Origin of the sequence: Streptomyces paromomycinus (genome assembly GCF_003865155.1) — a bacterium.
In the GTDB taxonomy this organism is placed as follows: Bacteria; Actinomycetota; Actinomycetes; order Streptomycetales; family Streptomycetaceae; genus Streptomyces; species Streptomyces chrestomyceticus.
Genome location: NZ_BHZD01000001.1, coordinates 1,034,071 through 1,089,733, shown reverse-complemented (window position 1 = coordinate 1,089,733; position 55,663 = coordinate 1,034,071). Strand labels below are relative to the sequence as shown.

At 72.3% G+C, this 55,663-nt stretch carries 45 protein-coding genes and 1 pseudogene (2 of these 46 running past the window's edge); 21 read left to right on the top strand and 25 right to left on the bottom strand.

Annotated elements, in window-relative coordinates:
* A protein-coding gene (locus OEIGOIKO_RS04065) for a NosD domain-containing protein (protein WP_125051913.1) crosses the window boundary here: on the top strand, positions 1–175 show its final stretch. Its footprint begins 1,004 nt before the window's first position; 175 of the gene's 1,179 nt are visible here — the last part of the coding sequence; the start codon falls outside the window, past its left edge; the stop codon is at positions 173–175.
* Positions 176–266: 91 nt separating this feature from the next.
* Here OEIGOIKO_RS04065 and OEIGOIKO_RS04060 read toward each other — a convergent pair whose 3' ends face one another.
* Positions 267–935: an O-methyltransferase gene (locus tag OEIGOIKO_RS04060; RefSeq protein WP_125051911.1), complete on the bottom strand. Its 669-nt coding sequence runs from the start codon at positions 933–935 to the stop codon at positions 267–269.
* A 124-nt stretch (positions 936–1,059) separates the two neighbouring features.
* A complete protein-coding gene (locus tag OEIGOIKO_RS04055; RefSeq protein WP_125051909.1) occupies positions 1,060–1,305 on the bottom strand; it encodes a hypothetical protein in 246 nt (81 codons plus the stop codon).
* Between the two features lie 160 nt (positions 1,306–1,465).
* Here OEIGOIKO_RS04055 and OEIGOIKO_RS04050 point away from each other — a divergent pair, with 160 nt between their 5' ends.
* Positions 1,466–2,122, top strand: a complete 657-nt coding sequence (locus OEIGOIKO_RS04050) for a GTP-binding protein (protein ID WP_125051907.1) — start codon at positions 1,466–1,468, stop codon at positions 2,120–2,122.
* A gap of 61 nt (positions 2,123–2,183) precedes the next feature.
* Here the strand turns inward: OEIGOIKO_RS04050 and OEIGOIKO_RS04045 are convergent.
* A pseudogene (locus OEIGOIKO_RS04045) lies at positions 2,184–2,613 on the bottom strand (PPOX class F420-dependent oxidoreductase).
* Between the two features lie 141 nt (positions 2,614–2,754).
* Between OEIGOIKO_RS04045 and OEIGOIKO_RS04040 the strand changes: the two are divergent.
* Positions 2,755–3,162 carry a roadblock/LC7 domain-containing protein gene (locus OEIGOIKO_RS04040; RefSeq protein ID WP_125051905.1) on the top strand — a complete coding sequence of 136 codons (408 nt, stop codon included), beginning with the start codon at positions 2,755–2,757 and terminating at the stop codon, positions 3,160–3,162.
* Between the two features lie 87 nt (positions 3,163–3,249).
* Entirely contained in the window at positions 3,250–4,341 is a 1,092-nt protein-coding gene (locus OEIGOIKO_RS04035) for a DUF6397 family protein (protein WP_246177190.1), read from the top strand.
* An 81-nt stretch (positions 4,342–4,422) separates the two neighbouring features.
* Here the strand turns inward: OEIGOIKO_RS04035 and OEIGOIKO_RS04030 are convergent, their stop codons facing one another.
* Both OEIGOIKO_RS04030 and OEIGOIKO_RS04025 read right to left on the bottom strand, forming a co-directional pair.
* Positions 4,423–5,334, bottom strand: coding sequence for an acyl-CoA thioesterase (locus OEIGOIKO_RS04030; RefSeq protein WP_125051903.1), 912 nt, complete (start codon positions 5,332–5,334; stop codon positions 4,423–4,425).
* Between the two features lie 73 nt (positions 5,335–5,407).
* Positions 5,408–7,921 carry a DEAD/DEAH box helicase gene (locus OEIGOIKO_RS04025; RefSeq protein ID WP_125051900.1) on the bottom strand — a complete coding sequence of 838 codons (2,514 nt, stop codon included), beginning with the start codon at positions 7,919–7,921 and terminating at the stop codon, positions 5,408–5,410.
* 147 nt (positions 7,922–8,068) lie between these two features.
* On the opposite strand from OEIGOIKO_RS04025, the gene OEIGOIKO_RS04020 reads away from it, so the two are divergent.
* The gene (locus OEIGOIKO_RS04020) at positions 8,069–8,860 is read left to right on the top strand and encodes a metal-dependent hydrolase (protein WP_125051898.1); all 792 of its coding nucleotides are present in this window, start codon (positions 8,069–8,071) and stop codon (positions 8,858–8,860) included.
* Positions 8,861–9,198: 338 nt separating this feature from the next.
* Positions 9,199–9,702, top strand: coding sequence for a hypothetical protein (locus OEIGOIKO_RS04015; RefSeq protein ID WP_125051896.1), 504 nt, complete (start codon positions 9,199–9,201; stop codon positions 9,700–9,702).
* 133 nt (positions 9,703–9,835) lie between these two features.
* Here the strand turns inward: OEIGOIKO_RS04015 and OEIGOIKO_RS04010 are convergent, their stop codons facing one another.
* On the bottom strand, positions 9,836–11,617 hold the full coding sequence (locus tag OEIGOIKO_RS04010; RefSeq protein WP_125051893.1) for an ABC transporter ATP-binding protein: 1,782 nt from the start codon (positions 11,615–11,617) through the stop codon (positions 9,836–9,838).
* On the bottom strand, positions 11,614–13,494 hold the full coding sequence (locus OEIGOIKO_RS04005; protein WP_125051891.1) for an ABC transporter transmembrane domain-containing protein: 1,881 nt from the start codon (positions 13,492–13,494) through the stop codon (positions 11,614–11,616). Before OEIGOIKO_RS04005 ends, OEIGOIKO_RS04010 begins: the two co-directional genes overlap by 4 nt.
* A gap of 261 nt (positions 13,495–13,755) precedes the next feature.
* Here OEIGOIKO_RS04005 and OEIGOIKO_RS04000 point away from each other — a divergent pair, with 261 nt between their 5' ends.
* Entirely contained in the window at positions 13,756–14,490 is a 735-nt protein-coding gene (locus tag OEIGOIKO_RS04000) for a L,D-transpeptidase family protein (RefSeq protein ID WP_371858881.1), read from the top strand.
* 57 nt (positions 14,491–14,547) lie between these two features.
* Here OEIGOIKO_RS04000 and OEIGOIKO_RS03995 read toward each other — a convergent pair whose 3' ends face one another.
* From OEIGOIKO_RS03995 to OEIGOIKO_RS03985, 3 genes are all read right to left on the bottom strand, one after another.
* The gene (locus OEIGOIKO_RS03995; RefSeq protein WP_125051887.1) at positions 14,548–16,023 is read right to left on the bottom strand and encodes a Gfo/Idh/MocA family protein; all 1,476 of its coding nucleotides are present in this window, start codon (positions 16,021–16,023) and stop codon (positions 14,548–14,550) included.
* Positions 16,024–16,587: 564 nt separating this feature from the next.
* Positions 16,588–19,545, bottom strand: coding sequence for an FAD-binding and (Fe-S)-binding domain-containing protein (locus OEIGOIKO_RS03990; protein ID WP_125051885.1), 2,958 nt, complete (start codon positions 19,543–19,545; stop codon positions 16,588–16,590).
* 67 nt (positions 19,546–19,612) lie between these two features.
* On the bottom strand, positions 19,613–20,074 hold the full coding sequence (locus OEIGOIKO_RS03985) for a MarR family winged helix-turn-helix transcriptional regulator (protein WP_125043701.1): 462 nt from the start codon (positions 20,072–20,074) through the stop codon (positions 19,613–19,615).
* A gap of 94 nt (positions 20,075–20,168) precedes the next feature.
* On the opposite strand from OEIGOIKO_RS03985, the gene OEIGOIKO_RS03980 reads away from it, so the two are divergent.
* From OEIGOIKO_RS03980 to OEIGOIKO_RS03970, 3 genes are read left to right on the top strand one after another with little or no spacing between them, the layout of a single operon-like run.
* Complete coding sequence (locus tag OEIGOIKO_RS03980; protein ID WP_125051883.1) at positions 20,169–22,049, top strand: ABC transporter ATP-binding protein; 1,881 nt, start codon at positions 20,169–20,171, stop codon at positions 22,047–22,049.
* Between the two features lie 40 nt (positions 22,050–22,089).
* A complete protein-coding gene (locus OEIGOIKO_RS03975; protein ID WP_246177188.1) occupies positions 22,090–22,515 on the top strand; it encodes a DoxX family protein in 426 nt (141 codons plus the stop codon).
* A gap of 44 nt (positions 22,516–22,559) precedes the next feature.
* Positions 22,560–22,982, top strand: coding sequence for an ASCH domain-containing protein (locus tag OEIGOIKO_RS03970; protein ID WP_125051882.1), 423 nt, complete (start codon positions 22,560–22,562; stop codon positions 22,980–22,982).
* 30 nt (positions 22,983–23,012) lie between these two features.
* Here OEIGOIKO_RS03970 and OEIGOIKO_RS03965 read toward each other — a convergent pair whose 3' ends face one another.
* On the bottom strand, positions 23,013–24,191 hold the full coding sequence (locus OEIGOIKO_RS03965; protein WP_125051880.1) for an SGNH/GDSL hydrolase family protein: 1,179 nt from the start codon (positions 24,189–24,191) through the stop codon (positions 23,013–23,015).
* A 300-nt stretch (positions 24,192–24,491) separates the two neighbouring features.
* Here OEIGOIKO_RS03965 and OEIGOIKO_RS03960 point away from each other — a divergent pair, with 300 nt between their 5' ends.
* Positions 24,492–25,481 carry a hypothetical protein gene (locus OEIGOIKO_RS03960; RefSeq protein WP_246177187.1) on the top strand — a complete coding sequence of 330 codons (990 nt, stop codon included), beginning with the start codon at positions 24,492–24,494 and terminating at the stop codon, positions 25,479–25,481.
* Positions 25,482–25,532: 51 nt separating this feature from the next.
* Here OEIGOIKO_RS03960 and lacZ read toward each other — a convergent pair whose 3' ends face one another.
* The 4 genes from lacZ to OEIGOIKO_RS03940 all read right to left on the bottom strand — a co-directional run bounded on the left by lacZ (position 25,533) and on the right by OEIGOIKO_RS03940 (position 31,727).
* Positions 25,533–28,709 carry a beta-galactosidase, LacZ type gene (lacZ, locus tag OEIGOIKO_RS03955; protein ID WP_125051878.1) on the bottom strand — a complete coding sequence of 1,059 codons (3,177 nt, stop codon included), beginning with the start codon at positions 28,707–28,709 and terminating at the stop codon, positions 25,533–25,535.
* A 110-nt stretch (positions 28,710–28,819) separates the two neighbouring features.
* Positions 28,820–29,464, bottom strand: coding sequence for a LutC/YkgG family protein (locus tag OEIGOIKO_RS03950; protein WP_125051876.1), 645 nt, complete (start codon positions 29,462–29,464; stop codon positions 28,820–28,822).
* Positions 29,461–30,936 carry a lactate utilization protein B gene (locus tag OEIGOIKO_RS03945; protein WP_125051874.1) on the bottom strand — a complete coding sequence of 492 codons (1,476 nt, stop codon included), beginning with the start codon at positions 30,934–30,936 and terminating at the stop codon, positions 29,461–29,463. The genes OEIGOIKO_RS03950 and OEIGOIKO_RS03945 overlap by 4 nt, the downstream gene beginning before the upstream one ends.
* A complete protein-coding gene (locus tag OEIGOIKO_RS03940) occupies positions 30,933–31,727 on the bottom strand; it encodes a (Fe-S)-binding protein (protein ID WP_125051872.1) in 795 nt (264 codons plus the stop codon). The genes OEIGOIKO_RS03945 and OEIGOIKO_RS03940 overlap by 4 nt, the downstream gene beginning before the upstream one ends.
* A gap of 123 nt (positions 31,728–31,850) precedes the next feature.
* Here OEIGOIKO_RS03940 and OEIGOIKO_RS03935 point away from each other — a divergent pair, with 123 nt between their 5' ends.
* A complete protein-coding gene (locus tag OEIGOIKO_RS03935; protein WP_170251549.1) occupies positions 31,851–33,167 on the top strand; it encodes an MFS transporter in 1,317 nt (438 codons plus the stop codon).
* A gap of 104 nt (positions 33,168–33,271) precedes the next feature.
* Here OEIGOIKO_RS03935 and OEIGOIKO_RS03930 read toward each other — a convergent pair whose 3' ends face one another.
* From OEIGOIKO_RS03930 to OEIGOIKO_RS03915, 4 genes are all read right to left on the bottom strand, one after another.
* Positions 33,272–34,315: a methyltransferase gene (locus tag OEIGOIKO_RS03930; RefSeq protein ID WP_125051870.1), complete on the bottom strand. Its 1,044-nt coding sequence runs from the start codon at positions 34,313–34,315 to the stop codon at positions 33,272–33,274.
* A 250-nt stretch (positions 34,316–34,565) separates the two neighbouring features.
* The gene (locus OEIGOIKO_RS03925) at positions 34,566–35,009 is read right to left on the bottom strand and encodes a hypothetical protein (protein WP_125051868.1); all 444 of its coding nucleotides are present in this window, start codon (positions 35,007–35,009) and stop codon (positions 34,566–34,568) included.
* A 30-nt stretch (positions 35,010–35,039) separates the two neighbouring features.
* Positions 35,040–36,440 carry a DUF1996 domain-containing protein gene (locus tag OEIGOIKO_RS03920; RefSeq protein WP_125051866.1) on the bottom strand — a complete coding sequence of 467 codons (1,401 nt, stop codon included), beginning with the start codon at positions 36,438–36,440 and terminating at the stop codon, positions 35,040–35,042.
* A gap of 34 nt (positions 36,441–36,474) precedes the next feature.
* Positions 36,475–37,194: a DUF4142 domain-containing protein gene (locus tag OEIGOIKO_RS03915; RefSeq protein ID WP_246177186.1), complete on the bottom strand. Its 720-nt coding sequence runs from the start codon at positions 37,192–37,194 to the stop codon at positions 36,475–36,477.
* 333 nt (positions 37,195–37,527) lie between these two features.
* Here OEIGOIKO_RS03915 and OEIGOIKO_RS03910 point away from each other — a divergent pair, with 333 nt between their 5' ends.
* Both OEIGOIKO_RS03910 and OEIGOIKO_RS03905 read left to right on the top strand, forming a co-directional pair.
* Complete coding sequence (locus tag OEIGOIKO_RS03910) at positions 37,528–38,211, top strand: hypothetical protein (protein ID WP_125051864.1); 684 nt, start codon at positions 37,528–37,530, stop codon at positions 38,209–38,211.
* Positions 38,212–38,427: 216 nt separating this feature from the next.
* Positions 38,428–39,465: a D-alanine--D-alanine ligase family protein gene (locus OEIGOIKO_RS03905; RefSeq protein ID WP_125051862.1), complete on the top strand. Its 1,038-nt coding sequence runs from the start codon at positions 38,428–38,430 to the stop codon at positions 39,463–39,465.
* A gap of 82 nt (positions 39,466–39,547) precedes the next feature.
* Here the strand turns inward: OEIGOIKO_RS03905 and OEIGOIKO_RS03900 are convergent, their stop codons facing one another.
* Positions 39,548–40,111 carry a GNAT family N-acetyltransferase gene (locus OEIGOIKO_RS03900; RefSeq protein ID WP_125051860.1) on the bottom strand — a complete coding sequence of 188 codons (564 nt, stop codon included), beginning with the start codon at positions 40,109–40,111 and terminating at the stop codon, positions 39,548–39,550.
* Positions 40,112–40,428: 317 nt separating this feature from the next.
* Between OEIGOIKO_RS03900 and OEIGOIKO_RS03895 the strand changes: the two genes are divergently transcribed.
* Positions 40,429–41,055 (top strand): LysE family transporter, encoded by a 627-nt coding sequence (locus OEIGOIKO_RS03895; RefSeq protein WP_125051857.1) that lies wholly within the window; start codon positions 40,429–40,431, stop codon positions 41,053–41,055.
* An 18-nt stretch (positions 41,056–41,073) separates the two neighbouring features.
* Here OEIGOIKO_RS03895 and OEIGOIKO_RS03890 read toward each other — a convergent pair whose 3' ends face one another.
* Both OEIGOIKO_RS03890 and OEIGOIKO_RS03885 read right to left on the bottom strand, forming a co-directional pair.
* Entirely contained in the window at positions 41,074–42,735 is a 1,662-nt protein-coding gene (locus tag OEIGOIKO_RS03890; RefSeq protein ID WP_125051855.1) for an alpha/beta hydrolase, read from the bottom strand.
* Positions 42,732–43,937 carry a serine hydrolase domain-containing protein gene (locus tag OEIGOIKO_RS03885; RefSeq protein WP_281288327.1) on the bottom strand — a complete coding sequence of 402 codons (1,206 nt, stop codon included), beginning with the start codon at positions 43,935–43,937 and terminating at the stop codon, positions 42,732–42,734. Before OEIGOIKO_RS03885 ends, OEIGOIKO_RS03890 begins: the two co-directional genes overlap by 4 nt.
* A gap of 253 nt (positions 43,938–44,190) precedes the next feature.
* On the opposite strand from OEIGOIKO_RS03885, the gene OEIGOIKO_RS03880 reads away from it, so the two are divergent.
* Complete coding sequence (locus tag OEIGOIKO_RS03880; protein ID WP_125051851.1) at positions 44,191–45,816, top strand: amidase; 1,626 nt, start codon at positions 44,191–44,193, stop codon at positions 45,814–45,816.
* Positions 45,817–46,062: 246 nt separating this feature from the next.
* Here OEIGOIKO_RS03880 and OEIGOIKO_RS42485 read toward each other — a convergent pair whose 3' ends face one another.
* The gene (locus OEIGOIKO_RS42485; protein WP_246177185.1) at positions 46,063–46,308 is read right to left on the bottom strand and encodes a hypothetical protein; all 246 of its coding nucleotides are present in this window, start codon (positions 46,306–46,308) and stop codon (positions 46,063–46,065) included.
* Between the two features lie 90 nt (positions 46,309–46,398).
* Positions 46,399–46,563 carry a hypothetical protein gene (locus OEIGOIKO_RS42480; RefSeq protein ID WP_246177184.1) on the bottom strand — a complete coding sequence of 55 codons (165 nt, stop codon included), beginning with the start codon at positions 46,561–46,563 and terminating at the stop codon, positions 46,399–46,401.
* Between the two features lie 143 nt (positions 46,564–46,706).
* On the opposite strand from OEIGOIKO_RS42480, the gene OEIGOIKO_RS03870 reads away from it, so the two are divergent.
* The 4 genes from OEIGOIKO_RS03870 to OEIGOIKO_RS42055 all read left to right on the top strand — a co-directional run bounded on the left by OEIGOIKO_RS03870 (position 46,707) and on the right by OEIGOIKO_RS42055 (position 51,212).
* The gene (locus OEIGOIKO_RS03870) at positions 46,707–47,285 is read left to right on the top strand and encodes a GNAT family N-acetyltransferase (protein WP_125051849.1); all 579 of its coding nucleotides are present in this window, start codon (positions 46,707–46,709) and stop codon (positions 47,283–47,285) included.
* 86 nt (positions 47,286–47,371) lie between these two features.
* Entirely contained in the window at positions 47,372–47,932 is a 561-nt protein-coding gene (locus OEIGOIKO_RS03865) for a DinB family protein (protein ID WP_125051847.1), read from the top strand.
* Between the two features lie 129 nt (positions 47,933–48,061).
* Positions 48,062–49,654 carry a PLL family lectin gene (locus OEIGOIKO_RS03860; RefSeq protein WP_125051845.1) on the top strand — a complete coding sequence of 531 codons (1,593 nt, stop codon included), beginning with the start codon at positions 48,062–48,064 and terminating at the stop codon, positions 49,652–49,654.
* Between the two features lie 112 nt (positions 49,655–49,766).
* Positions 49,767–51,212, top strand: a complete 1,446-nt coding sequence (locus OEIGOIKO_RS42055; protein ID WP_174857119.1) for a PLL family lectin — start codon at positions 49,767–49,769, stop codon at positions 51,210–51,212.
* A gap of 67 nt (positions 51,213–51,279) precedes the next feature.
* Here the strand turns inward: OEIGOIKO_RS42055 and OEIGOIKO_RS03850 are convergent, their stop codons facing one another.
* Positions 51,280–54,468, bottom strand: coding sequence for an ATP-binding protein (locus OEIGOIKO_RS03850; protein ID WP_125051843.1), 3,189 nt, complete (start codon positions 54,466–54,468; stop codon positions 51,280–51,282).
* Positions 54,469–54,796: 328 nt separating this feature from the next.
* Between OEIGOIKO_RS03850 and OEIGOIKO_RS03845 the strand changes: the two genes are divergently transcribed.
* A protein-coding gene (locus tag OEIGOIKO_RS03845) for an FAD-dependent oxidoreductase (protein ID WP_125051841.1) crosses the window boundary here: on the top strand, positions 54,797–55,663 show its 5' portion. Its footprint extends 297 nt past the window's final position; only the first 867 of its 1,164 coding nucleotides appear in the window; it begins with the start codon at positions 54,797–54,799; the stop codon falls past the right edge of the window.

Sequence of the window (55,663 nt, the reverse complement as noted above, 5' to 3'; positions counted from 1 at the left end):
CCACGAAGGTGTGGTCACCGGAAACGTCGTGAAATACAGCCAGGGCGGCGACGGCACCGCGATACTGTTCGCCTCCTGTTCCGGCGGAACGGCCACGGGAAACAATGTCCGCTACGCCGGTTCGGGCGTGGTCGGCGCCGAAGTCTCCGCCGGGAACAGGATCAGCCTTCGGTGAGTGGGGTGCGCCGGGGTGAGGCGGTGCGTCGTGGCGCGCGGTGCGTACGGTGGACGTCGTCAGGCGGCCGTGGGGCCGTAGCGGCGGTTGGTCAGCCGTTCACCCGGGCCAGGGAGAACCCGTCGTACCCCTTGCTGCCCACGGTCTGTACCGCGGTGGCGGTCAGCTTCGGGTTCTCCGCGATCAGTTCCAGGAACCGGCGGATGCCGCGGATCGAGGGGTCCGTACTCCCGCCGTCGGCGATGTCCCCGCCCCGCACGACATTGTCGCCGATGATCAGGCTGCCGGGGCGGGTGAGTTCGAGGGCCCGCTCCAGGTAGTGCGGGTTGTTCGGCTTGTCCGCGTCGATGAAGACCAGGTCGAACGGTTCGGCATGCTCGGCGACGAGCTGCGCGAGGCTGTCGAGCGCCGGGGCGACGCGCACCTCGGTGCGCTCCGCGAGCCCGGCGCGCGCGAGGTTCGCGCGGGCGACCGCGGCGTGCGTGGGATTCGCCTCCAGGGATATCAGACGGCCGTCGGCGGGCAGGGCGCGGCCGAGCCAGATGGTGCTGTAGCCGCCGAGTGTGCCGATCTCCAGGATGCGCCGGGCGCCCTGCGTCCGGGCCAGGAGGTGGAGCAGTTTGCCCTGGGTGGCGGTGACGCTGATGTGGGGGAGGCCGGCGGCTTCGCTGTCGCGCAACGCGGCGTGCAGCACCTCGTCGTCCGGGGCGAGCAAGGAGTTGAAGTAGTCGTCGACAGTGTTCCACTGCTGCTGAGACATGTGGTCCCTTCGCCTACCTAGTTAGGTTTGCTAACCAAGCTAGCAGGAGCGGGTGCCCCTGTTCGCGTGCTCGGCGGACCGGAACCGATGCCGCTCCGGCCGTGCGGCACCGTCCCCCTGCCTCTCAGGTCCGGTGGCCCCGCTCGTGCAGCGGCGTGAGGTAGTCGCACAGTTCGCACCGTGGCGCGTCCCGGGCGGCCCGGATGCCGAGCAGCGGCTCACCGCAGATGGCGACCAGCGGCCGTACGGGCGACTCCCGCGGATGGCAGATGCGGCAGACGTTGTGCCAGGGGCCGGCCTCGTTGTCGCCCGCGGCGGGAACGGCCGCGATGTCCGTGCCGGTACCGGTGGCCTCATGGGTGGACATCATCAGCCTTCTTTCTCGCGTCCCGCCGGCGCGTCGGCCGGTCGGCGGCGCGGGCTCCCCGTTGGTGGCATCCGGCCGGACCGCGGCCGGGACCTTCTTCCGAAGCGTACGAACTTGTCAACTCCGTGCCACGCTGTGTAGCGAAAGGAGTACGGTCCTCGCCATGGTTTTCGAGGCGCACGACGAATCCCACGACGTATCCGTAGCGCCTGCCGCCGGGCCCGCGGACACCCCGGACGACAGCGTGGACGACGGTCCGCTGGCTCTGAAGATCCTGGTGGCGGGCGGGTTCGGGGTCGGCAAGACGACACTGGTCGGTGCCGTGAGCGAGATCCGGCCGCTGCGTACGGAGGAACAGCTCAGCGAGGCGGGCGCGGCGCTGGACGATGCCCGGAACATGGTGCGCAAGCCCACGACCACCGTGGCGATGGACTTCGGCCGCATCACCATCCGGGCCGGACTGTCGCTGTACCTCTTCGGCACGCCGGGGCAGGACCGGTTCTGGTTCCTGTGGGACGACCTGGCGCAGGGCGCGCTGGGCGCCGTCGTGCTGGCCGACACCCGCAGGCTGGAGGACTGCTTCTCCGCCGTGGACTACTTCGAGAATCGCGGGATTCCCTTCCTGGTGGCCGTCAACTGCTTCGCCGAAGCGCGCGCTTACGGGGCAGGCGAAGTGGCGCGGGCACTCGACCTGGACCGGGGCACCCCGGTGGTGCTGTGCGACGCGCGCGACCGCGACTCGGGAAAGGAAGTGCTGATACGGCTGATCGAGCACGCCGGGCGGGTGCACGCCGCCCGGCTGCTCGACTCGGTGGGATGAGCGCGCGCCCACGGCGGTCATGCTCCGGCGGGCCTCGGCGCCGGAGCGCGGCCCGGCGGCATCAGCCGGCCAGGTCGGCGACCGCGACGACCTTGCTGATCCGGACCCGTACGAGCAGTTCCCCGGGTACGCCGTTGCGTGCCCCGTACTCCTCGGCCCGGTCCTCGCCCATGTAGCGGGCCGCGATACGGGTGGCCCAGGCGCGCACTTCGGGGAGTGCGTCGCTGGTCTCGGCCAGGCCCTCCACGATCGCGAAGCTGAACGGCGGGCGGTCGTCGTCCACACAGAGCGCGATCCGGCCGTCCCGGGCGAGGTTGCGCCCCTTGACCGTGTCGGCGCCGGTGTTGAAGACGAGATCGTCGCCGTCCAGTCAGGAACCACACGGGCGCGATGTGCGGGCTGCCGTCGGCCCGTACGGTCGACAGCTTGCCGGTGCGGGTGCCCTCGGACAGGAGGCTCTGCCACTCGTCCTTGCTCATTTTGCGTGCCATACCGCCATCCTGCGCCATACGGCGCGAACGGGCCGCACGGCCGCACCGAGCGCGTCGGCCCGGCCCGGTCGCTTGCCCGGACGGCACGGGTGGTCCAGGCTTGCACGGCAGTTGCCCACGGGGACACGGGGAGGATGCGGTATGGCACTGAGCAGCGGACTCGACTGGCTGCTGGACGACCTGACCGAACGGATCGACCAGGTGCGGCACGCCCTGGTCCTGTCCGACGACGGACTCGTCACGAGCGCGAGCGAGCGGCTGGCGCGGGAGGACGCCGAGCATCTGGCGGCGGTCGCGTCGGGGCTGCACAGCCTCGCCAAGGGCTCCGGGCGGTACTTCGAGGCCGGGCGGGTGCGGCAGACGATGGTCGAGTTCGACGACGGCGTGCTGTTCGTGACGGCGGCGGGGGACGGCAGCTGCCTGTGCGTACTGGCGGGGCCCGAGGCGGACATGGGACAAATCGCCTACGAAATGGCGCTGTTGGTCAACCGTGTGGGGGAACACCTGGGGGTTGCGGCCCGGCGATCGGAAAGTTGTCCACAGGGCTGAAGGCAGGGGTTGACCGACTGTCGTACCTCACCGCTATCGTCGTCACTGTCGGTAACGAACCGGCGGGGATCCGCGGCGGATCCCGTGATGCGAACGATGACGGGGGAGTGCGACATGACGGTGATGTGCGACGGGCGGCCGGCGTCGACGGTGCTCACGGCGGAGGAGCCGCCCATCGTGGGGGAGCTGCTCACGCCGGGGCGGGCGGCACGCGAACTGGGCCTGCGGAGCGGCGAGTTCGAGCTGGCGGCCCAGCTGGGTGAGATCCTGACGCTGCCGCCGGATCCGGAAGCGCGGCCCGGCCCGGCCGGTCCGTGGAGGCGGCGCCGGGTGCCGGTGGAAGAGGTACGGCGGCTGCGCGCCGAAGAGGGCTTCCCCGGCACGCTGCGTGAGCGTCTTCGGACGGTCGGCGCGGCCGAGGCCGCCGAACTCCTGGGCATCGGCGCGGGCCGCTTCCTCCGGCTGGCCCGTGCGGGCTGCTTCGCCCCGGTCCGCTTCTATGTGAACCGCTACGGCGCCGTGGTCTGGATCTACCTCGCGACGGAGCTGACGGAATGCGCCGCCCGCGAGCCGGAGCTGCTGCGGGGTGACCTCCCCGCGGTGCTCCGGGTCATGCTCGACGGCGGACAGGACTGGCGCGGCCGGAAGTGGCGCAGCCGCCGGGTCGCCCGGCTGATGGGCGAGGCGGCGGACGGCTGGGCGTCGGCGGCGGTGATCGCGGCGGTACTGCCACCGGAGGAGCTGGCCTCGGTCGCCGAAGACCCACTGGAACGTTCCGTGCTGCGGCGTCTGCGCCCGACCCTGGCCCTGCCGGGGGCGAGCCCGGCGGCCAGGGAGGCGGTCGAGCGGGCGACGACGGCGGAGGAGTTCGACGAGGTGCTCTGGTACCGCGTCAACCTCTCCCGCTCCCTCGACCGTGCCCGCCACCGACAACCGGCGGCCGACCGCCTGCGCCACCCCACCCGACCGGGCGACACCTCACCGGCCGGACCGGGAGACGCCCCCTTCCGTATCCCTGCGAGCCCCACAGCTCCCACGGGTCCCACGATGCGTACGGGGTCTGCGGCCCCTACGGCCGTCTCGGCCTCCGCGACCGCCACCGTTCCCGCCCCCTCACTGCCGCCGCCCCGTCCACCCGTCCTGGCGCACACTCCGCGGCCGGCCCCTCGCGATTCCTGACCCGCGAGAGACGAGGCGACCTGCGAGAGACGGGGCGACCTGCGAGAGACGGAGCGACCCGCGAAAGGCGACCGGAAACGTCTACGCTCCCGTCCCCTCCGCGTACGGCTGTTCCAGGCTGTGCTCCTTGCTGTGGGGGCGCAGGAGACCTTCCTGGACGACGGAGACGAGGAGGTTGCCCGCGCGGTCGTAGATGCGGCCGCGGGCCAGGCCCCGGCCGCCGGTGGCGATGGGGGACTCCTGGTCGTAGAGGAACCACTCGTCCGCGCGGAAGGGGCGGTGGAACCACATCGCGTGGTCGAGGGAGGCCATGTCGAAGCCGCGCGGGCCCCAGAGCGGTTCGATCGGGATGCGGACGGCGTCCAGCAGGGTCATGTCACTGGCGTAGGTCAGCGCGCAGGTGTGGACCAGCGGGTCCTCGCCCAGCGGCCCGACCGCGCGCATCCAGACCGCGCTGCGCGGCTCCGCCCCCTCGATCTCCTCCGGCTTCCAGCGGAGCCGGTCGACGTAGCGGATGTCGAAGGGCTGCCGGCGGGCCATCCGCTCCAGCCCCTCGGGCAGCCCGCCCAGGTGCTCACGCACCTCGTCCGCGACGGTCGGCAGCTCCTCGGGGGCGGGCACCACACGGCGCATCGGCAGTTGATGTTCGAAGCCCGGTTCGGGCTGATGGAAGGAGGCGGTCAGGTTGAAGATCGTACGTCCCTGCTGGACGGCGACCACCCGGCGCGTGGTGAAGGAGCGCCCGTCCCGTACCCGCTCCACCTGGTACACGATCGGCACGCCCGGACGCCCCGGGCGCAGGAAGTACGCGTGCAGCGAGTGCACGGGACGGTCACCCTCGGTGGTCCGCCCGGCCGCGACCAGCGCCTGTCCGGCCACCTGCCCGCCGAAGACGCGCTGGAGGCTTTCCTGCGGGCTGCGGCCGCGGAAGATGTTCACCTCGATCTGCTCCAGATCCAGCAGATCCACCAGGCGCTCGGCGGGATTGGTCATGGCCGTACGTCCTCCGTCGGGTGTGTCGACGCCCTTGCTGAGCGGTGCGCCCCGTGCGGGGCGCACCGACCGGTCACAGCTGGCCCACGGCGGTGACGCGCACGACCGCGCGCCCCTCCTCGTCGGAGGCCGTCAGGTCCACCTCGGCGGAGATGCCCCAGTCGTGATCGCCGTTGGGGTCGGCGAAAGTCTGCCGTACCTTCCACAGCCCGTGCTCGGGTTCCTCCTGAATCTGCAACAGCTTGGGCCCGCGCGCATCCGGACCGGTGCCCAGCTCGTCGTACTCGTCCCAGTACGCGTCCATCGCCTCGCCCCAGGCGTCCGCGTCCCACCCGGACTCCGCGTCCATCTCGCCGAGCTCCTCGACCTTGTCCAGCGCCGCCAGCTCGACCCGCCGGAAGAGGGCGTTGCGTACCAGCACCCGGAACGCCCGCGCGTTCGCGGTGACCGGCTTGACCTGGTCCGCCCGCTCGGCGGCCTCCTCGGCCGTCTCCTCCTCCGGGTTGGCCAGCTGCTCCCACTCGTCCAGCAGGCTGGAGTCCACCTGGCGGACCATCTCGCCCAGCCAGGCGATGATGTCCTCGAAGTCCTCGGACTTCAGGTCGTCCGGCACGGTGTGGTCGAGCGCCTTGTACGCGCTCGCCAGGTAGCGCAGCACGATGCCCTCGGTGCGGGCGAGCTCGTAGAACGAGGTGAACTCGGTGAAGGTCATCGCCCGCTCGTACATGTCGCGGATGACCGACTTCGGCGACAGCGGGTGGTCGCCGACCCACGGGTGGCTCTTGCGGTAGAGGTTGTACGCGTGCGAGAGCAGCTCCTCCAGCGGCTTGGGGTACTCGACGTCCATGAGGCGCTCCATGCGGTCCTCGTACTCGACGCCGTCGGCCTTCATCTGGGCCACCGCCTCGCCCTTGGCCTTGTTCTGCTGGGCCGCGAGGATCTGCCGCGGATCGTCCAGGGTGGACTCCACGACCGAGACCATGTCCAGCGCGTAGGAGGGCGACTCCGGGTCCAGCAGGTCGAACGCCGCCAGCGCGAAGGTGGACAGCGGCTGGTTGAGCGCGAAGTCCTGCTGGAGGTCGACGGTCAGGCGGACGATCCGTCCCTCCGCGTCCGGCTCGGCCAGGCGCTCGACGATGCCGCCGTCCAGCAGCGAGCGGTAGATGGCGATGGCGCGGCGGATGTGCCGCAGCTGGTTGCGGCGCGGCTCGTGGTTGTCCTCCAGCAGCTTGCGCATCGCCTCGAAGGCGTTGCCGGGCCGCGCGATCACGGACAGCAGCATCGCGTGAGTGACCCGGAAGCGGGAGGTCAGCGGCTCCGGCTCGGAGGCGATCAGCTTCTCGAAGGTGTTCTGGCCCCAGTTGACGAAGCCCTCCGGCGCCTTCTTGCGGACGACCTTGCGGCGCTTCTTGGGGTCGTCGCCGGCCTTGGCGAGCGCCTTCTCGTTCTCCACGACGTGCTCGGGCGCCTGGGCGACGACGAAACCGGCGGTGTCGAAACCGGCCCGTCCCGCGCGCCCCGCGATCTGGTGGAACTCCCGGGCCCGCAGAGTGCGCACGCGCGTGCCGTCGTACTTGGTCAGCGCGGTGAACAGCACGGTCCGGATGGGGACGTTGACGCCGACGCCGAGAGTGTCCGTACCGCAGATGACCTTGAGCAGGCCAGCCTGGGCGAGCTTCTCGACCAGGCGGCGGTACTTGGGCAGCATGCCGGCGTGGTGCACACCAATACCATGCCGGACATAACGGGACAGATTGCGTCCGAACTTCGTCGTGAAGCGGAAGTTGCCGATGAGCGCCGCGATCTCGTCCTTCTCGGCGCGGGTGCACATGTTGATGCTCATCAGCGCCTGCGCCCGCTCCACCGCCGCGGCCTGGGTGAAGTGCACGATGTAGACGGGGGCCTGCCGTGTCTCCAGCAGCTCGGTCAGGGTCTCCGTCATCGGGGTCGCCCGGTATTCGTACGACAGCGGAACCGGCCGGGTCGCGGAGCGCACGACCGCCGTTGGCCTGCCGGTGCGCCGGGTCAGGTCCTCCTCGAACCGCGACATGTCGCCGAGCGTCGCCGACATCAGCACGAACTGCGCCTGCGGCAGTTCCAGCAGCGGGATCTGCCAGGCCCAGCCGCGGTCCGGCTCGGCGTAGAAGTGGAACTCGTCCATGACGACCTGGCCGATGTCGGCGTCCTTGCCGTCCCGCAGCGCTATGGAGGCGAGCACCTCGGCGGTGCAGCAGATGACCGGCGCGTCCGCGTTGACGGAGGCGTCGCCGGTGAGCATCCCGACGTTCTCGGTGCCGAAGAGCTTGCACAGGTCGAAGAACTTCTCCGACACCAGTGCCTTGATCGGCGCGGTGTAAAAGGTCACCTCGTCCCGGGCCAGCGCGCTGAAGTGGGCGCCCGCCGCGACCAGGCTCTTCCCCGAGCCGGTGGGGGTGGACACCACGACGTTCGCCCCCGAGACCACTTCGATCAGCGCCTCCTCCTGGGCAGGGTAGAGCGCGATGCCCTGCTGTTCGGCCCAGCTCGAAAAGGCTTCGAAGAGGGCATCGGGGTCGGCGTCGTTCGGGAGATGATCGATGAGGGTCACGCCCCCCATACTGCCTTCCCGTGGTCCGGATCGGACAACCGGCGGGTCAGACCTAGATCATCTGACGCTACGCTGTGTCGCCGACCCGGCGTCAGAAACCCGGGATCCGAGCAAGACGTCCAGATCGATCCGGGATGGGGAACGACCATGATGGGACCGGCGCACTCGCTGTCCGGCGCCGCGGCCTGGCTGGGGGTGGGTGCGGCGACGGCGGCCGCGGGATACCCGATGCCCTGGCCGGTGCTCGTCGTCGGCGCACTGATCAGCGCCGGCGCGGCACTCGCCCCCGATCTGGACCACAAGTCGGCCACGATATCCCGTGCCTTCGGACCGCTCTCGCGAACGGTGTGCGGCGTCGTCGACACCATCTCGCACGCGGTCTACAAAGCCACGAAGATGCGCGGCGACTCCAACCGCAACGGCGGGCACCGCACCCTCACCCATACGTGGGTGTGGGCGGTCCTGGTCGGCGCCGGGATGTCCCTCCTGGCGGTCCAGGGCGGCCGCTGGGCGGTGCTCGGCATCCTCTTCGTCCACATGGTGCTGGCCATCGAAGGGCTGCTGTGGCGGGCGGCCCGGGTCTCCAGCGACGTCCTGGTGTGGCTGCTGGGCGCCGCGACGGCCTGGATCCTCGCCGGAGTCCTCGACGAGCCGGGCAACGGGGCGGGCTGGCTGTTCACCGAGCCCGGCCAGGAGTACCTGTGGCTGGGTCTGCCGATCGTGCTCGGCGCGCTGGTCCACGACATCGGTGACGCACTGACCGTCTCCGGCTGCCCGATCCTGTGGCCCATACCGATCGGCCGCAAGCGCTGGTACCCCCTCGGCCCGCCGAAGGCCATGCGGTTCCGCGCCGGAAGCTGGGTGGAGCTGAAGGTGCTGATGCCCGCGTTCATGCTGCTGGGCGGGATCGGAGCGCTGGGGGCGCTGGGTTACATCTGACGGATGGCGGATGGCGGATGGCGGATGGCGGACGGGGGACGGCGGGCGGCGGGGCTGCACGGACGGGGTGGAGGCAGACAGCACGGCAGGTGGTCGGCTCCTCCCGGTGGCCCGGTGGCCCGGTGGCCCGGTGGCCCGGTGGCCCGGTGGCCCGGTGGCCCGGTGGCCCGGTGGCCCGGTGGCCCGGTGGCCCGGTGGCCGCCCGCCGGTGTTGCGTCCGGCTCCTGGTCGTTGCCCCTTCCGCGAGGACAGGCCCGGTCTGCCGGTTCGCTGTAGCTCCTGTGATGTGAGGGCAAGCGCGGTGACGGCCTGGGCCGTGATGTCCCGGAGCGGCCACCATGACGAGGAACAAGATCAACTTCTCCGCCGCCGCATACACCGTGGCTGCGGCGGTCACCCTGCCTCCCGCCCACGCCGAGGGCCTGACCGTCCCGGTCACGGGAGACAGCCGTATGTGTCTGACGGGTCCCGCCGTCCACCGGTTCACCGAGGCCGGGAGCGCTCTGCGAGCCGGGAGACCGGCCCGGCTCACCGGCTCCGACCGTCTGCGTGGACCTGCCGGTCACCGGGGAGCCGTCTCCCTGGACCTGGCGGCGGGCGGGACCGCCATGGGCGGCTCGATCACCTTCGAGGACCGGCGGCGGAGCCTGACGCTGTCCGACCTCTACAGTCACCTGGGTGGGGCCCGTACCTCCGCCGAGGTGACCGTCGGTACCTCCGCCGAGGTGACCGTCGGCTGCGACCGGGCCCGACCCATCGAGCGAGCAGCTCTTCTCCGGCGAGGCCACCGTCCCACCGCCGATCTGATCCGCAGCGCCACGGGCGCTCCCGGTTCCCGATAGCCACGCTGCCCCGGGCTGCCCGTCGCGCTGCTGTATCCCTTGCTCTACCGAGCCGCCCCCGACCCGAGCCGCCCCCGACCCGCGTCCTACCCGACCCGCGCCCCACCGGACCCGCGTCCACCCGACCCGCGTCCTACCCGTGCCAGGACCGCCACAGCGCCGCATACGCCCCGTCCGCCGCGACCAGGTCGTCGTGGCTGCCGAGTTCGCTGATCCGGCCCTCCTCGACCACCGCGATCACGTCCGCGTCGTGCGCGGTGTGCAGCCGGTGCGCGATCGCCACGACCGTACGGCCGTCCAGGACCCGGCCCAGAGAGCGCTCCAGATGCCGGGCCGCGCGCGGGTCCAGCAGTGAGGTCGCCTCGTCGAGGACGAGGGTGTGCGGGTCGGCGAGCACCAGCCGGGCCAGGGCGATCTGCTGGGCCTGGGCCGGTGTCAGGGTGTGGCCGCCCGAGCCGACCTCGGTGTCCAGGCCCGCCTTCAGGGCCCGGGCCCAGTCGTCCGCGTCGACCGCGCCGAGCGCGGCCCACAGTTCGGCGTCCTCGGCGTCCGTACGGGCCAGCAGCAGGTTGTCGCGCAGCGAGCCCACGAAGACATGGTGCTCCTGGTTGACCAGCGCGACGTGCGCACGCACCCGCTCCGCCGGCATCCGGGACAGCTCGGCGCCGCCGAGCGTGATCGTGCCGGTGCGCGGCGCGTAGATCCCGGCGAGCAGCCGCCCGAGGGTCGACTTGCCCGCGCCGGACGGCCCGACCAGCGCCACCCGTGTCCCCGGCCGGACCCGCAGGGAGATCTCGTGCAGGACGTCCACGCCGGTGCGGTAGCCGAACCGCACGTCGTCGGCCCGTACGTCCCGCCCCGACGGCTGCGTCCGCTCGTCGGCGGCGTCCGGTTCGATCTCCCGTACGCCCACCAGCCGCGCGATGGAGACCTGGGCGACCTGGAGCTCGTCGTACCAGCGCAGGATCATCGACACGGGCTCGCTCATCATCTGCGCGAGCAGCGCGCCCGTCGTCAGCTGGCCGGGCGTGATCCAGCCGCGCAGCACGAACAGGCCGCCGAGCAGCAGCACCGCGGCCAGGATCAGTACGTGCGTGACGTTGACGACCGGGAAGAGCACCGAGCGGAGGTAGAGGGTGTAGCGCTCCCACTGGGTCCATTCGCGGACCCGGCGTTCGGACAGCTTGATGCGCCGTTCGCCGAGCCGGTGCGCCTCGATGGTGCGGCCCGCGTCCACCGACTCGGTCAGCGCCGCCGAGACCGCGGCGTACCCGGCCGCCTCGGACCGGTAGGCGTGCGGGGCCCGCTTGAAGTACCAGCGGCAGCCGACGAGCAGGACCGGCAGGGCGACGAGGACGGACAGCGCCAGCGGGGGCGCGGTGACGGTCATGCCGCCGAGCAGCAGCACGATCCAGACCACGCCGATGGACAGCTGCGGCACCGCCTCGCGCATCGCCTCGGACAGCCGGTCGATGTCCGTCGTGATGCGGGACAGCAGGTCGCCGGTCCCGGCCCGCTCCAGCACGCCCGGCGGCAGGGCCACGGACCGTACGAGGAAGTCCTCGCGCAGGTCGGCCAGCATCTCCTCGCCGAGCATCGCGCCGCGCAGCCGTACCAGGCGAACGAACACGGTCTGGACGGCCAGCGCGAGGACGAACAGGGCGACGACGCCCGTCAGACGGAGGTCGCGGGCTCCGGCGCCCAGATCCTCGACCAGCCCGCCGAGCAGGTAAGGGCCGACCATGGAGGCGATCACGGCGACCGCGTTCACGCTCACCAGCAGGACGAAGGCGCGCCGGTGCCGACGGATCAGCCCGCCCACGTAGGCGCGTACGGTCGCGGGCGAGCCGACCGGCAGGGTCGTGGCCGTCCGCGGGGCGTCCGGATCATGCTCCGGTGGCGCCAGGCCGATCATGCGCTCTCCTCGATCTGGTCGATCCGACGGGTCTTGTCGATCCGGTCGGTACGGGTGAAACGTCCGTCGGACGCCGTTGGAGCGCCCACCGAGGCGCCCGGAGCAGCCACCGACGCACCCACCGGCCCGGCGTCCTCCTCGGTCTCCCGGGTCACCACGGCCCGGTACGCCGGGACGGTGTGCAGGAGTTCGCGGTGCGTGCCGACGCCCGCGACCTGGTCGGCGCAGAGGAAGACCACCCGTTCGGCGCGGTCCAGCAGCAGCGGGCTGGAGGTGAGGACCACGGTCGTGCGGCCCGTGCGCAGCGCGCGCAGCCCGTCCGCGATCCGGGCCTCGGTGTGCGAGTCGACGGCGCTGGTGGGCTCGTCCAGTACCAGCACCTCCGGGTCGGTGACCAGCGACCTGGCCAGTGCCAGCCGCTGCCGCTGCCCGCCCGACAAGGACCGGCCACGCTCGGTGATGTGGGTGCGCATCGGGTCGCCGGAGTCGTCGGCCGAGCCCTGCGCCAGCGCGGTCAGTACGTCGCCGCACTGCGCCGCCGCCAGCGCCTCCTCGGCCCGTACGGATCCGGAGGACGGGATGTCCAGCAGCTCACCGAGCGTCCCGGAGAGCAGGACGGGGTCCTTGTCCTGGACGAGTACGGCGGTACGGGCGGCGTCGCGTGGCACGTCGTCCAGGGCGGTGCCGCCCAGCAGCACCGACGGGGTGCCGTCCGGGGCGTCGGCGGGGTGGCCGCCGAGCCGGTCGGCGAGCCGCCCCGCCGCGTCCGGATCGCCGCACACCACGGCGGTCAGCCGACCGCTCGGCGCGCACAGTCCGGTGACCGGGTCGTACAGGTCGCCGCCGAGCGCTCCGGCCCCGGCGGCGATGCGCCCTTCGGCGGGACGGCTCAACGCCAGGACGCGCGCGGCGCGTTTGGCGGACGGCTTGGAGAAGGAGTAGGCCATCGCGATCTCTTCGAAGTGCCGCAAGGGATAGAGCAGGAACGTCACGGCGCTGTAGACGGTGACCAGTTCGCCGACCCCGACCCGGCCGTCGAGCGCGAGCCCGGCCCCGTACCAGACCACCGCGATCAGCAGCAGCCCTGGCAGGACGACCTGGACGGCGGAGATCATGGACCACATGCGGGCACTGCGCACAGCGGCCCGGCGGACGTCCTGGGACGCGCTCCGGTAGCGGCCGAGGAAGAGTTCCTCGCCGCCGATGCCGCGCAGGACCCGCAGGCCCGCGACGGTGTCGGAGGCCAGTTCGGTGGCCCGGCCCGCCTTGTCCCGCTGTTCGTCGGCGCGGCGGGTCGCGGGCGGCAGCAGCGGCAGTACGGCGAGGGCCAGTACGGGTACGCCGACGGCCACCACCACGCCCAGCACGGGCTGGTAGACCACCAGGGCCGCACAGACGCCGACGGAGGTGAGCGCCGCGGCGCCGAACCGGGAGACGGCCTCGACGAACCAGCCGATCTTCTCCAGGTCACCGGTGCTCACGGCGACGACCTCACCGGCGGCGACCCGCCGGGTCATGGTGGACCCCAGCTCCGTGGTCTTACGGGCCAGCAGCTGCTGGAGGCGGGCCACCGACGTGATCCAGTTGGTGATCGCGGCACGGTGCAGCATCACGTCGCCGACCGCCACCAGGACGCCGAGCAGCAGCAACAGTCCGCCCGCGAGCAGCAGCCGGGAGCCGGAACGGTCCACGACGGCCTGCACCGCGATACCCACCGGGACGGGGAAGGAAGCCACACCGCCGGTGTGCACCAGCCCCCAGCACAGCGCCTTGGTCTGTCCGCCGAGCTGCTTCCGGTAGAGCCACCGGAGCAGGCGGCCCCCGGAGCGGACGTCCGGAACTCCTGGATCGGCATGAGGTAGATCGCGAATGTGCATGATGTCCAAAGTTCGGTTCGGATGGCGACGTTCCGGGTCTGAACGTGGCCGGGTGTCGAACGGGAGGCCCGGTGACCGGCCCCGTGGCGTGATGGGGAGTGCCGGGCGCCGTACAGGCGCACGGGCAGGAAGAAGGACGCTGCTTCGGGGGAGCCATGGAAGACTGGCGTGCCACCGTGCTCCGGTTCAACCGGTTTTCCGCGCGGGGCGCACGCAACGGGCCGGCGTCGTACGGCCCGTACGCGCCGTCCGGGTGCGACCATGGGAGCCATGCGAACTGCGTGCTGCATGGTACGAAGGGCGACACTGGCCACGATGGGTCTGGTCCTGCTGGCGGGTTGCGGCGCCGGCGGCGGATCGGCGAAGGACGACGGCAAGGACCGCGGCGGTCGCGCCGCGGAGGCCGCCGGACACACGAAGAACATCCCCGGCGTGGGCGCGAAGCTGCGCTCCCGCATCCCGGGGGACGCACGGCAGGTCGTGGCCGTGTACGGAAAGGGCGCCGATGCGCCCGACGCGACGCTGGTCCTGTACACCAAGGCCCCGAAGGGGTGGGAACGCACCGCGGCCTGGCCCGCGCACAACGGCAGGAAGGGCTGGACCACCGATCACCACGAGGACGACCTGCGCAGCCCGGTCGGCGTCTTCGGCCTCTCCGACGCGGGCGGCGTGCTGCCCGACCCGGGCGCGAAGCTGCCGTACACCCACTCCTCGGCCTTCACCCCGCCCGCGTACTGGGAGAAGAAGACCCGGCACGACTTCGACCACGTCATCGCGATCGACTACAACCGCGTCAAGGGCACCACACCCCTGGACCCGACCCGGCCGCAGGGGAAGAAGAAGGGCGGCGGCATCTGGCTCCACCTGGACCACGGTGACGGCACGTCCGGCTGTGTGAGCATCTCGAAGGCGGGGATGGTCGCGCTGCTGCGCACGCTCGATCCGCGCCGGCATCCCGTCGTGGTCATGGGGGACACCGCGCACCTCGCCGCCTGAGCCGGCTGGACGGCCGCCTGGGCCGGACGGGGCGTCGGTCCCGCCCGGCCCCGCCCCTCACTCCGTCGGCTTCGGCGAGTCCACGCCCTGCCGCGGCTTGCGCCACAGCCCCCGGGTGAAGTCCGGGATCTCCTGCGGCGCGCCGTTCGCCTTGATCGAGGCGTGGCTCAGCGGCACCGGCGCGCTCCAGGTCGCCGCGTCGTACACGTCGAAGTCCGGTACGAGCCCCAGGTGGAAGCACTGCATGAGCCGGTACAGCATGATGTAGTCCATGCCGCCGTGGCCGCCGGGCGGGTTGGCGTGCTCCTTCCACAGCCAGTGGTCCCACTCCGCGTACTTGCTGAAGTCGCCCCACTCGTCGTTGGTGTGGTCGGGCTCGATGTAGATCCGCTCCGGGTAGTCCTCGAAGACGCCCTTGGTGCCGCCGAGGCTGTTGATGCGGCTGTACGGGTGCGGCGTGGACACGTCGTGCTCCAGCCGCAGCACCCTGCCCTTGGCGGTCTGTATGAGGCTGAAGGTGCGGTCGCTCTCGATGTACGTCTCCCGCCAGCTCGGGTCGCCCGGCGGCATGTGCGCCTCGCGGTACTCGGCGAGGCCCAGCGCGGGCGTGCCGAAGCTGGATATCCGGACCACCCGGTCGCCGCGGTTGACGTCCATGTAGTTGGCGATCGGGCCGAAGCCGTGGGTGGGGTAGAGGTCGCCGCGCAGCCGGGTGTGCCACAGCCGCCGCCACGGGCCCTCGTAGTACGCCGGGTCGAACATCAGCTGGCGCAGGTCGTGGTTGTACGCGCCCGCGGCGTGCAGCAGGCTGCCGAAGCGGCCCGCGTGCGCCATGCGCAGGACGCGCATCTCGTTGCGGCCGTAGCAGCAGTTCTCCACCTGCATACAGTGGCGGCGGGTGCGTTCGGAGAGGTCGACGAGGTCCCAGAGCTCGTCCATGCGCATGGCCACCGGGCATTCCACACCGGCGTGCTTGCCGTTCAGCAGCGCGGACTTGGCCATCGCGAAGTGCCGGTCCCACGGGGTGGCGATGTACACGAAGTCGAGGTCGCCGCGCTTGCACAGGTTTTCGTAGTCGTGGTCGCCCTTGGTGTAGGCGGTCGGTGCGGGCTGTCCGGCGGCGGTGACCAGCCGCACCGCCTTGGCCGCCTTGTCCTTGACCGGGTCGCAGACCGCCACCACCCGCACCCCCGGGATGGCGAGGTAGAGGGGCAGCATCCCCATGCCGCGGTTGCCCAGGCCGATCAGGCCGATCCGTACCGTGCCGCGTCTTTCGAACGGTACGCCGATCATGGTCTTGTGCCGGCCCTTGGAAGCCGCTGCGGCCCCGGTGGCAGCCGCCGCCGCTGCCTGGTCCGCGCCGGCCGCGGCGGCGCTGCCCGTGCCCAGCCCGCCGATGCCGAGACCGGCTCCCGCCGCGCCGGCGGTCCACAGAACGGAGCGCCTGGTGGGACCGGTGCCGTCGGGCCGGTGGCCCGTCTCGTGGCCGTCGTTCTCGTGGGGCTCGTGGTTCTGCGATGGTGCCTCGTTCATCGGTCCTCCATAGGAACGGATGGTGCGTGGCGGAAGCGTGAACCTCGCTGAGGACCTTGACGCTTGTGCGGCTCGCTGCACAAGAGGGCCGCCAGGACTGATCTTTTGTGCGGAGGTCCGGGGCCTGCCTGGTACGGACCGCGGCAGGGCGCGATCCGTTTCTTGCACAACTCCCTGGAATCTCTTGCAGAAGCCCTTGGCGGGTCAACCGGCGGAACGGCAGGCTCCCTCGGACATTCCCCCTACGGCGGCCCGGTACGCGGTTGCCCGCGCGAAGACGGCCCGAGGCGCCCCCCGTCACCGCGACCGGCCCGCGATGCGTGTCACGGCTGTGCCGAGGTGTCACCGGCTGCCGAGCGCGTCCAGGGCTGGCCGTTGTGGATCTCCTGCCGGCACGTCAGCTACGAGATCGCCGGGCGGACGGCTCGACGACCGTACGGCCTTCAAGAAGACGGCCGACGCGTGCCACGCGGCCGGCATGCGGGTGATCGCCGAGGAACTGCGCGTCACGACCATGGGCCGGGAGCACCGTGTCCTGGGCGAACCGCCCCTGCCCGGGCCACCTCACCCCTCGCCCCGCGTGGCCCGCTCCAAGGCGAGCAGTGCCGAGTGGTACCCCCGGCCGCCGGTCGCGTGGTCCATCCCCACCTCGCACATCCGGTTCGCCGAAAGGTGCGCGTCGAAGTGCCGGGACATCACCTCCGCCGCCTCCTTGGCGGTCGCCGCCTCCGTCAGCTCCTTGTGCAGCATGCCGCGGTCGCCCGCGAAGGCGCAGCAGCCCGCGTCGTCCGGGACGACCACCTCCGTCGCGCACGCCTCGGCGACCGCGCGCAGTTGCGCCTCGTCGCCCAGGTGCCGCATGGAGCACGTCGGGTGGAGCACGGCGGAGCCGACCGTGCGCCGGATCTCCAGGTGCGGGAGCAGTTCCTCCGCCGCCCACACGACCGAGTCCACGACGGTCAGTTCGGCGTGCAGCTCCCGGTTGTCCGGGGTGAGGTACGGGACGACCTCGTGGGCGATGCCCAGCGTGCACGAGGAGGCGTCCACGACCAGCGGCAGCCGCCCGCCCGCCGTCCAGCCCCACGCGGCCTCGACGATGCGGTTGGCCATCACCGCGTTGCCCTCGTCGTACCCCTTGGAGTGCCAGATGGTGGCGCAGCAGGTGCCGGCCACGTCGTCGGGGATCCACACCGGCTTGCCCGCACGCGCGGACACCGCCACGACGGCCTCGGGCAGCGACGGGCCGTCGAAGCCGTCCGGTTCGCCGAAGATACGGTTCACGCAGGCCGGGTAGTAGACCGCGGCGGCGCCCACGCGCCGGGTCGCGGGCAGTGCGCGTGCCGCCGCGCCGGGGAGCTGCGGCAGCCACTCCGGTACGAGGTCGGGACGTACGGCCTTGCGTGCCGCGCCGGTCAGGGACTGCAGCAGCCGGTCGGCGCGCCCGTCACCGATCCGGTCGCCGATCTTCGCGGCGGCGGCCACCGCGAGCCGCGCCGCACGTTCGACCGTCTTGAAGTGCCGGGCGGTCAGGGCCGCGGCGCGTTCCTCCCTGGGGGAGTGGCGCCGGTGCCGGAAGTCCTTCATCATCGCGCCGGTGTCGATGCCGACCGGGCAGGCCAGCTTGCAGGTGGAGTCGCCCGCGCAGGTGTCCACCGCGTCGTACCCGTAGGAGTCCAGCAGCGCGCCGGTGACCGGCGAGACCGGGGCCTGGCGCATCATCTCGCGGCGCAGCACGATGCGCTGGCGCGGCGTCGTGGTGAGATCCTGGCTGGGGCAGGTCGGCTCGCAGAAGCCGCACTCGATGCAGGGGTCGGCGACCGCCTCGACCTGCGGAATGGTCTTCAGGCCGCGCAGATGCGCCTTCGGGTCGCGGTCGAGCAGGACGCGCGGGGCCAGGATGCCGTGCGGGTCCACGGTCTGCTTGATGCGCCACATCAGCTCCGTCGCGCGCGGGCCCCATTCGAGCTCCAGGAACGGGGCGATGTTGCGGCCGGTGGCGTGCTCGGCCTTCAGGGAGCCGTCGAAGCGCTCGACAACCAGTGTGCAGAACGCGTCCATGAAGGCGGCGTAGCGCTCCACGTCCGCGGGCCGGGCGGCGTCGAAGGCGAGCAGGAAGTGCAGGTTGCCGTGGGCCGCGTGGCCCGCCACCGCCGCGTCGAAGCCGTGCCGGTCCTGGAGTTCGAGCAGCGCCGTGCAGGCTTCGGCGAGCCGGGACGGCGGTACGGCGAAGTCCTCGGTGATCAACGTCGTACCGGACGGGCGGGAGCCGCCGACCGCGGTGACGAACGCCTTGCGGGCCTTCCAGTACCCGGCGATGGCCTTGGCGTCCCGGGTGAACTCGTTGGTGACGGACGCGACCGGGGCGACCAGCTCCAGCCCCGCCAGCACCTCGCGCGCGGCCTCCTCCTGCGCCTCCCGCGCCGCCTCGTCGGGCGCGCGGAACTCGACCAGCAGCGCGGTGGTCGTCTTCGGCAGCTCCGCCCAGTCGGCCGGCACACCGGACACGCTCACCGAGGCGCGCAGCGTGTTGCCGTCCATCAGCTCGACGGCGATCGCGCCCGCCTCGTTGAACAGCGGCACGGCGGCGGCCGCGGCGCTCAGGGCCGGGAAGAACAGCAGGGCGGTGGAGGTGTACCGGTTCAGGGGCAGCGTCTCGAAGACGGTCTCGGCGATGAAGCCGAGGGTGCCCTCGGAGCCGACGGTCAGTCCGCGCAGGATCTCGACGGGGGTGGCGCCGTCCAGGAAGGCGTCGAGCCGGTAGCCGTTGGTGTTCTTGATCTCGTACTTGGCGCGGACGCGGGCCACCAGCTCCGGGTCCGCCTCGATCTCCGCCTTCAGTGCCAGCAGTCCCCGGCACAGTTCCGGTTCGGCGTGCGCCAGCTCCTCGTCGGCCGCCGGGTCGCCGGTGTCCACGATCGTGCCGGAGGGTAGGACGAGCGTGACCGAGGCCAGCGTCCGGTAGGAGTTGCGGGTGGTGCCCGCCGTCATCCCGGACGCGTTGTTGGCGACCACGCCGCCGAGCGTGCAGGCGATGGCGCTGGCCGGGTCCGGGCCGAGCAGCCTGCCGTACCGGGCGAGCGCGGCGTTGGCCCGTACGACCGTGGTGCCGGGCCGGATACGGGCCCGGGCGCCGTCGTCCAGCACCTCCACGCCCGCCCAGTGCCGGCGGACGTCGACGAGGATGTCCTCGCCCTGCGCCTGCCCGTTGAGCGAGGTGCCGGCGGCCCGGAACACGACGTCGCGGCCCTTGCCGTGCGCGTAGGAGAACACCGCGGAGATGTCGTCGACGTCCTCGGCCAGGACGACGACCTGCGGGACGAAGCGGTACGGGCTCGCGTCGGAGGCGTACCGCACCAGGTCGGAGATCTTGTGCAGCACCTTGTCCGGGCCGAGCAGCGCCGTCAGCTCGTCGCGCAGCCGCTCCGGTGTGCCGGCCGCCTGCCGGTCGCTCACCCGATCGGGGTACGGGCCTTCGGTGGCGGCCGGCCGCAGGGTCCCGGGCTTCGGTTCCAGCAAGGGCATGACGACTCTCCTCCGGTCCGGATCCGGCGGCGCTCCGGCGCCCGGTGCGGCCGCCCGGTCCAGTGTTTCAGCAGCGTGCGGCCGCTCCGTCCACCAGGGTGGACAGCAGGCCGCCGAGCACGTCCCGCTGTTCGGCGGTCAGTGGCGCCAGGATTTCGCGCGCGGCGTCCCGGCGCGCGCCGCGCAACGCGTGCAGCGTCGAACGGCCGGTGTCGGTCAGCTCGATCCGTATCACGCGGCGGTTGGCGGGGTCCGGCACCCGGCGGACCGCGTCCTTCGCCTCCAGGGCGTCGACCAGCGTCGTCACGGCCCGCGGTACGACCTCCAGGCGCGCGGCCAGGTCGGCCATCCGGGGCGGCGTCCCGTCGCGGTAGTGGTCCACGATGCGCAGCAGCCGGGTCTGCGCGGGGGTCAGCGCGATGTCGAGCGACTCCATGTGCCGCTTCTGCGCGCGGTGCATCCGGCGGGTGAGCCGCACCAGCTGCTCCGCCAGGTCGGGGTCGGTGGTGGCCGGGTCGGGGGAGGACATGGCCGGAGGATAGCAGGACCACGCTCATTGTGAGTATAGGTAACAATTGGTTATGCTCGGCGGGACCCGTATCCGTACCCCTGCGAAGGAGCCCATGCGCCCCGACGGACCCGAGTGGACCCCGCCGCCCAGAGACCCGGCCCAGCCGGCCCAGGTGCGGCGTATCCTCGCCCTCTTCCGCCCCTACCGCGGCCGGCTGGCCACGGTGGGCCTGCTGGTGGCCGCCTCCTCCCTGGTCTCGGTCGCCTCCCCCTTCCTGCTCCGCGCCGTCCTGGACGTGGCGATCCCCCAGGGCCGTACCGGCCTGCTCACCCTGCTCGCCGCCGGCATGATCGTCACCGCGGTCCTGACCAGCGTCTTCGGCGTCCTGCAGACCCTGATCTCGACCACCGTCGGCCAGCGCGTCATGCACGACCTGCGCACCGCCGTCTACGCCAAGCTCCAGCGGATGCCACTGGCGTTCTTCACCCGCACCCGCACCGGCGAGGTGCAGTCCCGCATCGCCAACGACATCGGCGGCATGCAGGCCACCGTCACCTCCACCGCGACCTCCCTGGTCTCCAACCTCACCTCCGTCGTCGCCACCGTCGTCGCCATGCTCGCCCTCGACTGGCGGCTGACCCTGGTCTCCCTCCTGCTGCTCCCGCTCTTCGTCTGGATCAGCCGCCGGGTCGGCAACGAACGCAAGCGGATCACCACCGCACGCCAGAAGCAGATGGCCGCGATGTCCGCGATGGTCACCGAGTCGCTGTCGGTCAGCGGCATCCTGCTCGGGCGCACCATGGGCCGCGCCGACTCCCTCACGGCGAACTTCGCCACCGAGTCCGAGCGGCTGGTCGGCCTGGAGGTCCGCGCCAACATGGCCGGCCGCTGGCGGATGGCCACCATCGGCATCGTCATGGCCGCCATGCCCGCCGTCATCTACTGGTCGGCCGGGTTTGTCCTCCAGTTCGGCGGCCCCGCCTTCTCCATCGGCACCCTCGTCGCCTTCGTCACCCTCCAGCAGGGCCTGCTGCGCCCCACCGTCTCGCTGCTGTCCACCGGCGTGCAGATGCAGACCTCGGTCGCGCTCTTCCAGCGCATCTTCGAATACCTCGACCTGCCGGTGGCCATCACCGAACCGGCGCACCCGGTACGTCTGGCCGAGCCGCGCGGCGAGATCCGCTTCGAGCACGTCACGTTCGCGTACGACAGCCCCGAGACCGAGACCGAGACGGAGACCGAGACCGGGGCCGTCGCCGCGCCCGCCCCGGCGACCCTGCGCGACATCGACCTGACCGTCCCGGCCGGCACCAGCCTCGCCGTCGTCGGCGCGACCGGCAGCGGCAAGAGCACCCTCAGCTACCTGGTGCCGCGGCTGTACGACGTGACGGACGGCCGGGTCGCCCTGGACGGCACCGACGTCCGCGACCTGGACTTCGACTCCCTCGCCCGCGCCGTCGGCGTGGTCTCCCAGGAGACCTACCTCTTCCACGCCTCCGTCGCCGACAACCTCCGCTTCGCCAAGCCGGACGCCACCGACGAGGAGATCGAACGCGCCGCCCGCGCGGCCCAGATACACGACCACATCGCGGGCCTCCCGGAGGGCTACGACACCCTTGTGGGCGAACGCGGCCACCGCTTCTCCGGCGGCGAGAAGCAGCGCCTGGCCATCGCCCGGACGATTCTGCGCGACCCGCCCGTCCTCGTCCTCGACGAGGCCACCAGCGCGCTGGACACCCGTACCGAACTCGCGGTGCAGCAGGCCATCGACGCGCTCTCCAAGGGCCGCACCACGATCACCATCGCGCACCGTCTGTCCACCGTCCGCGACGCCGACCAGATCGTCGTCCTCGACGCGGGCCGGATCGCCGAACGCGGCACCCACGGCGAACTCCTCGCCCTCGGCGGCCGCTACGCGGCCCTGGTCAAGCGTGACGCACACCTCGCCCCCAACGGCGATCACCCCCTGTCCGCCGACCTGACTCACGGGTAAGGTCGCCCCCGACCGCACCGGACCGACCTCAGGAGCGCCCGTGGCAGCCACCGACCGCACCACCGACCGTTCCGCGGCACGATCCGCCGACCGCTCCGCCCTGACGATGGCCCGGATGCTCGGCGGCATGGGAGCGCTCCACTTCCTCGCCCCCAAGCCGTTCGACGCGATCGTGCCCCGCGCCCTGCCGGGTTCCCCACGCACCTGGACCTACGTCAGCGGCGCCGCCGAACTCGCCGTCGCCGCCGCGGTCGCCCTGCCGCGCACCCGCCGGGCCGGCGCGCTGGCCGCCGCCGGCCTGTTCGCCGCCGTCTTCCCCGCCAACATCAAGATGGCCCGCGACTGGCGCCACCGCCCGGCACCCCTCAAGGCCGTCGCCTACGGCCGCCTGCCGCTCCAACTGCCCATGGTGGCCTGGGCCCTGCACACGGCCCGTGCCGCCGGCGTGCGGGACGCCCGCCCCTGAAATACGCGGGCGCGCCGCACCACCACCCCTCTAAGGTGAGCCGCATGCCAGCTCACGAAGCCCTGCCATCCCTCGAATTCGCCTTCCCCGGCCCCCTGCGGGACCGGCTCGTCGCCGCCGTCCTCTCCGGCGCCAAGACCACCACGTCGGGCCTGCTGGCGGACTACGAGCGCGAGAACGACCCACTGCCGCGGACCGGCGACCGCTTCCAGGTCCCCGACTCCGACGGCCGCCCCGTGGCCGTCATCGAGGTGACGGAGGTACGGGTGCTGCGCCTGGCCGACGTGGACCTGCGACACGCCGTGGACGAGGGCGAGGGCAACGAGACGGTGGCCGACTGGCGGGCCGACCACGAGAGCTTCTGGCACAGCCCCGAGATGCGCGCGGCCATCGGCGACCCGGAGTTCCGGGTGGACGACGACACCCAGATCGTGGCCGAACGGTTCCGGGTGGTCGAGCGGTTGTGAGGGCAGCGGGGCGGGGGAGCCGAGGCGCGTTCAGAGGGACGCCGGATCGATCACCGACGCCATCGCCCGGTACCCGGCGTCCCCAGGATGCTTGCGGTCGCCGCTGTCGTAGGCGGGCAGCAGTGCCAGCGGGGTCGACGGGTCGGCCAGGGCCGTCGCGAAGTCGGCTACCGCGTCGAAGGCGCCGGAGGTGCGGATCCAGGTGTTGATCTCCTGGCGCTTGGCCTCGGCGCGCGGGGTGTGGTACTCGGAGCCCTGGAACGGGGTGATCGTGCCGCCGATGGCGCGCACCCCGGCCGCGTGGGCCGCCGCGATCAGGCCGCGGTAGCCCTCGATGAGCTGTGCCGCGGACAGGTCCGGGTTCGGCCGGTACGTCGGGAAGTCCGTCTCGTCCGCCTCGCTGAAGCCGATGTCGTTGAGGCCGGCGAGCACGATCACCGTCCGTACCCCGGGCTTGTCCAGGACGTCCCGCCGGAAGCGGGCGCCGGCCCGTTCGCCGTACCAGGGCGCGTCGTTGAGCAGCAGGTTTCCGCCGATGCCGGCGTTGAGCACCGGGCGGCCCAGGCCTGCGGCGGCCAGCCGTTCGGCGAGGGCGTCGGAGTAGCGGTGGTCGGCGTCGGTGGCCGAGGCGAAGCCGTCGGTGATCGAGTCGCCGAACGTCACCACGGTGTCCCGCCGGGCCGGGCCGCCGTCCGCCAGCTCGATGTCGGCGAGGACGTACCAGGACACGGATGTCCCGGTGAAGACGGCCGGGTCCGTGGCGGTCAACTGGTCGCCCTCGGCGCGGTAGGCGGTCGTGAACGCCTGGGCGTGGAAGGTGGTGGGGCCGGTCGGGCGGGGGAAGTACAGGCTCACCGTGAGCCGGTCGAAGGGGGCCACGGGGAGTTCGGCCGCGTCGCTCCAGACCTCGCCGCCCGCCGGGATGCGGACGGAGCCGGCGCCTGAGAAGGTCAGCGGGCGCGTCGTGCCGTCCTGGACGGCCGCGCCCTGGTCCGTACGGGCGAGGGCGGCACCGCCGACCTCCAGGGGAGCGCCGCCGAAACGGTTGGAGAGGCGGACGCGGGCCGCCGTGCCGGAGCCGGTGACCCGGACGACCTGACGTACCGTCTGGTCCGCGAAGCCCTCCTCGGACCAGTTCTTGTCGAAGCCGGTGCTGGGGCGCTGTACGGCGGTGCTCCAGCCGGCGTGCCACGCGGTGGTGTCGTTCATGGTGATCACTCGCTCTCTCGTCGTTGCGGTGATCACGAGTCTGGCGAGCGGGCGGAGAGACACCCAGACCTCCGAGGTGCGTACGCATCCGGTGCCTACCAGCGGGAGGGACACCCTGCGGGGGCGGCCCGCCCCGCCCGGCGGTCGAAGTTGGCGCAATCTTGATCGTGAGAGATCAGGAAGCGTGGCGAGTGGTGTTTCAGCCGATCAGGCCCGGCAAGGCGAACGGCACACAGCCCACCGGGCACCACCCTGATTCCCCGAAATCCCGACGGACACCAACGGACACAAGGAGGCGACGTGCTCGACAGCACAGCCGAGCCGGGCCGCCGGAGCGCCCTGGCCGTCACCGCCGCGGCGGGCCTCAGCCTTCTCACCGCCTGCGCCGGTACGGCGGACAGCGACGCGTCACCACGCGGCGCGCCGCCGCCCCGGGCGTCGGGAACTCCCGGCAGCCGGACCGGCAGCCCCACTCCCAGGCCCACGAAGAAGCGGCCCGAGCTGCCGCGCGGCGGCCGCGAACTGTTCCCCCGTCACCGGCTCGCCGGCTACTGCGGCCTGCCCGGAGCCGCCGCACTCGGCCGCCTCGGCACCGGTGACCTGGACCAGCGCGCCCGCGAGATCGAAAAGCTCGCGCAGACCTACGCCGACGGCCGCGAACCGCTGCCCGTCCTGGAACTCCTCGCCGTGGTCGCCAACTCCGGCGCGGGCCCCGACGGGACCTACCGCACCCGCACCTCCGCCGACACCGTCCGCCGCTTCCACAAGGCGGCGCAGAAGCACCGCGCGCTGCTGCTCCTGAACATCCAGCCGGGCCGCGCCTCGGCGCTCGCCGAGGTCAAGGCGCTGCGCGAATGGCTGGTCCACCCGGACGTGGGGGTCGCGCTGGACCCCGAGTGGGAGATGGGGCCGGGGGAGAAGCCGGGCGACTCCTACGGGAGCACCGACGGCGGCGAACTCACCGAGATCGCCCGCTACCTCTCCGGCCTGGTCCGCGAGCACGACCTGCCGGAGAAGGCGTTCGTCTTCCACCAGGTGGCGACCTCGGTGGTCGAGGACCAGCACGCGTTCCGGCCGCAGCCCGGCGTCGCCGCGATCAAGTGCGCCGACGGCATCGGCTCGCCGGGACTGAAGCGCGGCACCTGGAACGACCTGGTCAGGAACCTGCCCAGCGGGATGCACACCGGCTTCAAGCTCTTCTACGACGAGGACACCGAGGGCAGCCGCCTGATGACCCACAAGGAGGTCCTGGCGCTGCGGCCGCAGCCCGAGTACGTCATGTACGAGTGACGGCCCGCCGGTCCGGGTGCCTGCGCTCCGTGTGGAGCGCAGGCACCGCTGTCACGCCGGCCGCAGCCGGTACGCGTAGCTGTACGCCCGGTCGGCGTGCAACAGGTACTTCGCCAGCGGCGGCGCGCCCCACGAATCGTTTCCGCCGACGCCCGTCTGCCGGTGGTTGACCCCGAGGACCGTCTCGGGGCGCCGCCTCAGCTCGTACGGATGCTCGTGCCGCTCGCTCTCCAGGTCGGACGGCGCGTGGTGCAGGGCGCTCAGTTCCAGCAGCGGCGCGCCGTCGCCGGGTTCCGCGCGTACGGTCAGCCCCGTGCCGTCGCGTCCGGTGAGCGAGGCGCTGCGTACGTCGGTCACATTGCCGGTCTGCTGCGGCCGGACGTAGTTGCCGAGCTGGGCGTCGACGCTGTCGCGGTAGCGGCCGACGAAGGCCGCGGTGCGCCGGTCCCAGTAGTTCTCGTGCGGCCCGCGACCGTACCAGGTGAAGGTCTCCAGCCCGGCCGGTACGGTCAGCAGCGCGCCCACCAGAGGCAGGTCGGGCAGTCCGGCGCCGGGCGTCAGGGTGTGCCGGATCCGTACCTCGCCGTCGCCGCGCACGGTGAAGACGGTGTCCCACCGGGAGGCGGCGGGAGTGGTGGGCAGGGTGGCCGAGACCTCGATGGTCACTTCGGAGGCGGACGGCTGGGCGGCCCGCACCCGTGTCACCGTGCGCTTGGTGCCTGCCTCGCGCCAGGTGCGCAGCGTGTTCTGCGCGCCCCGGCCGATGTCGTTGTCCGTGGGGCCGCGCCAGAAGTTGGGCACCGGCCCGGCGGTCAGCAGGGCCCGCCCGCGGTGGCGGTAGGCCGACAGGGTGCCGCTCGCCTTGTCGAGGACGAGTTCGAGGTCGCGTCCGCTCACGGTCAACGCGCGGTCCGACTCGATGAGGTGCAGGGGCGGCAGCCCGGCGGGGGAGGGTTCGGCGGGTGCGGGGGCGCGCCAGGGCAGCGCGAGCTGTTCGGCGGCGACGCTGTGGCCAGCGTCCGCCCAGATGGTGGCGTGCCGCAGTACGAAGGAGAGGTTCAGCCAGTATTCGGCGCCGGGGGCGGGCCGTTCGGGACGGCTGAAGGGAATGCGTACGGTCGTGTCCTGGCCCGGTGCGGTTTTCGGTGCGGGCAGGGTGCCGTGCTGGATGCGTTCGCCGTCCTGGGTGACTTCCCAGCGCAGCTCGTAGGCGCCCAGACCGAGGAACGACTGCCGGTTGGTGATCCGTACGGTGCCCGTGGCGAGGTCGGCGGCGGCCATTCGGACGGCCTGGTAGACCTTTTTGACCTCGTGGACGGCGGGGTGCGGCGCGCGGTCGGCGGCGACGATGCCGTTGCAGCTGAAGTTCCAGTCGGTGGGGTAACCGGGGTGCCAGTCGCCGCCGTAGGACAGATACGTGTGCTTCGGGTCCCCGGGGACGGGCAGGCGGATGGCCTGGTCGACGAAGTCCCAGATGAAGCCGCCGTGCAGGTTGGGATAGCGCTCAAACACGTCCCAGTACTCCTGCAAGTTGCCTGTGCTGTTGCCCATGGAGTGCGCGTACTCGCACAGGATGAACGGCTTCGGGTTGCCGGACTTCCCGTACCGTTCCACCTCGTCCGGCGTGCTGTACATGCGGCTCTCGATGTCGGCGACCGCGTTCATGCCCTCGTAGTGCACGGGCCGGGACGGGTCGCGGCGGCGCGTCCAGTCGGCCATCGCCGCGAAGTTGAGCCCCTGGCCCGCCTCGTTGCCCAGCGACCACACCACGACGGACGGGTGGTTCTTGTCCCGCTCGACCATCGACCGCATCCGGTCCAGGCACGCCCCGGTCCACGCCGGGAGGCTGCCGGGCAGCCGGTCGCGGACGCCGTGCGACTCCAGGTTGGCCTCGCCGATGACGTACAGGCCGTACGCGTCGCACAGCTCCAGCCAGCGCGGATCGGCGGGGTAGTGGGAGGTGCGGACGGCGTTGATGTTGTGCTGCTTCATGATGCGGATGTCCTGGAGCATGCGCTCCTCGGGGACGGCCTGCCCGTGGTCGGGGTCGGTCTCGTGGCGGTTGACGCCGCGGAAGACGACGGGCCGGCCGTTGACGGTGAGCGTGCCGGGCCCGTACGCGACGGAACGGAAGCCGATCCGGGTGCTCTGTACGTCGACGGTGCGGCCCGCCGGGTCGGTGAGGGTCAGGACGAGCGTGTAGAGGTGCGGGGTCTCGGCGGACCACAGGTCGGGGGCGCGGACGGTGGCCGTCGGGGCGACCGTGGCGTCCGGTCCGCCGGTGAAGCGGACCGACGCGGTCAGCGGGGACGGCAGCGCCGGCCGCCCGCGCCCGTCGTACAGCTCCGCTCTGAGCCGGTGTTCGCCCGCCGCTGCCGCGCCCCGGTTGCGTACCGTCGCGGCCACGGTCAGTTCCGCGTCGCGGTGGGCGGCGTCCAGGGCGGTGCGGACATGCAGGTCCTGGAGGTGCACGGGTGCGATGGAGTACAGGTACACGTCGCGGAAGATCCCGGACAGGTCGATCATGTCCTGGTCCTCCAGCCAGCTGCCGTCCGACCACCGGTAGACCTCCACGGCCAGCACGTTCGTGCCGGGGCGCAGCCGCTCGGTGATGTCGAACTCGGCCGGGGTGTAGCTGTCCTCGCTGTAGCCGGCCCGCTCGCCGTTGACCCACACGAAGAACGCCGACTTCACGCCCTGGAAGGAGATCAGGGTGCGGCGGCCGTCCCAGGAGCCGGGCACGGTGAAGGTGCGCCGGTAGGAGCCGACGGGGTTGAAGCCGTGCGGGACGTGCGGCGGCCGCGGGTCCTCGTAGCCGACCCACGGGTACTTGACGTTGAGGTAGATCGGCTCCGGGTAGCCCTCGATCTCCCAGTTGGAGGGCACGGTGATGTGGTCCCAGCCGCTGTCGTCGTAGCGCGGCGCGAAGAAGTCGCGGGGCCGCTCGTCGGGGTTCTTCGACCAGTGGAAGCGCCAGCTGCCGTTGAGCGAGCGGTAGTACGGGGAGGAGCGGTACGTCCCGGTACGTGCTGCCCGGGGGTTCCCGTACGGGACGAGGCGGGCGCGGGCCGGTTCGCGGCCGACCTGGAAGATCCGCGGGGCGGCGTCCCACTCGGCGGTGGCGGCGGTGGCGGCGAAGGAGCGTTTCTGCGCGGCGAACGCGGCCCAGCCGGCCAGGGCGGCGCCGGTGGCGAGGAACGACCGGCGGCCGATGCGGCGTACGTTCATGAGAGGGCTCCGAACGTAAGGCAACAGGAAGCGTCAGGGTCGAACACTGGCGGCGTGCATGACAAGGCGTCCGCACGCCACTTCCCGGCGCTCCACCCGGGCCACGCCCCTCACTGCGACAGCAGCACGACCTCCAGCTTCCGCGGCCCGTGCACCCCTTCGACCCGGTCCAGCTCGATGTCGCTGGTCGCCGACGGGCCGGAGATCCACGTCAACGGCCGGGACGGATCGAGGCGTTCCAGTGCCTCCGGAACCGAGTCGACGACCTGGTCCGGCACGCGGACCACACAGATGTGATGGTCGGGAACGAGCGAGATCCGGCGACGGCCCTGGTCGGGCGAGCCGTCCAGCACGATGGTGCCGGTCTCGGCGACCGCCACCGCGCAGCCGGTCACGACACTGTCCACCGCGTCCAGCTCACGCGCGGTGCTCGCCGCGCGGTCGTGGATGCGGACGGGGTCGGCGGCAGCGATCCACCTGGGGTCCAGCCCCGGCGGTACGAGCACGTGCTGCGTGCCGTGCTCGGCCAGCAGACGCATGACCAGCAGGTGCACCTCGTCCCCGGCACAGTGGTGCACCAGCGCCCGGTACTCCGCCAGGCGCTCGGCCAGCAGCGTCACCCGCTCCTCCGGCGTACGGCGACCATGGACGCGCAGATAGTCGCGGGGGACCGGCACATCCTCGTACCCCTCACCGCGCGGTACGTCCGCCAGCGCCCGTCGCACCCGCGCCAGCACCACATCCCGGCTGCTCATTTCGTCCGCTCCTCTCCACGCGTACGCCGCCACCAGTCCCGGAAGGACTCGGCCGGCACCGGCGGCAGGTCCCGGGTGTCCGTCCAGGCGCGCCCCGGGCCCGGTAGCCGGCGCGGATGCAGCCGCCGGGTACGGGCCGCCAGCCGCTGCCCCGCGCGCAGCGCCCCGGGGTGGTCGAACGCGAAGCCCGCCGCGCGCATCGCCGCCCGCTCCGCGGCGTGCCCCTTGGCCGGTTTGAGGACGGTCTTCACACCGCGCCGCGTCACCCGGCCGCCCTGCACCACCCGCTCCCGCAGATGCACCAGCACCTCGGGGATGTCGATGGCGACCGGACACACCTCGTAACAGGCGCCGCACAGCGACGACGCGTACGGCAGCGAGGCGTCCAGCTCGCTCGCCGTACCGCGCAGCTGCGGCGTGAGGATCGCGCCGATCGGCCCCGGGTACGCCGAGCCGTACGCGTGCCCGCCGGCCCGCTCGTACACCGGGCACACGTTCAGACAGGCCGAGCAGCGGATGCAGCGCAGCGCCTGGCGGCCCACCGTGTCGGCGAGGGTGTCGGTGCGCCCGTTGTCGAGCAGCACGAGGTGGAAGGTGCGCGGCCCGTCGCCGTCCGTCGTGCCGGTCCACATCGAGGTGTACGGGTTCATCCGCTCGGCGGTCGAGGAGCGCGGCAGCAGCTGGAGGAAGATCTCCAGGTCCTGCCAGGTCGGCACCACCTTCTCGATGCCGACGACCGAGATCAGCGTCTCCGGCAGGGTCAGGCACATCCGGCCGTTGCCCTCGGACTCCACGACCACCAGCGTCCCGGTGTCGGCCACCATGAAGTTGGCACCCGAGACGGCGACCTTCGCGGTCAGGAACTTCTCGCGCAGGTGCAGCCGCGCCGCCTCCGCCAGCTCGGCCGGCGCGTCCGACAGGTTCTCCGGCGCCGGACGGCCCCAACGGGCCATCTGCTCCCGGAAGATGTCCCGGATCTCGCCCCGGTTGCGGTGGATCGCGGGCACCAGGATGTGCGACGGCAGATCGTCGCCGAGCTGCACGATCAGCTCCGCCAGGTCCGTCTCGTACGCGCTGATGCCCGCCTCGGCCAGCGCCCGGTTCAGCCCGGTCTCCTGCGTCGCCATCGACTTGACCTTGACGACCTCGCGCTCGCCGGTCTCCCGCACCAGCCGGGCGACGATGGCGTTGGCCTCGGCGGCGTCCGCCGCCCAGTGCACCTGCCCGCCGGCGGCCGTCACCGACTCCTCCAGCTGCTCCAGGTAGTGGTCGAGATGGCGCAGCGTACGGTCCTTGACGGCGGCGCCCGCGGCCCGCAGCCGCGCCCAGTCGTCCAGCTCCGCCACCGCCTTGGCCCGCTTGTCGCGGATGGTGTGGGTGGCGTGGCGCAGGTTGCCGCGCAGCCGGGCGTCCTGGGTGGAGGACGCGGCGGCAGCGGGGAACGCGGGCATGCCGAGATACGTACCGCTCACCGCTGGCTCCCTTCCGTGGCGCGGGCGCGGGACGGTTCCCGCGCGTCGGCCTCCGTGGCGGCCAGGATCTCCGCGATGTGCACGGGCCGGGCCGCCGCGCCCTGCCGCCGGAGTGTGCCGCCGATGTGCATCAGGCAGGAGTTGTCGACCGTGCAGACCGCCTCCGCGCCCGTCTCCCGGACCGCCCGCGCCTTGTCGGCGCCCATCGCCGCCGACACCGCCGGATTCTTCACCGCGAAGGTGCCGCCGAACCCGCAGCACTCCTCGGCGCCCGGCAGCTCCCGCAACTCCAGCCCCCGTACCCGCTCCAGCAGCCGGCGCGGCCGGTCGCCCAGGCCCAGCATCCGCAGGCCGTGGCAGGTGGGGTGGTAGGTGACGGTGTGCGGGTAGTACGCGCCCACGTCCGTCACCTCCAGCACGTCGGTCAGGAACTCGGTCAGCTCGTACGTCTTGGGCACGGCGCTCGCCGCGGCCCGCGCCAGCTCCCGCCCGGCACGCCCCTCCGCCTCGGCCTTCGCCGCGATCCGCGGATAGTTGTCCCGCACCATCGCCGCGCACGACCCGGAGGGGGTGACCACGTAGTCGTAGTCGGCGAAGGCACGGTCGAAGCGGTGCACCAGCGGCTCCGTCAGATGCCGGTAGCCGGTGTTGAACTGGGGCTGGCCGCAGCAACTCTGCTCAGCCGGGAATCCCACCTCGACCCCGAGGCGTTCCAGCAGCGTGATCACTGCCCGGCCGGTGTCCGGGTAGAGCGTGTCGTTGATGCAGGTGACGAACAGTGCTACGCGCACGTTGCCATCTCCTTTCGGCTGCCGTCGACCGCTGGCGGCGGGCCGTCTCACCGGTACATGATCACCTGTCGGCTCATCCTGCCCCAGCGGCGGGCGAAGGAGAAGGACCCGGAGCGGAGGACCATGACACGTGCGGAGCAGGCCGAGGCCGGAACGGCGGAAGGGGCGCCGGACGGCGCGCCGCGGCAGGTGTCGCAGCTGCGGCAGCTGGCCGCGGCGTCGGTCGGCAACGCCGTGGAATGGTACGACTGGTACGCGTACTCCTTCCTGGCCGTCTACATCGCCGACCGGGTCTTCCCCCAGGACACCGGCAACCCGCTGGTGCCGCTGCTGTCCACCTTCGCGGTGTTCGCGGTGGGCTTCTTCATGCGGCCGGTCGGCGGGCTGCTGATGGGCGCGGTCGCCGACCGCCGGGGCCGCCGGGCCGCGCTGACCCTGACGATCCTGCTGATGGGCGGCGGCAGTCTGCTCGTCGCCGTCATCCCCACCTACGCGGCCGCCGGCGTGCTCGCGCCGATCGTGCTGGTCGTGGCCCGGCTGGTGCAGGGGCTCTCCGTGGGCGGCGAGTTCGCCGCCTCCACGACCTTCCTCGTCGAGTCGGCCGGACCCGGCCGGCGCGGGTTGTTCTCCAGCTTCCAGTACGTCTCCACCACCGCAGGGCAGCTCCTGGCGTCCGGCACCGCCGCCCTGCTGGCGGGCGTACTGACCGACGGCCAGATGGGACAGTGGGGCTGGCGCCTGGTGTTCCTGATCGGCGCGGTGTTCAGCCTGCTCGGCCTGTGGATCCGCAGCGGGGCGCGCGAGACGCGCAGCGAGGAGCAGCAGGCCGCCGCCCGCCCCGGCATCTTCGAGGCGCTGCGCCGCTACCCGCGCCAGTCGCTGCTGATCTGCGGCATCACCGCCGGCGGCACCCTCGCGTACTACACCTGGACCACCTACCTGCCCACGTACGCGCAGGTCAACGCAGGTTTCGACAAGAGCGAGGCGCTCACCGCCGGCACCCTGTCGCTGCTGTTCTTCGCCCTGCTCCAGCCGCTCGGCGGCCTGCTCTCGGACCGCGTCGGCCGCAAGCCGCTGCTGCTCGGCTTCGCACTGGGCTTCGCGGTGCTCGCCGTACCGCTGCTGCACCTGGTGACCGACGCGTTCTGGTCGCTGCTGCTCGTGCAGTGCGCGGGCATGGTGCTGCTGACCGGGTACACCGCGGTCGCCGCCGCCGTGAACGCCGAGGTCTTCCCGGCCCGGGTACGGGCCGCGGGCATCGGCTTCCCGTACTCGCTGACCGTGGCGCTCTTCGGCGGCACCGCGCCGTACGTGGGCACCTGGTTCAAGCAGGCCGGGAACGCGGATCTCTTTCCCTGGTACGTGTCCGCCCTCTGCCTGGTCTCCTTCGTCGTGTACCTGACCCTGCCGGAGACCGCCAAGCAGAAGCTGGACACCTGAGAGGGCCGTGCGTGCGGGCCATCCGCGGTCCGTACGCACACCGCGGACGGCCCGCACACCGCGTGTACCGGGCATGTCACATCGCGCGCGTCAGGCGGCGTGCGTCACTTGCGGGCGACGATCGCCGCGTTGGCGCCGGGCGCCTCGAACGGCACCTTGCGTACCTCCGAGAATCCGGCGTCGGCCAGCCAGGAGCCGTACTCCGCCGCCGTGTAGTTACGCCCGCCCTCGGTCTCGACCAGCATGTTCAGGCTCATCAGGGCGGCCGGGGCGGGCCCGGTCAGATCGTCGTCGACCATCAGCTCGCTGATCACCAGCGTGCCGCCGGGCGGCAGCGCCGCACAGCACTTGTCCAGCAGCATGCGGTTGGTGGCCTCGTCCCAGTCGTGCAGGATCATCGACAGGACGATGATGTCGTGCCCGCCGGGCAGCTCCGGCTCGGCGAGGAAGTCGCCGGGGTGGGTGCCGATCCGGTCGTCCAGCCCGGCCTCGGCGACGTTGCGTTCCGCGACCGGACACACCTTCGGCAGGTCGTAGACCGTGGCCTTCAGCCCCGGGTGCCGCCGGCACAGCTCGATGGCGTACGCGCCGGAGCCGCCGCCCACGTCCAGCAGCCGCGCCCCGGCGGTCAGGTCCACGACCTCACCGAGCCGCTGCGCGGTCCACGACGACAGCGCGTGCATCGCCTCCCAGAAGACGGACAGCAGACCCGGGTCCTCGGTGTCGAACAGATGCGGCTGCTTGTCGGGGTCCCAGGTGGTGGGCCGGTTGGTGCGGACGGCCTCGCCGAGTCGGCCCCAGCCGGGATACAGCCGCTGGTCCAGCATCCGCAGCCAGCCGCTGAAGTGGTACGGGCGGCCCGGCACCAGATAGGCGTCGGTCAGCGCCGAGTTGACGAAGCGGCCGTCCCTCCGGCGCTCCAGCAGGTCCAGCGCCGCGCAGCCGGTCAGCAGCATCCCCGCCGGCCGCACACCGATCTCCAGCTCCTCGGCGCACTCCTCGACCGTGCCGCCGCCCAGCCGGTCGAGCACCCCGAACAGGCCCAGCTCGTCGGCGGTGGCCAGCGTCTTGAACGCCCAGAACCCGGTGGCTAACTGCATCAGCGGCAGCGGGGACGCAGTCGGCGCGACGGGGTGCGGGGATGCCATGGAATGCCTCCAGCAAGCGATACGGGGGTGATAGGTGATATGGGGACGTACGGGGATCGCACGGAAGTTCACGGACGCGAACATACGTCCGTGTCCGTGATCACTACCACCGCCGGGAGGCTGTCACACACGGAAAAAGGGCACCGAAGGCGGTGCCCGGGAAGCGGAGCGAACGGCGCCGTTCCGCCCTGGCGCGGGCGGGACGGCACTGTTCCGGTACTGGACGGACCGGACGGGGCGGGGCGGCGCGTCAGGGGGAGTGGCCGTGGCCGGCGCCCGACTCGACGGTGCCGCCCAGGCTGCCCCGCAGCGGCAGCAGCGCGTTCCGGGAAGGTCCGGTGACCGACCAGCGGGTGCCGACGAGATAGCTGCCCCCGTACGCCTGGGCCTCGGTGAGCCAGGCGCGCTTCTTGGCGTCGCTGCTGAAGGTCAGGATACGGAAGACACCGGCGCGGGTGGTGCAGCCGCCTTCCCGCAGCTCCTGGGCTTCGATGATGATGTCGGCGCGGCAGCCGAGGGCGGCGGCGATGTGTGCCATGGAGGCGGGCGGGCCGGCCGGGGAGGTGTGCCCCGTGTGCCGGGCGGGCGGGGGAGCCGGGGCGGGGGCGCTGTTCGCGTAGCCCGCCACGACGATCGCACAGGACAGGCCGCCCGCCGCCAGGAGAGGGAGCGCGGGGCCGGACGGGAACCTCATGGGAATCCGTTCCTTTCGGCGGCAGTCGCGTCAGCGGCAGTCGCGGCCGGAATTGATGCAGTCCACGGCCGTACGCATCAGCCGCTGCGGCATCAGGTTGATGAAGTCACCGTGATCCGTCACCGGGTTGTGCAACTGGTCGGGAAAGCTGTCCACCGCGTACAGCGTGTTCGGCGGAATGGCGTAGGTCAGCCGCTGCACCAGCCGGGGAACGGGCCGGAATCCGCTGCGGCACTGCCCGTTCCGGCCCGGAAACACCACGTGCGTACGGTGATTGGCGCTGTCGACGGTGCGCCCGTCCCAGCAGCTGGGAAACGCCAGTGACCGTACGACACTGCTGCCCCGGGGACAGACCGGGTACTTGTTCCTGAGCTGCCGGTCCTCGAAACCGGTGCAGCTCCACGAGGCGTTGGCGTCGGCCGGGCCGTTCGTCAGCGCTTTCGCGTCACCGGTGAGAATGCGCAGGAAAGGCGGCATGGCGGTGACCTTTTCCGTCGCGCTCCCGTCGAAGGTCAGCGAGACTTCGGCGGGCCGTACGATCGTGCCCACATTGCCGTCCCGGCCGCCGCCAGGCGCATTCGCGTCCCTTTCCCGCCCGTTGTCCCGCAGCCGCAGCACCGGCCAGTAATAGGTGGACCTGTCGCCGTTGCCGCACGTCGTGCCGGCCGTGGCCAGTTCGTCGTCGGAGGAGAACGCGTCCGTCGCCAGATTTCCGACGTAGTCGTGCAGGTGGTGGGCGCCGTTGCTGACGCCCGGCGCCACGATCAGGTTGTCCGGGTTGCGGTGACCGTTCTCGTTGCGCCCGCATTCCGAGCGGAAGGAACCGCCCCGCCCGCCCCGGTCTCCGCCGCCTCCGGTGTCCGGCCGTACGGTGGTGATGTCGACGAAGTCGTTGCGGAACGGGCCGTTGTCCGCGCTGTTCCCGTCCCGCGCGCCCCGCGGAGCGCTCTGCGCGGCGGCGGTCTTCCCGGTCGTCCGGCACGCGCTCAGCCGGTCGAGGGCGCCGGGCTGCCCGCCGGCCCGGCGCAGCGCCTCCGCGATGCGCCCGATGGTGGCGCCGCGGTCCCGCTCCAGCTCGTCCAGCACGCGCTCCTGCGCGCCCGGGGCGGCCGCCCAGCGCTGGAACGCCCTGGCGACCTGGCCCTCCAACTGCCCGAGGTTCCGGTTCACCTCGGGCGCCGCCTGCGCCGGAAGGCTGCGCAGCCGCCGGCCCACGTCCGGACAGCTGATCGTCCGCCCGGCCACCGAAGCCCCGTCCCCGGCCGCTCCCGTTCCGCCTGCTCCGGTGCCCGCCGGCGCCTGGGCGGCGATCACCGCCGTGCCTCCGCAGGCCGCCAGCGCCGTGACGATCAGCGCTCCGCTCCGCTTCGACAGACGTGTCCTCTTGTGCGGACGCACCGTCCGCGCCGATATCCGCTGCCGTCGTTTCATACCATCACTTCCCTTCTGTTCACGTCATTCGGCTTCACTTCGCGGGTGGCGGCGCCACCGTAGCCGTGCCGGACCCGCCGGATACCGGTCCGCCGTCGAGTGCCCCGAAGTCGACCAGTCCGGTCTGTTCCAGGGCCGTGATGTGATCGAGGACGACGGAATTGGCCCGGGTGGCCAGGTCCCGGATCACCGCATTACGGGTGTTCGCCCTCACTTGGGCGACGAGGGAGAACACCTTTCCGTGCGCGCGGCGCGCCAGGTTCACGAAGAGCCGCTCGTACGTATCGCCTTCGGCCGCGTCGAGTTGTGCGATCCAGCCCCGCTGCTCGGGAGTCGGCTGCCCGGGGAGCGGGACGGCCAGCGCGCGGGCCGCGTCGGCGGCCCGCCGATTGAGATCGGTGTGCCCCTCCGTCAAATGCCGGCCGGCGTGCCGCACGGCCTGCCGCTTGCCGCGTTGCAGTGCCTGACGGCCGGCGGGAAGTTCCCACAGTCCGGCCTGCCGTACCTTTCCGACGAATTCCCGGTCGAGCGGTGTCAGCGGGCCCGACGGTGTGTTCCACACCCCGAGCCCGTCGTCCTGTGCGGCGGGAGCCGAACTGCCCGCGGCGCTGCCGCTGCTCGCGAACAATTGCACCGGCAGCAGAATGGCCACGGCCGTAAGGGAAAGTCCCGCGACGACCAGCCCGGTGCCCACCGAGAACCGCGGCCGTACACCGCCGGTCACCGAACGCCGCCGTCCGACACTTCGCACCATGCCCTCCTTCTCCGGGTGACGGGAAAAGGACGCTAATGCGGAGCCGGGCCGCCTCCGCCGTGTTGGCGCCAACCCGACAAAGAACGGCCACGGCGCTCTCGCTTTGCTAGGGTGCCGGGCCGCGCCGGACGGCGCCGGGATGCCGACCCGTACCCCTTTACGCCCTCACGGCCGGTGAAGCCCACGACGACACACCGGTCGTTGTCGGGCAATCGGGTGATTTGATGCCTTGAGCGTCACCAACGGCAGCACAGCGTCAATACCTTCAGCAAACACAGCAACGCTGCCGGTCAGCCGCGGCCGACCGCAGCCGTACATGAAGGAGACGTCCCCATGTCCGCACCGCGCCGCCTGCTGACCACGGCCTGTGTGACCGCGCTCGCCCTCACCGCGCCACTCGGTGGCGGTCTCTCCGCGGCCGCCACCCCGGAAGGCCCGCGCCCGGTGCCCGCACCTCAGGGGGACCTCACCCGGGTAGGCACGGGCAGCGGTGCGTTCTGCCTGGCACCGGAAGCCGGCCGCGCGCTCGCCATGGCACATGTACGGCTGAACGCCGTCCGCCCGGCCCGGCTGACCGGCACCCATGAGCGGCGGTGCGTCACCGTGCCGATCACCGGCGGTACGTTCGACCGCAGCCTGTCCAAGGGCGAACTGCGCTTCGACGGAGGCTTCGAGTTCACCCGCGGCGGCCGCTACCTGCGGGTCAACCACCTGAAGGCGGACTTCGCCACCGGCCGGATCTCCGGGGACGTCCGGGGCGCCCGGCCCGCCCGGGCGGCGTTCCTGGCGTTCACCCTGGACCGGAAGAACGTCCGGGTCTCCTCCGGCAAGGTCACGGCACGCATCACCTTCACCCTGACCAGCCAGGGCGCCGCCTCCTTCAAGAGCGCCTTCGGCACCACCCCGGTCAAGGCGGGCGACCGGCTCTTCGAGGGCACCGGCACAGCCGACGTCCACCTGCCCCACCCGCCCAACGCCCTCCGCCCGGCCCGGACGACGCTCGACGTGCAGCAGTGACGGAAGGGGGCTGCTGATCACCGGGCGGGCCCCGCGCCTGTGAGTGGCGCGCACGGCCCGCCTCGGGCCGGTGCGTGCCGTGGGGCCCGGTGCCCGGATCAGAGGTCCGAATCAGATGTCCGGATCAGTGCGGCCCCGGTCGTGGCCCCGGACTGGTCCGGCGGCAGTACGGCGCAGCTACGGGTCCCCGCCACCCGGGTGCGGCAGAATCCCCGTATGCGTGTTGTGATCTTGAGCGGTGGAGAGAGTTCGGAACGAGATGTCTCCCTGGCCTCGGGCTGGTCGGTCGCCCGGGCCCTGCTGGAACGCGGACACGAGGTGACGCTGGTCGACCCGGCGGCCGCGGATCCGGTCCTGGCCGGGCCGCTGCGTCCCGGGGACACGGTCGGGGGAGCCGCGGTCGGCAAGGAGCCGCCGTCGCGCGCGGAGCGCCACCGGCTGCGGTCGCGCCTGCACGCCGCCCTGACCGGCGGCCCGGTCCTGGAACTGCTGCGCGGCGCCGACCTGGTGTTCCTGGCCCTGCACGGTGGTTGGGGCGAGGACGGGCACGTACAGGCCGTGCTGGAGATGGCGGGCGTACCGTTCACCGGCGCGGACAGCGCGACCTGCGCGGCGGCGTGGCACAAGGGGCGGACGCAGGCGGTGCTGGGCGCGGCGGGGCTGCGGGTGGCCGAGCGGGCGCTGTGGCGTCCCGCGGCGACCGACGTGCCGCCGGACGTCGAGCGGCTGGTGACGGCCGGACCGGTGGTGGCCAAGCCGGTCGCGGACGGTTCGAGTGTGTCGGTCCACCGCGTCGACTCGCTGTCGCAGCTGGTACAGATCGCCGCCGAGCTGCGCTCCGAGGAGGTGGAACTGATGGTGGAACCGTTCCTGCCCGGGCGGGAGTTCACCGTGGCCGTGGTCGGCGACCAGGTGCTCCCCGTGATCGAGATCGAGCTGACGACGCCGGTGTTCGACTACACGGCCAAGTACCAGCCCGGGGCGGCCGTCGAGGTCTGCCCGGCGCGCGTCCCGGACGCCCTGGCGTCCCGGCTCCAGGAGTCGGCCCTGCGGGCGCACCGGGCCCTGGGCTTCGGCAGCGGTACGTACTCGCGTGCCGACTTCCGCTGCGACGCGGCCGGCGAGCCGATGTGCCTCGAAGTGAACGCGCTCCCCGGCCTGACGGCGACGAGCCTGGTGCCGCTCGCGGCCACCGGAGCCGGCTGGACCTACCCCGACCTGATCCAGCGCATCGTGGACCTCGCGACGCGCTGATCCGGTGGCCCGCCGGGCACCGTGCGTGCCGGGCGCCGTGCCCGCCGAGCCGGTGCCCCGCCGGGCCGACGCCGCATCCGGGTCAGGCGGCTGCGCGCCGAAGATGCAGATGGCCGTCGAGCGGGTAGAGCGGCGGCGATGCCGGCAGGATCCGGTCGAACGCGTAGCCGCACTTCTCCGCGACCCGGCAGGACGCCACGTTGTCCGCCTGGTGCAGCAGTTCGAGGCACTCCAGGCCATCGGCCCGGAACGTGTCGAAGGACCAGGCGGTGAGGGCCTCAAGGGCCCGGGGTGCCACACCTCGTCCCCGGGCCCATGCCGCGGTCCAGTAGCCGACCTCGGCGACGGGCTTGCCGGGCACGGCGTTCTTGAGCACCACATTGCCCGCCAGCCGCGGTGGCGCATCGGGGGCCGCTTCCAGTACGGCGAAAGCGAGCCGGTCGCCCGCGGCCCAGCCCTGCCGCTCGACCTCGATCCAGCGCAGCCCGTCGGCCTCGCTCTCCATCGGAGCGCTTGCCCAGCGGCGCAGTTGCGGATCCCGGTACGCCTCGATCAGCGCGGCGACGTCGTTCTCGGTCCAGGGGCGCAGGGTGAGAGCGGGGGCGGCCGGCGTCGCGGCGGCCCTGAGTAAGACGGTGGTATGCACCGGCTGATCATAGGCGGTAGTGCTCACGTTCGGGACGGACAGGACCGCACGGGCGAGAACGGCACGGACGAGGACCGCACGGGCGAGAACCGCACGGATGAGGACCGCTGACGTTACGGTTCAGCGCCTCCCCGTACGTACCGCCGCGGGTCTCCCCGTACGTACCGCTCCGGCACCCGCCCGCCAGGTCGTCGCCACGGGGGAAGCGGCGAGGCCGCGAGGGTGTGAGAACGTGAGGACGTAGGCGTACCGGGGCGATGCACGGCGCCGTTGCGGAGCTCCTCGCCCGCCCTTCACCACCGCCGCCGAGGGCCGAGATGACCGAAGCGCTTCTGACCGGACTGCTCGCCGGTTACGGCATCGCCATGCCGGTCGGCGCCATGTCGGTGCTCATCGTCACGCTGTCCGCGCAGGTCTCGTGGCGCCACGGTACGGCGGCCGCACTCGGGGTGGCCACTGCCGACGGGCTGTACGCGCTCGTCGCCGTCGTCGGCGGGGCGGCGTTCGCGGGGGTGATCGCCGCAGTCGCCCGGCCTCTGCGACTCGTCAGCGCTGCCGTGCTCGTACTCATCGCCCTGCGCGGCCTGGTGACCGCTGTACGCGCTCACCAGGCCCCGGCGGACCGGCCGTCGGCCTCCGGCGCGCCGCTGTCACGTACGTACACCAGCATGGTCGGCCTGACGCTTCTCAACCCGGTCACCATCGTCTACTTCGGCGCCCTGGTCGTCGGCCGCCAGGCTGCTGCCTCCACGACCGCCGCCAGTGCGGTCTTCGTGGCCGCCGCCTTCGCCGCCTCGGTGAGCTGGCAGGTCCTGCTGGCCTCGGGCGGCGCCCTGCTCGGCCGCCTGCTCACCGGTGACCGGGGCCGGCTGGCCATGGCCGTCCTCGGCAACAGCGTGATCTTGCTGCTCGCTGTACGTCTCGCCTGGACGGCCATGGCCTGAAGGAGCCGCCGGGACGGCCTACTTGACGCAGGTTTCGTCGGCCGACGGCAGTTTTCCGGTGGCCAGGTACCGGTTGACCTTGGCGTCCACGCAGGCGTTGCCGTACTCACCGTAGAGGGCGTGGCGGTTGGCGCCCTTGAGCGTGAGGAGCTTGGAGCTCGGCAGCAGCTCGTGCAGCGCCACACTGCTCCGGTACGTGGTGCGCGGGTCTCCGGTGGCCGCCACGATCAGCGCCGGGGCGTCGTGCCGTACCTGGGTGGGCTTTTCGCGCGGCCGGTCCCAGAAGGCGCACGGGCTGATGTTGTCGGCCATCGCGCCGAGCAGCGGATGCTCGGCGCGGCCGCGCTGGATGTCCCGCCAGTAGACCTCCGGGTCGCGCGGAGCGGGCTTGTCCCCGCAGAGGATCGCGGCCTGTGCGCCACTGGCCGGCCCGCCGGTCTGGAGGAACCGCAGTACGCCGGTGAACTCCGGTGACAGCCGGGTCGGTTGACCGGCCGCGGCCTTGACGAGGACGGTGAGCTGTTCGGCGAGCCCGGCCCGCGCCCGGTCGGTGTCGTCGGCGATGCCCGCGAAGAGCAGGAAGGGAAGCTGCGTGTCGTCGATACGGTAGCGTTCCGGCGCGGTGCCGATGGTCAGCGGCTGCCGCGCGGACGCTTCGAGTACCCGGCCGATGGTGGCGAGCACCTGGGCGCGCGTGCGGCCGAGGTGGTACGTGGAGTCGCGGCGGGCCGCCCAGTCGGCCCAGGCGGCGAGGGCCTGGTCGTTCTCCTTGATGGCGTATTGCAGCTGCCGGGGAGTGTAGTCGTCGGGGGCGAGCGCCCCGTCCAGCACCACCCGGTCGTAGCGGCCGGGGAACATCTGGGTGTAGACGGTGCCCAGGTAGGTGCCGTACGAGTAGCCCAGGTAGGAGATCTTCCGTTCGCCGAGCGCGCCTCGGATGACGTCCATGTCGCGGGCCGTGTTGCGGGTGCTGATGTGCGGCAGCACCGTCGGTGCGGCGGCCCGGCACTTGTCGGCCAGGCTCTTCTGGAAGGCGACCTGACGCTCGAAGCTCGCGCGGCTCAGTCCGGCCGAGAGGAAGTGGGTGCCCACCGGCCAGCCGCAGTTCAGCGGAGTGCTGCGGCCGACGAAGCGCGGGTCGAAGCCGATGATGTCGTAGCGCGGCCCGGCCTTCTTCATCGCTTTGCGGATGTCCGGAGGGGACTCGACGGCGGTGCCGCCGGGTCCGCCGTTGTTGAGCAGGATCGCGCCGATGCGGTGGCGGGTGTCGGTGGCCTTGAGCCGGGAGACGGCGATGGTGATCGTACGGCCCTGAGGGACGGTGTAGTCGAGCGGTACGGTCACGTCCGCGCACTGCACGCCGGCCCGGTCCAGGTCGCGGCCCGCCGCGTCGTCGGGGCCCTTGGCGCAGCTGCCCCAGGTGAGGTGCTGCTGGTAGTAGCGGCTGAGGCCGGGGGCGGGGCGGGGGCCGGCCTGGCGATCGGCCGCACCTGTCGCGGCTGTCGCGGCGTCGCGGTCCCCGGCGGGGGCCGGGGCGGCGGCATGGGCCAGCCCGGGGGAGGCGGTGAGGCAGGCCGCCAGGGCCAAACCGGCTGCCGCGGCGCGGCGCACGGCAGGGCGGGAGACGGCCTCCGAGCCTGCCGCGGACACCGACTTGGTGGTGGTCACCGGGCCGGTCATGAGGCCTCCTTGAGCTGCTGTTCACCGGTGGGAGCGCAGAAGGCGGTCTCCGCGGTCGCCCGGTAGGCGGATTCGGCCTGTTCGGTGCTCGGCACCGCCGTCAGGGCAAGCGCGACGCTCCGGCCGCCGGGGCCGACAGCGCCCAGCGCGCGGTGCCCGCCGGGCACCGTCCCGCCGTGACCCCACCACCAGCCGCCGCACTCCAGCGGCGAGGCGATCAGCCCCAGTCCGTACCGGGCGCCGGGCCACAGCCGGTCCGGGTCGGCGGGCACGGTGCGCTTCATCTCGGCGAGCCAGCGCGCGGGCAGCAGCTTTCCGCCGAACAGGCCACGGAAGAACCGGTTCACGTCGGCGGGTGTGGAGACCAACGCGCCGCCGACGCCGCCGAAGGTCATGTTCCACTCGGTGCCGTCGGCCAGTGGCGCGTCCGGGTCGTCGGTGGCGGAGAAGTAACTGCGTGAGTGCGCACCACGGATGCGCGTACTGTCACCGGGCCAGTAGGTGTCGCGCAGGCCGAGCGGGCGCAGAATCCGGCGGGACACTTCCGCCTCGGCGCCGCGCCCGGTGATCTTCTCGACGACGAGGCCCGCGAGGAGGTAGTTGGTGGTCGAGTAGTGCCACTTCTTCTCGGGAGGCGGCATCTTCAGCGCGGTGGCGATCAGTTCGCGGGGTTCGAAGTGGCGGAACCGCCACTGGTCCAACGGCAGTTGGACGAGTGCCGTGGTGTAGTCGGGAAGGCCGCTGGTGTGCTGGAGCAGCTGCCGTACGGTGATCCTGCGGCCGTCGTAGCCGTGGCCGTTGCCGCCGCGGATCAGTCCGGGCAGGTAGCGCTCGACCGGCGCGTCCAGCTCGATGCGGCCCTCCGCGGCGAGCTGCAGGACGACCGTCGCGGTGAACGTCTTGGTCACGCTGCCGATCCTGAACCGGTCCTCGGCACGCATCGGGCGCCCGGTCTTCCGGTCGGCCACACCACGAGCGGCGTCCCACCGGCCGCAGCGCGGGTCGGTCACTCCGGCGGCGACGCCCGGTATCCCGTGCCGGGTGACGAGTGTGTCCAGGGAGGCGGCGAGCGAGCTGCGCGCTGCCGCGCAGGCGTCGGACCCGGACGGGCGTCCGGCGGTGCCCGCCGCGCCCGCGCCCGTCCCGGCCGCCTCCGCGACCGGCGCGACGAGGGCCAGTACGACCGACGCCGTCGCCAACACCGCCGCACACCGGCCCGGTCGGCGTGTCCCGGTGGATGGTCTCTTCGTAAGGTTCTGTGTGTGTCTCACGCCGACAGACGCTAGAGCCACAGCCGTCCGGACACACTGCGGAATTCCCCCGAGCAATGGTGTACCCAACCCCCCCCTGATTCCGGCCGGAAAGCGCTGCGTCGGCCCCCGCCCCGGCACCGGGACGGCCGCCGCGGAGCCAGGCCCTTGCGCCGCCAGCGCCTCGTGTAGTCGGCTGTCCCTCATGGTGAAGCGGAGAATTGCCACACTGATCGCCTTCCTGGTCACCGGCTCTCTGGCCACGGGCGTACCGGGCCCCCGCGCCGAAGCCGCCGGGCCCGGCGCGGGCGGAGCGCCGCCGTCCGCAGGGGCGCCCGACGGGTCGTCCGCGCTACCGGGCATCGACCTCGACACCGTGACCATCCCGGAGTTGCAGACGCGGATGGCGGACGGCGCGCTGACCTCCTCGGCACTGACCCGGGCCTACCTGAGGCGGATCAAGACCGTCGACCCCAGGATCAACGCGGTCCTGCGCACCGACTCCACCGCCCTGCGCCAGGCAGCCGCCAGCGACGCCAGACACCGGCGCGGCGCCACCCTGGGACCGCTGGACGGCATCCCCGTCCTCCTAAAGGACAACATCGACACCCGCGACATGCCCACCACGGCCGGATCGCTGGCCCTGGCCGGCAGCCCGCCGGACACCGACGCCGCCCTCGTGACGCGGCTCCGCAAGGCGGGCGCGGTGATCCTCGGCAAGACGAACCTGTCGGAATGGGCGAACTTCCGCGCGACGAAGCCGACGTCGGGCTGGTCGGCGGTCGGCGGGCAGACCCACAACCCGTACGTACTGGACCGCAACCCGTGCGGCTCGTCCGCCGGATCGGCCGCCGCCCTCGCCGCGTCGTTGGCGCAGGTGGCGATCGGCACCGAGACGGACGGCTCCATCGTGTGCCCGGCGGGGATGACCGGTGTGGTCGGCCACAAACCCAGTCTCGGCCTGGTCAGCGGCTCCGGCGTCGTACCGATCTCCGCCGAGCAGGACACCGCGGGACCCATGGCACGCAACGTCACCGACGCGGCGCTCACCCTCTCGGTGCTCAGCGGTGGGGCCACCGGGAGCCGGCAGGACGCCGCCCGCGCTCTCGCGGAGGCGGCGGAGCGGCACCCCGGTTCGCTGCGCGGCAAACGGATCGGACTGTGGCGGCTGCCGTCGCTCGGCGCCGAGGTGGATGCCGTGATGTCCCGTACGGCGGCACAGCTGCGCAAGGCCGGGGCGCAGGTGGTCGAGGTGACGCCGCCGTACCAGAAGCGGCTCGCCGAGCTGGGGTTCCCCGCCCTGCTGAGCGAGTTCCACCGGGACATCGACGCCTACCTCGCCACCCGCAAGGGTCCGCGCGACCTCGCCGGACTGATCGAGTTCAACCGCGCCCACCCGGCCGAACGCACCTGCTTCGCCGGGCAGGAACTGTTCGAGCAGGCCCTCGTCGCACCTCCCACCACCGATCCGGGATACCGGGCGATGCGCGCCGAACTGAAGGACCTCTCCCAGCGGTCCATCGACGAGACCCTGGCCGCCCACCGCCTGGACGCCATCGCCGCGCCGACGAACCCGCCCGCCTGGACGACCGACTGCGCGCGGGGCGACAACGACGTGATCCCGTCGTCCACCCCCGCGGCCGTGGCCGGCTACCCCTCACTGTCCGTCCCCGCCGGCTTCGTGGGCGAACTGCCCGTCGGCGTGCTCCTGACGGCCGGAAACCACCAGGACGCCAAGCTGCTGGCCCTGGGAGCGGCGGTGGAGCACCGCCTGGACGCCTGGCGGGCGCCGCGCTACCTGCCGACACTGGGCGACGGCGGCTCCCGGTGACATCGCGCTCCCGCTGCCCACGCCTCCCGGACGCGACCGCCGCGACCGTGGGGTCTCTGTGGACCGTGGAGACGTACAGGTAGCCCCGCACCTCTCGCCGGGACGCCTCGCCTCGCCTCGTCTGCTCGGCGACGGAAGCGAACCGCGAACCGCGAACCGGCGAGAGGACGGCGTACGCGCGTACTGACGTGAAACACCTGGCGGCGATACGGCCCGTGACGGGAACGGCGCGAGGTCGTCCGCATCTCAGACCTCCGGGAACGGCGGCACCTCGTCCGTCGCCCGCAGCAGCCTGCCCGCCGGTTCGGCCTTCTCCGGCCGTACGGACGAGGCGAGGCCCGCGACGACCGGCCGCCCCGCACGTACGGCCGCTCGCGAGGCCGACTCCCAGTCGGGCTGCTCCCCAAGGCTCGTGCAGCGCTTGTCGCGCACCGACGAGGCCGCGCGGTGCCATTGCTCGGCCCGGCAGATGTTCTCCAGCAGCTCCAGCAACTCGGCCCTGCACGGTACGTGCGGAGCGCCGACGAGCTCAAGGAGTAACGGAACCGTCGGCGCGGTGGCTTCACCGACGAGGAATTCCGATCAGCAGACACAGTCGGCGAGCTCCTCGACCGCGAGGCGGACGATGTCCTCGTCCCCGTACGCGATACGGGACAACAGAGCCGGAATTCCCGCCGCAGGCACGTGCTGCGCACCGCGCAGCGCGTCCCAGCGGACCCGCGACACACCCCGCAACAGACTTCCCACGCACTGCCTCCTCCCGGGCTCCCGCGTCTCGGCCCTGGCCTGATGTCGACCTAACGGACAGCTAACGCTCAGCTGGCGGTGGCCGGAAGAGCGGGACAGGACACTCCGGACGTCACGTGGTGCCGGAACGGTACGGTAAGCACGTGGCGTCAACACACAGCAGGTCAGCAAGGGGTGGGGCGGCGGGAGCCATCACCTATCGGGCGGCGGAGAGCGAGAGTGACCGGTCCGCCGTCATCAAGGGCGAGTTCACCTCCGACACCGTTTTCGAAGTGGTCTGCTCCGAGAACGGGTTCACTCTTCGGCCAGTGCCGCTGGACCCGCCGGTGCACAAGGTGTTTCCCGACGACGAGCCGGACAAGGACGAGGTCTCGGACAGCGAGCTCCGGTTCGTCGCGCTGGACGGTGATCGCGTGTGCGGCTATGTGGACACCGCGTACGAGCCCTGGAACCGTCGGCTGACCATCGCCGACATCGAGGTGGCCGGGCCGTACCAGGGCCGGGGAATCGGCCGCACGCTGATGGAGCACGCCGTAGAACGGGCCCGGGAGTGCGGCGCAGGACACGTATGGCTGGAAGTCACGAACATCAACGGCCCGGCCGTCCGCGCCTACCAGCGGATGGGATTCGGCTTCTGCGGCCTGGACACGACGCTGTACAGCGGCACCGCGTCCGAGGGGGAGACGGCGCTGTACATGAGTCTCCCTCTCGGACGGCCCTAGCACGGGCCATGTCCAGTGCGTGCACACCGGAGTTCTGATCGACCAGACACTGGCGAGCCCGGCACGCGCGGCCGACCATGGCACGCATGAGTGACCAACCCGCACGATGGAGCCGGGCAACCACCTACCCCGACATGTGGGTCGACCCGGCCGACGATCCCCGCGACACCGAGGGCGCCGGCCCGGAGGGCGAGCTCGCGACGTTGCTGGACTTCCTGACGAACTACCGCATCACCCTCCGCATGAAGTGCGAGGGCTTGGACGCGGAGCAACTGGCCCGCCGGTCGGTACCACCGTCGACGATGTCCCTGCTCGGCCTGGTCCGGCACCTCGCCGAGGTGGAACGGGACTGGCGCAACTGGATCAGCGACGGCGACCCGCTGCCGAAGCTGTACGGCGAGCGGGACGCGGACTTCGTCAACGCCGTCGCCGAGCAGGCCGAGGTCGATGCCGCTTACCGCGACCTGGAGCGTGAACAGGCCGCGACCGACGCCGCGCTGGCCGGTCACCCGGACCTGGGCGAGCGGCTGGGCAAGGACCGCATCCCGGTCCGGGAACTGCTGGTGCACCGGATCGAGGAGTACGCCCGTCACTGTGGGCACGCCGACCTGTTGCGCGAGCGCATCGACGGGAGGGTGGGCCAGTAGCGTCCGGGTCCCGCCGGGAAACCGTTTCTCCCGAGCCGCGTGATCGCTTCTGACAGCTGCCAGTTCCCGTCACGCGCCCCAAGGGCAGAGCCGCCTCCACCGGGAGGCAGCCGGACCCGGGGAGCCCTCATGGCACCGACCGCACCCGACTTCGGTCCCCGCATCGACCCGTACGCACCGTACGACCCGCAGCGTGACTGCGATCCGACGGCCAAACCCGGCGCCACCGGCTTCCGCGATCTCATCCTGGCCGCCTACGCGGGCACCCGGGACCTGGGCATCAGCCGGTCCTGCGGCAGTGGCGGACAGAGTGAACACAAGGAAGGCCGGGCCTGGGACTGGGGCGTCGAGGCCAACGGCCAGGCCCACCTCGCCGACGACTTGATCAACTGGCTGCACGCCACCGACCGGCACGGCAACCCGCACGCACTGGCCCGCCGTTTCGGCATCATGTACATGATCTGGAACCGCCGCATCTGGATGGCGAACCGCCCCGACGCCGGCTGGCAGCCGTACCGGGGCAGCAACCCCCACACCAACCACATCCACTTCAGCTTCTCCTGGCCCGGCGCCCGCAAGGAGACGACGTGGTGGACGGGCGCGGCTCCCCGGGCGACCGGCCGGGTGAGCGTGGGAATCCCGTCGGTGGTGGACACGGGGTCGGGGATGGTGATCTTCGGGGTGGACGCGTCGGGTGGGGTCACGCATCGGTGGCAGAGCGTTCCTGGGGGTGCGTGGTCGGGTTGGACGGGGTTGGGGCGTCCGGGGAGCGGGGCGGTGGGGCGTCCGTGGGCTGTGGTGGGCCGTTACGGCAAGTTGGTGGTGTTTGTGCGGGGGAACGATGGCGCGTTGTGGCATACGTGGCAGTCGGAGGCGGGGGAGTGGGCGTCTGACTGGGTGTCGTTGGGCGGGCGGTTGGCGGGTGATCCGGCGGTGGTTCTGAGTCCGAACGGTGCGTTGTCGGTGTTCGCTCGGGACTCCGCTGGGCGTATCACTCATACCTGGCAGCGGGGCGCTGAGCAGGGGTATGCGTGGAATGACGGGTGGGTGGACATGGAGGGTTCGGCCCGCGGGCGGCCTGCCGTTGTCGTCGGGCGGGACGGTGGGATGGCGCTGTTCGCGCGTGGTGCGGACGATGGGTTGCATCATCGCTGGCAGACGGGTACGGGCGGGCCGTGGTCGGCGTGGTCGCCGTTGCACGGTCGCCTGACGGGTGATCCGGCGGTGGTGCTGAGTCCCAACGGTGCGCTGTCCGTGTTCGCTCGTGATCAGGGGGGCCGGGTTACGCATACGTGGCAGCGGGGCGCTGAGCAGGGGTATGCGTGGAATGACGAGTGGGTGGACATGGAGGGGTCGGTGCGTGGGCGTCCTGTGGTGCTGGTGGGGCGGGACGGTGGGATGGTGCTGTTCGCGCGTGGTGCGGACGATGGGTTGCATCATCGCTGGCAGACGGGTACGGGCGGGCCGTGGTCGGCGTGGTCGCCGCTCCACGGCCATCTGGCCAACGATCCGGCCGTCGTGCTCAATCCGCACGGTTCGCTTTCCGTCTTCGGACGCGGTCCGGACGGCCGTGTCACCCACACCTGGCAACGCGGACCCGAGCAGGGCCACGCCTGGAACGACACCTGGGTCGACATGGAAGGCGACCTCGCCGACGACCCACCGGAAGCAGGCGCTGCCCACCGGTCCAGCACGCAGGCCCCGGCCGGGGCACCCGCGTAGCGGGGAGAGGAGAACCGTCATGACACCTTGCCCCGTTCCAGCAGACCGTGACCTCGAAGTCACCAAGGCCGTCTACCTCGTAGGGCGCGACCTCGGTGTCTCCGGCAAAGTGATGCTCGCCGGTTTCGAAGCCGGCTGGGTCGAATCGCACATGAACAACCTCCCGTGCGGCGACCGCGATTCGCTCGGGGTCTTCCAGCAGCGCCCGAGCCAGGGCTGGGGAACACCGCAACAGATCATGCAGGTGCCCTACGCGGCCACCCAGTTCTTCACCAGGGCCGTCCGCGTCGAGCAGCAGGACCCGCACCTGTCCGCCGGGCAGACGGCTCAGCGAGTACAGCGCTCCGCGTTTCCCGATCGTTACGACCAGGCCGAGCCCAAGGCGCGGGCGCTGCTCGACGAGGCGCGGAACGCGGTGGGCCAGGTCCCGCAGACGGCCGGCCGGGTGAGCGTGGGAATCCCGTCGGTGGTGGACACGGGGTCGGGGATGGTGATCTTCGGGGTGGACGCGTCGGGTGGGGTCACGCATCGGTGGCAGAGCGTTCCTGGGGGCGCGTGGTCGGGGTGGACAGGGCTGGGGCGCCCGGGGAGCCGGGCGGTGGGGCGTCCGTGGGCTCTGGTGGGGCGTTACGGGAAGTTGGTTGTCTTCGTGCGGGGGGAGGACGGCGTGCTGTGGCATACGTGGCAGTCGGAGGCGGGGGAGTGGGCGCCCGATTGGGTGGCACTGGGTGGGCGGTTGGCGAGCGACCCGGCGGTGGTTCTGAGCCCGAACGGTGCGTTGTCGGTGTTCGCCCGGGACGCTGGTGGGCGTGTCACTCATACCTGGCAGCGGGGCCCGGAGCAGGGGTTTGCGTGGAATGACCGGTGGGTGGACATGGAGGGGTCGGTCCGCGGGCGGCCTGTGGCTCTGGTGGGGCGGGACGGTGGGATGGTGCTGTTCGCGCGCGGTGCCGATGACGGGCTGCATCATCGTTGGCAGACGGGTGTCGGGGGCCCGTGGTCGGCGTGGGTGCCGTTGCACGGTCGTCTGGCGGGGGACCCGGCGGTGGTTCTCAGTCCGAACGGTGCGTTGTCGGTGTTCGCCCGGGACGCTGGTGGGCGTGTCACTCATACCTGGCAGCGGGGCCCGGAGCAGGAGTTTGCGTGGAATGACCGGTGGGTGGACATGGAGGGGTCCGTGCGCGGGCGTCCTACGGTTCTGGTGGGGCGGGACGGTGGGATGGTGCTGTTCGCGCGTGGCGCGGACGACGGGCTGCATCACCGCTGGCAGACGGGTACGGGCGGACCATGGTCGGCGTGGTCGCCGCTCCACGGCCATCTGAGCAACGACCCCGCCGTCGTCCTCAATCCGCACGGTTCTCTCTCCGTCTTCGGGCGGGGCCCGGACGGCCGTGTCACCCACACCTGGCAACGCGGACCCGAGCAAGGGCATGCCTGGAACGACACCTGGGTCGACATGGAAGGCAACCTGTCCGACGATCCACCGGAGGCCGGCGCCAAGGCCGACGCCAAGGCCGGCCCCCATTCCGGTACCGTCCCCGCCCCGGCAACGGCCTAGGCATCCGCCGGCTCCGCCGTACGGCCGTCCCGCGCACACGGGGGTGCGGGGCGGCCGTACGGCGGCTTCACAGGCGCCAGCGGGTCTCGTCGGCCGGTGCGTAGCGGCAGAGCGCGCCGGTCGACACGGATGCCTGGAGGTGGGCGGCGAGTTCGGGGTGGTGTGGTGTCAGGCGGCGCAGGCTGTCGCGGATGCGGGCGGTCACGTTCTTGCGGGCGCGGTCGGTCTCGTCGCCGAGGCGGCGGGGGCGTCCGGCGAGTCCGGCGGCAGCGCGGAGTTCGGTGAGGAGGGCTTCCCGCTCGCGGTCGTATGCCGCGGCCGTGTTGTCGTCGCCGCTGGCGGCTGCCCTGTCGATCTCGTCGTCGAGCACTTCCAGGCGCCGCCGGTAACGGGACTTCGCCTCGTCGTCCAGGACCGCGTCGCTTCCGAGGGCGGCCGCCGCCGCGGCCATGGGTGCGCTGTCCGGGTACAACAGGCGCGTGGCCGGGACGTCCTGGCCGGGGCGGCCGAGCAGGGTGTGCAGGTCTGCCAGTCCTTTGGCGTCGGGCACGTGGACGGTGCGGCCCGCGTAGCGAAGACGCCATACGGTGCCATGGCGGACGAACTCCCTCTCCACTGCCACGGGTCGAGCGGACGAGGTGAGGGAACGGAGGAGGTTGTGGGACTGGTCGGCGATGTGGGGCATGCCCAGTTCGCGGGCCTCGGTTTCGGTGTCGCGCAGCAGCGCGGTGGCCCGGGTTTCGTCGTCGGAACCCGCGCGGGCGAGCAGGGCGCGGGCCAGTTCCGTACGGGCGCGTACCGACCAGGGGCGGCCGTGGAGCCGGTCGGCGGACTGCCGGGCAGCGGTGAAATCCCGTACCGCTGCATCCCATTGCTCCTCGGCGGCGTGCAGCAGGCCCGACCACAGTGCTGCGGGGCCGCTGATGTCCCAGCCGAACAGGGAGACCAGCCACTGCCCCCGGTACGGCTCCAACGCGGCGTGCGCCTGTCGGCAGCGCGCCGGATCCCGGGACGCCGCCGCGCTCTGCGCGAGCAGCCGGACCCGCAGCGGGGCGATGCCGCGTTCCAGGACGCTGTCGCCCGGCGGGCCGTCCCCGGGCCACGGCATCGCTCCGGTCGAGGCGGTGCCCTGCTCCAGTGCGGTGATGCCCGCCAGTACGTGGGTGTACAGAGGGTCCTGCCCCGGGCTCGCGCGGTGGGCCCGTTCCGCTTCCGGGAAGCCGCCTTGGAGGAGGGACAGTGCCCAGCGGTGATGGCCGATGAAGAACTGGTAGTAGTTGGCGTGCGTGCCGCTCAGGGCCAGAGTCCGGGCGAGCAGGCCGTCGGCCTCGGGGAAGCGGCCCATGAACGCGTACACGACGCTGCGGTCGATGACCGAGATCATGCGGGTCCGGGGCAGTCCGCAGGCGTCCGCGCCGGCCACCATGGCGTAGAACTGCCGGAGGAACGCCGGGTCGTCCAGTTCGAGCAGGGCGACCCAGCGCATGGAGGCAGCCAGGTGCTCCATCCAGACATCGGCCCGGCGGCGGGACACCTCCATCAACTCCGCGGCGACGTCGACCCGCTGTGCCGCCGTGCGCGGCTCCCACACGGCGTGCAGGCGTGCCCACAGCCCCAGGTGCAGGGCATCGTCGTCCCCGGCGGCGCGGGCGGCCGCCACGACACGGCGGGCCACCTCCTCGACCGGTCCGGCGCCGCCGGGAGCCGCGGAAGCACCAGGAGCGCCGGGCCCGCCGTCCGCGGGGCGAGGGCCGGGAACCAGTACGCGGTGTGCCTCGCGCAGCGCCCTGGACTTCAGTCCGGTGCCGTCGCCCCGCCCGTCCGCGCTGTGCAGCGTCAGGGCCACGCGGCCCACGAGCCCGGCGTCGCCCGTGCCGGACGCCAGCGTGGCGGCGTCCTCGTACACCAGCCAGGAACGCTCGTGCTCGCCGAGGAGCTGGAGTTCGGCACCGAGATCGAGGGCGAGCAGCACATGGCGGTGCGGATCGCCGGTCCCGAGCCGTTCCAGCGCGCGCCGGTAGTGCCCCACCGCCTCCTCGCTCGCCAGCCTGCTCACCGCGTGCCGGGCCGCGGCCGTCAGGATGTCCACCGCCTCGACGGCGTCGAGATCCGGGCCGGCGAAGTAGGCGTGCCGGGCGAGGTCGGTCGGCCGTGCCCGGTCCCCGGCACCGGCCGTGTCCCGCAGCGTACGTACGGCGGCGGCGTGCAGGTGGCGGCGCCGCTCCTCCGCCAGCCCGTCGTACAAGGACTCCCGTACCAGGTCGTGGGTGAAGACGTACGCATCGCCCGCCGACGGCTCCAGCAGCCCGGCCGCGACCGTCTCCCCGAGCAGTCCGGCGGCGACCGGTTCCGGCGTCCCGGCCGTACGGGCCAGCGTTCCCCGCGCGAAGCGGCGGCCCAGCACGGCGGCGGCACCCAGCAGCCGTACGGTGGGCGTGCCGAGCAGCGCCAGCCGCCGGTGCACCACGGCACGGACCCCGGGCGCCACGGCGGCCACGGGCTGGCCGGCGGACCACAGGCGGGCCGTCTCCTCCACGAAGTACGGATTGCCGCCGGTGCGTGCGCACACCTCGGCGGCCGTGGCCGCGTCGGGCCGGCTGCCCGCCGTACGGGCCACCAGCTCCTCGACCTGCGGCGGGGCCAGTCCCGTCAACGCGACGGTGGTGGCTCTCGCCGCCAGCCGGGGCAGCAGCGGCCGCAGGGGATGATCGGGCCGCTGCACCTCCATTTCGCGGTACGTGCCGATCACGAGCAGCCGCTCGAACCAGGCGTGCTGTGCGGTGAACTCCAGCAGGTGCAGCGACGCGGCGTCCGCCCAGTGCAGATCCTCCAGCACCACGGTCACCGGTCGGCTCCGCGACATGACGGTCAGCAGGGTGGTCACCGCGTCGAACAGCTCGAAGCGCAGTGCGTCCCCGGCGCCCGTGCCCTCGCCCAGCAGTACGGAGAGCGCCCCTCCCGCGGCCGTCGCCGCCGCCTCCCACTCCCCGGCGGCCGAGCCGCGCCGCAAGCTCCGCACTGCCTGTGTCCACGGCCAGAAGCCGGGGGTGCCGTCGGAGTCCCAGCAGGATCCGTGCACCACCAGCATGTCGCCGTGCTCCCGTGCCTCGGCCACCGCGCTGCGCACCAAGGACGTCTTGCCGATGCCGGCCTCGCCCGTGACCAGCACCAGCCCGCCGTGACTGGCCCGTGCCCGCTCCAGACGGGATCGCAGCATCCGTAGGCTGTGTTCCCGCCCGATCAGCGCGGTCTCCATGGGGCCGTCCTTCCGGGCGCGGGCTCGCGGACCATGGGCTGCGGCTCCTGGCTCGGGGTACGTCCGTGTCCGGGCGGCCGGGTGCCGTGCCGTCGCTGCCTTGATAGCCGCAGGCCGGGACGGCGCGCGGCGTTACGGACCGAAGTCACCTTCCCGAGTGCACGGGCTCAGGCCTCCAGGTTCGGAGGGTCCGGCGGGCCGCGCGACGTCGGTCGCCTGTCGGGGGACTGTCGGCCCGATGTCCACGCCCTGTCAGCGGGGCCCGGCACCCTTCCAGTGATCCCGCCGGACGCCCGTCCGGCAGGCGCGCCCCACGCAAGGAATCACCATGCCCCCGCACGTCACGATCATCGGCGCCGGCCTCGGCGGCCTCACCCTGGCCCGCGTCCTGCACATCCACGGCATCCCGGCCACGGTCTACGAGGCGGAATCCGCACCGACGGCCCGCGCCCAGGGCGGAATGCTCGACATCCACGACTACAACGGCCAACCGGCCCTCCAGGCCGCGGGCCTGATCGAAGAATTCCGTGCTCTCGTCCTGGAAGGCCGCCAGGCGATACGGATTCTCGACCGGGACGGGAGCACCCTGTTCGACAAGGCCGACGACGGCACGGGCGGGCGCCCCGAAGTCCAGCGCGGTGAGCTGCGGCAGATCCTGCTCGACTCACTGCCGGCCGGCACCGTCCGGTGGGGCCACAAGGCCAGCAGTGCCCGTCCCCTCGGCGGGGGCCGCCACGAGGTGACCTTCGCCGACGGCTCCACCGTCGCCACGAGCCTGCTGGTCGGCGCGGACGGCGCCTGGTCACGCGTCCGGCCGCTGCTCTCCGACGCCACCCCCGAGTACACCGGACGGGCCTTCGTCGAGACCTGCCTGTTCGACAGCGACAGCCGGCACCCGGCCACCGCGAAGGCGGTCGGCGGCGGCTCGCTGTTCGTGCTCGCGCCGGGCAAGGGAATCCAGGCGCACCGGGAGCGGGGCGCCACCCTGCACACCTATGTCGTGCTCACCGAACCGCTGGACTGGTTCGCCGCCGTCGACTTCACCGACGCCGCCGCGGCCGCCGCGCGGATCGCGCGGGAATTCGACGGCTGGGCCCCGGAACTCACCGCGCTGATCACCGACGGCGACACCGCACCGACCCTGCGCCCGGTCTACGCCCTGCCGGCCGGCCACCGGTGGGACCGGGTGCCGGGA

What these genes read in the sequence shown, in the direction of transcription:
- lacZ (WP_125051878.1), bottom strand. Translation starts at nt 28,709, where the DNA reads ATGAACGTACGCCGCATCGGCCGCCGGTCGTTCCTCGCCACCGGCGCC.
- OEIGOIKO_RS03990 (WP_125051885.1), bottom strand. Translation starts at nt 19,545, where the DNA reads ATGCCCTTGCTGGAACCGAAGCCCGGGACCCTGCGGCCGGCCGCCACC.
- OEIGOIKO_RS03995 (WP_125051887.1), bottom strand. Translation starts at nt 16,023, where the DNA reads ATGAACGAGGCACCATCGCAGAACCACGAGCCCCACGAGAACGACGGC.
- OEIGOIKO_RS04015 (WP_125051896.1), top strand. Translation starts at nt 9,199, where the DNA reads ATGACGAGGAACAAGATCAACTTCTCCGCCGCCGCATACACCGTGGCT.
- OEIGOIKO_RS04000 (WP_371858881.1), top strand. Translation starts at nt 13,756, where the DNA reads ATGGGAGCCATGCGAACTGCGTGCTGCATGGTACGAAGGGCGACACTG.
- OEIGOIKO_RS03925 (WP_125051868.1), bottom strand. Translation starts at nt 35,009, where the DNA reads ATGAGGTTCCCGTCCGGCCCCGCGCTCCCTCTCCTGGCGGCGGGCGGC.
- OEIGOIKO_RS03850 (WP_125051843.1), bottom strand. Translation starts at nt 54,468, where the DNA reads ATGGAGACCGCGCTGATCGGGCGGGAACACAGCCTACGGATGCTGCGA.
- OEIGOIKO_RS04040 (WP_125051905.1), top strand. Translation starts at nt 2,755, where the DNA reads ATGGCACTGAGCAGCGGACTCGACTGGCTGCTGGACGACCTGACCGAA.
- OEIGOIKO_RS03865 (WP_125051847.1), top strand. Translation starts at nt 47,372, where the DNA reads ATGAGTGACCAACCCGCACGATGGAGCCGGGCAACCACCTACCCCGAC.
- OEIGOIKO_RS03895 (WP_125051857.1), top strand. Translation starts at nt 40,429, where the DNA reads ATGACCGAAGCGCTTCTGACCGGACTGCTCGCCGGTTACGGCATCGCC.
- OEIGOIKO_RS03980 (WP_125051883.1), top strand. Translation starts at nt 20,169, where the DNA reads ATGCGCCCCGACGGACCCGAGTGGACCCCGCCGCCCAGAGACCCGGCC.
- OEIGOIKO_RS03860 (WP_125051845.1), top strand. Translation starts at nt 48,062, where the DNA reads ATGGCACCGACCGCACCCGACTTCGGTCCCCGCATCGACCCGTACGCA.
- OEIGOIKO_RS04055 (WP_125051909.1), bottom strand. Translation starts at nt 1,305, where the DNA reads ATGATGTCCACCCATGAGGCCACCGGTACCGGCACGGACATCGCGGCC.
- OEIGOIKO_RS04060 (WP_125051911.1), bottom strand. Translation starts at nt 935, where the DNA reads ATGTCTCAGCAGCAGTGGAACACTGTCGACGACTACTTCAACTCCTTG.
- OEIGOIKO_RS03935 (WP_170251549.1), top strand. Translation starts at nt 31,851, where the DNA reads ATGACACGTGCGGAGCAGGCCGAGGCCGGAACGGCGGAAGGGGCGCCG.
- OEIGOIKO_RS04005 (WP_125051891.1), bottom strand. Translation starts at nt 13,494, where the DNA reads ATGCACATTCGCGATCTACCTCATGCCGATCCAGGAGTTCCGGACGTC.
- OEIGOIKO_RS03920 (WP_125051866.1), bottom strand. Translation starts at nt 36,440, where the DNA reads ATGAAACGACGGCAGCGGATATCGGCGCGGACGGTGCGTCCGCACAAG.
- OEIGOIKO_RS03965 (WP_125051880.1), bottom strand. Translation starts at nt 24,191, where the DNA reads ATGAACGACACCACCGCGTGGCACGCCGGCTGGAGCACCGCCGTACAG.
- OEIGOIKO_RS04010 (WP_125051893.1), bottom strand. Translation starts at nt 11,617, where the DNA reads ATGATCGGCCTGGCGCCACCGGAGCATGATCCGGACGCCCCGCGGACG.
- OEIGOIKO_RS04020 (WP_125051898.1), top strand. Translation starts at nt 8,069, where the DNA reads ATGATGGGACCGGCGCACTCGCTGTCCGGCGCCGCGGCCTGGCTGGGG.
- OEIGOIKO_RS04030 (WP_125051903.1), bottom strand. Translation starts at nt 5,334, where the DNA reads ATGACCAATCCCGCCGAGCGCCTGGTGGATCTGCTGGATCTGGAGCAG.
- OEIGOIKO_RS03910 (WP_125051864.1), top strand. Translation starts at nt 37,528, where the DNA reads ATGTCCGCACCGCGCCGCCTGCTGACCACGGCCTGTGTGACCGCGCTC.
- OEIGOIKO_RS03905 (WP_125051862.1), top strand. Translation starts at nt 38,428, where the DNA reads ATGCGTGTTGTGATCTTGAGCGGTGGAGAGAGTTCGGAACGAGATGTC.
- OEIGOIKO_RS42055 (WP_174857119.1), top strand. Translation starts at nt 49,767, where the DNA reads ATGCTCGCCGGTTTCGAAGCCGGCTGGGTCGAATCGCACATGAACAAC.
- OEIGOIKO_RS03930 (WP_125051870.1), bottom strand. Translation starts at nt 34,315, where the DNA reads ATGGCATCCCCGCACCCCGTCGCGCCGACTGCGTCCCCGCTGCCGCTG.
- OEIGOIKO_RS04035 (WP_246177190.1), top strand. Translation starts at nt 3,250, where the DNA reads ATGCGAACGATGACGGGGGAGTGCGACATGACGGTGATGTGCGACGGG.
- OEIGOIKO_RS03915 (WP_246177186.1), bottom strand. Translation starts at nt 37,194, where the DNA reads ATGGTGCGAAGTGTCGGACGGCGGCGTTCGGTGACCGGCGGTGTACGG.
- OEIGOIKO_RS04050 (WP_125051907.1), top strand. Translation starts at nt 1,466, where the DNA reads ATGGTTTTCGAGGCGCACGACGAATCCCACGACGTATCCGTAGCGCCT.
- OEIGOIKO_RS03985 (WP_125043701.1), bottom strand. Translation starts at nt 20,074, where the DNA reads ATGTCCTCCCCCGACCCGGCCACCACCGACCCCGACCTGGCGGAGCAG.
- OEIGOIKO_RS03950 (WP_125051876.1), bottom strand. Translation starts at nt 29,464, where the DNA reads ATGAGCAGCCGGGATGTGGTGCTGGCGCGGGTGCGACGGGCGCTGGCG.
- OEIGOIKO_RS03880 (WP_125051851.1), top strand. Translation starts at nt 44,191, where the DNA reads ATGGTGAAGCGGAGAATTGCCACACTGATCGCCTTCCTGGTCACCGGC.
- OEIGOIKO_RS03890 (WP_125051855.1), bottom strand. Translation starts at nt 42,735, where the DNA reads ATGACCGGCCCGGTGACCACCACCAAGTCGGTGTCCGCGGCAGGCTCG.
- OEIGOIKO_RS03970 (WP_125051882.1), top strand. Translation starts at nt 22,560, where the DNA reads ATGCCAGCTCACGAAGCCCTGCCATCCCTCGAATTCGCCTTCCCCGGC.